Raw genomic sequence first — 57,671 nt, 5'->3', positions numbered from 1 at the left:
AAATCTCTTAGAAAGGAACTACATCAATTTCCCGAAGTATCCGGAAATGAATCGCAAACCGCAGAAAGAATCAAGGCGTTTATTTCGCAAAACAGCCGACCCACACAAATTTTGGAGGGTTTAGGCGGAAACGGGCTTGCCGTTGTTTACGAAATCTCATCAGATGGGCCCGTTATTGCGATACGGTGCGAATTGGACGCACTGCCCATTCCGGAGAAAAACGAATTCGCCCATCGTTCTAAAAATCAAGGGATTTCCCATAAATGCGGACACGACGGCCACATGGCCATTGTAGCCGGATTGGCCCTATGGGTAGCGGAACCGCACTTTAAAAAGGGAACAATTGTGTTGCTCTTCCAACCTGCCGAAGAGACAGGACAAGGCGCTGCCCAGATTTTGGCGGATACAAGGTTCCAAGCTTTAAATATTGAATATATTTTTGCCTTGCACAATATTCCCGGATATCCCTTACATTCAGTACTTGTTCCCAAAAAGGGATTTTCGGCTGAGGTCCTAAGTTTCGCCTTACACCTTAAAGGGAAAGAATCACATGCCTCGGAACCTGCTAAAGGTATTAATCCCGCTCATTGCATGGCAGAAGTGATTCAGAGGTTTGATGCGCTGAACATTAATTATCCTGAGAATCCCAATTATAAAATCCTAACGCCCATTTACATGCACATGGGCGAAAAATCCTATGGGATATCGCCTGCACTTGGGGAACTTCATTATACCGTTAGGACGTGGCGCCCAGAAACTATGGAAACCTTACGGAAAGAAATAGAAAACATTTGTTACCATATTAGTAAATCCAACTCCATTATGTATTCTTTGGACTGGTTCGAGCATTTTCCCGCAAGCTTGAATGACGCACAAGGCGTTACTTTGGTAACCGAAGTAGCTCATAAAAACGGTTTTAATGTCATAGAAAAATCGGTGCCATTCTCATTTGGAGAGGATTTTGGGTGGTTCTCAAAAAATTATAGGGCTACGATGTTCGGGGTCGGTGCCGGGGAAAATGTCCCTGCTTTACATCATGCCGACTATGATTTTCCCGATGCCCTAATATCCACGGGAATTGAAATGTTCAAGTCGGTAATCAAGGAAATTCTAAAGGAGTAGGCTTATTTGTTTTTATGCTTCTCCTCAATCCATTTGGATAAATACTTGGTGCTCTGCACCGTATGATGCTCCAAGATTCTGCCCATGATATTATGTTCGCGATGTGTTGCAAGTGATTCCGATACTTCCGTAATCCTATCCATCAAGGATGTTTCCAAGGATGTTTTTTGGTACAGTGTATTGATGATTTGTATGCCGTTGTCCTGTGCCTTTTGCCACACGGTTTTATCCGTATACAATTCAATGGCCTTATCTATAAAATCGTCTTGGGTCTCGGAAATAAAACCGTTCCAATCCAGCGCACAATGCATTCCTTCGGCACCGATTCCCGTGGTTACGCTGGGCGTCCCGTTCAATAGGGCATCCACCAATTTGCCTTTTATACCCGCTCCAAATCGCAACGGAGCCAGACAAACGCGCGCCATTTTCATGACCTCGGATACACTACGGGCACGTCCCCGCACATAAAACCCTTTTTTGGGATTGTGCAGCTTCGTGACGGCATCAGGCAGATACGCCCCATATACATAGCATTTGGCGTTCGATATACGCGCAAGAATTTTAGGCCAGATATCCTGTTCCAAGTGTTTTATGGCATCCACGTTGGGCGCATGTAATCCCCCGCCGATAAAAAGAAAATCCCTGCGTGCCTCAAATTCCGGCCAATCATTTTGTTGTGAAATGGCATCGTACATAAACGGAAGATGCCATAATAGCGAAGCATCAATTCTGGCAGTCTGTTGCAGGAGTTCCATCTCATAGCTGGAAATAACCAAGGTAAGGTCGCTCCGCAACATACTGGCCAGTTCCCGTTTGGTCCTATCGTCTTGCAACCAATGCGCTTCGGTATAAGGAATGCCCTTTTTAAAACAGTTTTCCCGTGAATGCCGCAAGGAATGTAAATCCTCGGAATCCAAAATCCGTAGCGCTTCTGGACAACATTCGGAAACACGCCAGCCGAATTGTTCCTCCGTAAGAAATCGGTCGAACAGAACAATATCGGGCTGGAGTTCTTTTATCAAGGCATCAAAGGAAGCATCGTTCAGTTTTATGTGATTGGTCGCAATTCCCATTGCTTCCAAATCTTGGGAATGTTCCGTTTTTGAAGCAGCGGACACAAATATGGTCTCAAATTCATACTTTTTGAATATTTCGATTAATTGCATCATCCGCACACCTGCCGCCGTAGCGGTAGGTTCCGGCCAGGTAAGTCCAATGACCAATAATTTTTTGGATTTCATCTCCATGCAATATTCAGGAAATATTTATTTCAAAGGATTGTACCCAATATCGTCCACAACCACCACTCCTTTGGGACTTTGGTCAAAAACAAACCGAATGTGTTTTACAGCCTTGGGGTCGAAATCCGATGCTTTCTTTTCAAACTTGGAAATCGGAATGTGGAAGGTCTGCAGTTGCACTTCCCAAGCGTCCCCGATCATGTCCTTATCCAGAAACTCAAATTTGGTAAACTTTGTCTTGAGCGGTGGCATGATGTTTTTGATATCGCTTATTTTTACGGTGGCCGATTGTCCCAAGGTATCTGTCAAGACAAGACTGAAATCATAGTCCATTTTCGGGTCCGTGTCCTTATCCCCTTCCACATCGGTTTCTTTGGAATCCAATTTCAACCATTTGGGGTCACCGCTGCCAATGGAAAGCTGGATACTAAGTATGGAATCTTTCCAAAACGGGGTGTCCGATATTATTTCATAGGTCGGTTTTGTATCGGTGGATATACTATCCGTCATTTTCCACCCCAAAACCACTGCATTGTTGTCCTGCTGCCCATTGTCGCGCGTCGTTAGGCCTTGCTCCTTCCATAGATTCAGGTGATGCCCTTGTATCGAAATGCTGTCCGACACGGAAGTAATATCGATGTCCTCCTCAAAATCCACCAGCTTAACAAAATCCGATGCTTCAAAATGGGTCATTAGAAATTCGTCCGGCAACCAATCCTTGGCGTACCCCACATTTTTAAAAATCGGGATATACGCATCGTTATTTTTTAGAACCGATTCCGCAAAAGCACTAATGAACACCTGGGCCACTTGCTGCTGTTCTTCACCTGAAAGTAACGGTTCTAGGTTCAACAACCATTTCATGGGCGCTCCAAAATCCGATTTACCCCAGGTGGAATTGAACTGACCGTGATTGGCATGATGGACATAAACACCCGCTTTAAAACGCGGTACGGAATCCGTAAACTGCAACCTACGGTACGGCCGCAAGCCCCAAAAGCTGACTTCATCCGAATCATAGGAACCTTGCAAACTCAGATAGTTCACGTCTTTTAGAACGATTTTCCGATCATATCTGTAATCGGTTGGCGCAATGGACACAATACCTTTGATGTTGAAATTGAAATCGAACGGTACTTGGGCATTATCGGGGAAAAAAGGAAGTCGGTTATAACCACCGGCAATCGTTACGGCCTCCCCGCCCCTGGAATGGCCCATTAGCATGATATTTTCCATATCCACCTTACCTGAAAGTTCGTGCGCCGAATCGTTGTTCCACTGTTGCCATTGCTCCAAATGTTTCAGCAATAGCCAAGCCCTAACTGGCATTTCCTTACCCCTAAAATCTCCGGACCAATGTCCGTTGACAAAGTTCTCATCGACGGACACCGTTATGATGCCCCTACTCGCCAACAGGTTTCCCAAATAGCCATAGCCGTCATCTGAATAATCGATCATGCTATGATTGCCATGAACGATGAGCGCAAGCGGAAAAGGCCCTTCGCCCTGTGGCATGTAGACTCGCCCGTTCAACGGAAACTCGGTGACGCCAAAGCCCCAAAATTTTTCCCTCCATTTTTTCTTTTTCCCCTTCCATTCCGGCAAGAGCAACGATGCGTCTACGGTTGGTGTCTGAAACCGAACTTCTTGTGCATATTCGGTTCTTTTTTTGTCCGAACCTCTGCCATAGGTAAAAGCATCGACCTCAAAACTGCCAAGGGTTGCCGGGTTTTCAACACCGATTTCCTCCAAGCTAGGCTCACCATCGCCCAAGCTAAATTTTGAAAAATCATTTTGATAGGGTTCCGATCCCTGATTCGCCAGTAAATAAATCCCATAACCCAAACCGATACAACCAAAGGACAGCATCAAAAACGAAAACAAGGATTTCGTCCGTAAAAACCACCAAAGGCAAACGATTACTAGTAATGCGGTACCTGCCAAGGCATAATATAGGGCATCCGGCCAACCAAAACCGAAGACTTTTAGGGCAACCAAGGTGGAAACTCCGCTCAATAGAGCCAAAATATAAATGGTATCAATGCCTTTGAAAACAAACTGGATCAATTTGAACAGTAAGTAAAAGAGTATCTGTACCAGGATTCCACTTAAAATAGCCAGAAGCATCATCAAAATTGGTGGAAGACCTGTTAAAAAATGGTAGCCATAAATCCCCGCGAGTATAATGGTGGGGATAAAAGTGAGCAGGAGCTGTCGGTTTTTCATGCGCTTGGGTTGGAGTTTGTTGATTGCCTTAAATTAACCAACTCCTTTTAAATATGAATCCTTTTGGATTATTTTTATGGATAGCCTAAATTTTAAGATTTTTGGAATCCAAGATGGTCGGTAGAAGACGAAAAAATTATTAGATTGGAATATCGTAGGATTTATTTGAACCCATTCGCTCGAGCCGCTACATCTTTGCGGCGAACTTTTGGGATATTTTCGACCGTAGTTTGCGTTCATAATCCTCCTCCAACCATTCCTTGTAATTTTTGGTATTGTTCATGATACAATAAGAATACTGCCGTACTCGATACTGGATTTCCTCCTTCAGTTTCTTGGCGAGGATACGCGCATCAAATACATCGTCGGCATTTTCCACGCATATCTGGGCATGTTGCTCAATGCTTTTTTCCAAAACCAATTTGGATTTTTCCCCATTGGCGAAACTCTTCTTGTATTCCTCCTTAATGTCAAATTCGATGTTTTCTGATTTTGAGAACTCATCCCTAAGTTCCTGCGGCATTTCATACACAAACTCCCGCTCGATTTCCTCATCGTTCTTGATATTCTCCAAAAAGAAATCCGGAAAATGGAAGATTTCCTGCCAATCCACCTTGGCATCCCACATGCCAAAACGGGCAATGTTATTCCCCATATCGATTACGTTGAACTCTTCCTTATGTGGCAGGTATCTTGAACCCCGTCCAATCATTTGAAAATAGAGGGTAAGCGAGCGGGTGGCCCTGTTCAGGATAATGGTCTCTACGGATGGCTCATCAAAACCCGTTGTAAGAATGCTCACGGATGTCAATATGGCATCGGGGGTTTCCTTGAACCATTTCAGGATTTCCCTTCGCTCCGAAGCACTATTCTTATTGTCCAAATGCCGGATGTTGTATCCTGCCTTCCTAAATAGGTCGTACACATATCGGGAGGTATTGATACCGTTGTTGAAAATCAAGGTTTTGCTTCCCTTGGCAATCTCCTCGTAGGCGTTCATCAATTTGCCCAACATGCTGTGATTGCTGTAGAGCTCGTCCGAAGACTTTACGGTATAATCGCCATTGATGCCCAGCTTTAAGCTTTGCAGGCTTACATCGTAATTGAACATGTTGGCACGTGCCAAAAACTTCTTCTGGATTAAGGATTCTATGGACTCCCCAATGATCAACTTTTTGTAGTTGTCCTTCATGGGAAGTTTTATATTGGAACTCAAAGGGGTTGCGGTAACGCCCAGAATAACCGACTTGTCAAAGTATTTAAAGAGTTTCCTGAAGGAATTGTAATGGGCCTCATCGATGATGACCAGGCCAATATTGTTGATTTCCACCTTGTCCTCCTGCAGACGGTTGTTCAAGGTCTCCACCATGGCCACAAAGCAGTTGAAATCGTCCTGGTCCTTTAGTTCCTTAACATCACTGTTGATAATTTTGTTGCGAACCCCAAAACCGGTCAGCATCTTGGAAGTTTGAAGACTAAGTTCAATGCGATGAGTAAGCACTACGACCTTCTTTCCCGTTCTTTCAATGTACCTTCGTGCGATTTCGGAAAAAATAACGGTCTTCCCTCCACCTGTGGGCAGCTGGTACAAAAGGTTGGAATTATCAGGATTGTCCTCAAGATATTCAAAGATTCTTTTGAGGTCTTCCTCCTGATATCCGTATAATGTCTTCTCCGTGGTGTCCTTTGTGGCTTTCAAAAAGGCAAGAAATTTAAGTCCGGTTAAAAATTACGAAACCTTAAAATTAGAGGATTTTTATCGGTAATTAAAATATAAATCCCGCTATGGCCCCTATTCTGTAGAGAATTTATGAACGATGATTGTTAATAGCCTTTCTTTCTGTTCACCGTATTTAGTAGTTCCTTACCCATTCTGAGTCGGTCATAATTTTCCAGTATCTGGGGCACGACGGAATCTGTATCGGAGACGCTGGCGTAATGCGGTGTCATGAAGATTTTTGGATGTTGCCAAAAAGGATGGTCCTTTGGCAATGGCTCCTGATGGTAGACATCCAAACAGGCACCGGACAGATGATCGGCATCCAAGGCTTCGAGCAGGTCCCTATCGACCAAATGGCCTCCCCTGGCCACATTGATGACATAGGCGCCCTTTGGTAATCTTTCAAACAGTTCCTTGCTGAGAATCCCCTCCGTATCCGGCGTCAGGGGAAGAAGACAGACCAAAATTTCGGTCGCTTGTAGAAAAGCATCCAGTGTATCTGATCCTGCGAAGGTTTTTACATTTTTCAATTCTTTTTGGCTTCTGGACCACCCCTGAACGGTAAAACCGAATTTCATCAAATCGGTCGCCGTCAAGGCTCCCAATTCCCCTAACCCCATGATTCCGACGGTAACGTCCTTGATTCGTCTGTAAATTTTGGGTTTCCAATCACTAGCTACCTGTTGCAGTTTATAACTATTGAAATTCTTCAATTCCGCAAGGATTACCGCCAGTACGTGTTCAGACATATCACTGGCCAAGTAGGGATCTACGACCCTGGTAATGGGTATATCGGTGGGTGCCGATGCATCCTCGAAAATATAATCAACACCCGCCCCAGAAGAGGCGATGCACTTTAAATTGGGATAAACCGATAGGCTTCCTTGGGGATGTTTCCATATCAGGGCCATGGTAATGTCCTGTTTTGGATGGTCTTCCAAATAACTATATATCGCTATGGAAGGGTTTCTTTCCTTCAAGGCTTTCTTCCAAGCCTCGATTTTTCCGTCCTGTCTAATGATAACTATCGCCATAATTTTCTGATTTATTCCAAAATGTCCAAGGCCTTGGAAAACCCCTCTTTATAAAGCCAATCCCCGGTCTGTGTATGATTGTAAATGCTTACGATTCGCCCTTTGAATTCCTCCAAAATCCCATGTTGGGAAATAAAGTTAGTCATCTCCGAAAAGGAATTGAGCATGCTCTTGTAAAATGCATCGGGTACATTGCGTTCCAAGGCAAATGTTTGGGCTATTTCAAGGTTGAAACACATGAGGTCCGCCACCAAGGCACTATCCACTCCCAGTTTGACAAAGTGTTTGATATACTTTTGGGCGACCGACCTTCTCGCCTTGGGCCGATTTCTTTTTACAGGAAAGTATTCGTTGGTGATTTTGGTCTTGGCGTCCTGCAACAATTTGTCCTCCTTGGGATTAAAAGCAAAATCATAATAGGTCTTTACCACGGGAAACTTTTCATAAAGTTCCATGATCTGGGCTTCCAGCTCTTTTTTTCTTAATTCCGATAAATAGATTTTTAAGGCTCTTTTGCTCATAATAGGTCCGTTATGCCAAAAATACACTTTGTGGCAAGATCCACCTAAAACCTTGATAATTTATGGGATAGCTTATAAATTTTGGAAAACATTAAGGGTTTCCCTTTGGAAAAGAGCTAATAAAAATGTATAATGAGAACTTGGACATACACTAAATAATAAATACACACATACATGAGGCAACTAAAGATTATCAAGCAGGTAACCAATCGCGAATCGAAATCATTGGACAAATACTTGCAGGATATCAGTAAGATTGATTTAATAACAGCAAACGAAGAAGTAGAACTGGCCCAAAGGATACGCGAAGGTGACCAAGTGGCCTTGGAAAAATTGACCACCGCTAATCTCCGATTTGTGGTATCCGTAGCAAAACAATATCAGAATCAGGGTTTAAAACTACCCGATCTCATCAACGAAGGAAACTTAGGCCTAGTAAAAGCGGCCAAACGCTTTGATGAAACCCGAGGGTTCAAATTTATATCCTACGCCGTTTGGTGGATACGTCAATCGATTTTACAGGCTTTGGCAGAACAATCAAGGGTCGTTAGGCTACCCTTAAATAAAATTGGTTCGATCAATAAAATTAAAAAGACCTTTTCCTATTTAGAGCAAACGCACGAGCGTCCACCATCCGCAGAGGAAATTGCCAAGGAATTGGAAATGACGGTAACGGAGGTCAAGCAATCTTTGAAGAATTCCGGTAGGCACGTTTCCATGGACGCACCGTTACGCGAAGGGGAGGATTCCAATCTATATGACGTTTTGAGATCCGGGGAGTCCCCAAAACCGGACAACCATTTATTGCAACAATCCCTGAATACGGAGATCAATAGGGCCTTGGAAACCCTATCTCCCCGTGAGGCCGATGTTGTAAAGCTTTATTACGGTATTGGCGACCAACAGGCCATGACCTTGGCAGAAATTGGCCATACGTTCGATTTGACAAGGGAACGTGTACGGCAAATTCGGGAAAAGGCGATCAGAAAACTACGCCACAATTCAAGAAGTAAACTTTTAAAGACATATCTAGGATAATAACCATATTAGCCTCAAATAAAAAAGCGCCTTTAAGAACTAAAGGCGCTTTTTTCGTAGTACACACTAGACACTAAGAATACGTTAGCTTGCTGATGTTTGAGTCCACAAGAATATTGTTCAAATTTTCAATAAAATTATGATAAGACGCGTTATCGTTCCCTTGATTTGCCATAATATTATATTATAAGGTTAAGAGCTATTCAATTACATGTAATCCAGCTCCGCTAATTCGTTAAGGCTTAGGATTTCGTTTAGTTCCTGAAGAAAAACCAAATATTCTTCACCGTAGGTATCGTAAAGCATGGTTAGGGGTTTTTTAGGTTTATAATTTCGATTTGGTTACTCAATTAGTACAAGCTAAAAGTAGGTGCTACTTCCCTTTAGGACAATTAAATGTGGTAAACCCGTTCATTTATGTTGTAAAAAATACGGTTGCTATAGGTTTACTTTTGCAATTCCTCCACAACCCCCTAATTTACTTGGCTGCAAACCTATACCGTTCGTCGATAATTTAGATTCGTTCAACGGAATTTCACCTGATAGGCAATGCCTGCGGTTACGGAAAGGAAGAAATTTCCGGAGCTGAACGCCAATTCCTGTCGGTTTACCCCCAGATTGGCCTTGTATTGATTGTTGCCCTTTTTGTTGGTAAACTGATATTCCAATCGGAGTCTTTGGGCTTCCAGGTACAATAGCGTTTCGGACAACAACTGTCCGTTGATAATGAATTGGTTCAGTTCCGTATCAAACCCGTAAACCAGGTTCATGCCCAAAAAATTGTTTCCGTCCTTGAAATACTTTCGGACCAGGAGATTTCCTGAAATACCCAGGCCCTTTTTTGCATCGGGCACGAAATAAGGTCTGAGCACCGCATAATAATTCCCTCTGTACAGCCCAAAAGTTCCCGTTAGTATGGTTGCCGCATCCTGCTCAAAAATCAGGTGCCTGAAACCTAAGGAAGCTTCCATGGCCTTGGGCAGCTCCTTTAACAGCTCCCCTCCCATCCGGTGCCTGGGAAAGATGACATCACCGGAATAGCCATAATTTACATAGCCGCTCAGGGATTTGGAAAATCTGGGATAGGCATCCACCTCAGCCTGTATCCCATTGATGTTAAACCTACGATTATAGTTGATCCTAGGGATAAGCACTCCCCATTTCGTCCTTTTTTGATATTCCAGGGCCCCGAAATACATGGGGTCCAAATCCCCATCGAACACCTCGGCCTCTGTGTATAAGGTCAGGGATTGATTGCGTTCCTCCGCAATCTTAGTAGTTTTTAACCGGTTCTGTAAAAGTTGTTGGTCTTCGATATGTTGGACGATTTCCTGTTTTAGACGCAGCAGTTCCTCGTCCTGTGGCAAATAGTTCAAGGCCTTATTGGCCAGTCCCAAAGCGATGTTGTAGTTTTTGGCGTACTGTTCGTTCTTGATTGCACCTACCCAAGCTTCGGAATTTTTTCGTTCGGTACTCGTAACCCGATTGAATTCCAATCTTGCGGCATCGTATTCTTGGTCCCAACTGTAGGTCTTTGCCAACAAATTTCGAACATCCAAGTAATCCGGGTACTTGGTAAGGATACTTTTTAAGGTATCCCTTGCCGATGCCCTATTGCCCGCAAAGGCCAAATCCCTTGCAGCGAAAAAAGAAGTGTCCGGATCTCCGGAATAAACGGTTTCCTGTCCCAAGGCATTGAGGGATACTAGCATTACGAGTATAAAATAAATCCTTTGTCTCATTTTCTTTGTGTCCCTATTTCAACCGTTTCTTGCTCGATGGCACTTTTTTCATCCATTACTTGCCCTTGGCGGATCAAAGCAAGGGACCTTTCGAATTTTTCGTTCAAGATTTTATCCTCAATCCCGTTCTTACGGGCCAATCGTTGTATTTCATACATATTTTCATTCTTCCCGGACCAGAAATAGGCATCCATCAAGGCGCAATAGCCATCCTCGTACTTGGGGTATTTCCGGATCACGTTGTATAAAATTTGAATGGACCTTTCATAATCGCCCTGCCATGCCCGCACCCTACCCATGAGTATTTCCGTATCCGCATGCCTTGGAATTTCACTCAGGATATATTCGCTCAGCAATAAGGCCCTGCCATAATCCTTGTCAAAAGCCAATTGCTTGGCATGTCCGTAGGCGTTGTCAAAATCCTTTCCATTAAAGACACTCTCGATCCAGATCAATTCTTCCTTGGTAAATTTGGGTTTTCGGTCCTCGATTAAGGAAACCGATTTTGGTATGATCCTATTGTTTTCCGTAACGTAACTATTTACGGTCTTGAAGTTTTGGAAACGTTCTTCAAGTAAGGACACCCGGGTCTCTTCATCATCCTCTAATTCCCGTAGGTTCAAATCCTTATCCAGTTTGTAAATCTCCCCATCGGAATAAAACAAATCGTCCAGTATAAAATCCTGTATTCTGTAGGCACTCCGCATCAAGGGAACCTCCTTAGGGTCTTTAGTACCGGATTTCCTAATTAGATCCCCTCCCAGAAAACCTACTTGGTCCGGGACCTTACTATTTTGTTTTTCCGAAAGCAACCCGAGAAGACTTGGCGCTATATCCGCATGGGAAGCAACGTTTGTTATCTCCGTGGCGGATTTCAATAATGGACTAAAGATCAACAAAGGAACCCGATACTTTGAAAGGGCGTTGTCCTGCGAAAGTTCGGAGAGCTGATGGCTTCCGGTTATCACATAGATCATAGTTGAAAAATCAGGGGAAAGTTGCTCCCGGGTCATGAACTGGGCCAACGCTTCATCGGCATAGACAAAACTGGCAAAAAGTTCCTCGTTACGTCGCACAAATCGTTGTTCTGACGCTTTCATACCAGAGGTCTCCACGATGTTTGCCACTTTATGGGTATAGGTATCGATTTCGGGGATGTGATAGGGTGCCTTGGTACTCAAGGTCAGGAACACATCCAATTTTGGCCCTACGCTAGGCTTGGCATTCTTATGGAAATTGGAAAACAGGGCACCGTCCGGATAGCCAAGGGTAATTCCCGCAGCATCCTCCTCTTGCAGGCTAAATTCCCTTCCAAAGTTGTTTCGGTCAAAAATCTGGTCGACTTTCTCTTCCTCCAAAAATCGGTCTATATTGAACAGGGCGGTATTGCCCCCATGGTTAAAACTTGTTTTGTACCCGTTTTCCCGTAAAATACTATACAGGGTATTTCTATAGGTAAAATCCGGTAGCGTTGTGAATCCGGATTCCCCAAAAGGCAAGGACCCAATAATCGTGGGAAAGGCGGCGTGACTTTCTCCCGTATTGCTCAGGAAGTTTTTCCAGCTCAGGGATTTTCGCTTCAATTCCTGCAAGTTGGGCATAAAGTCCGTAAAACGTCCGTCAACGAACTCATTTCCAAGACCATCCAGGATGATAATTTTGATATGCGGCAAGGTATCCATCGGTTTAAAATATCCGGCCAGACCTGTTTCCTTTTGAAAAGGCCTTACCAGCGGATATTCCTCGGTACCCTCATAACTATAGGATTGCAAGAGGCGCTTCGTCACGTGATGTGCCAAATACTGGGTCTTGTTTTCGTTGATGGGTTTTTTATCCGAATACAGCGTAGCCAGAAAAATGCTGAAAAATACGATGGTCAGCGGGTACATGCGGCTTATCACGGTATAAAACGATGCGATGTATTTGTAACAGATAAAACAGACGGTCAAGGTAATAGAGGTTGCCACCGATGCCTGTAGCAAGGAGAACCGTATTTCCTTGTTCTTGAACAGTCCCAAAAAATCCGAACCCAAGGGCTCAAAATTCTGTACGTAGTAGGTAATCAATACCGCTTCCAAAAGCAACAGAATAATCAACATAATTTGAACGACCCGAAGCCCAAGCCCTGGTTTTTTATTTTCCAAAAGATTGAAAATAAAGGCCAAAAACAGGGAAATGACGGATGCATATCCCAAATGGTGCAATAGATAAAGTAAGAAGCTACTGTTGAAAACACTGTCGAGAACACCAATCGCGTATAGCATGGCATTCTGATAGATGGAAAGGACGACCAATCCCACAAAGAAGGTAATGACCACGGGGATAAAATCCCGTAGTTTCCGCTCCTTGCTTTCGATATGTTCTTCCCTGTATTCCAGCATGTTTACGTAGCTTTTGCAAATCCTTTACGAACCTGGGAACCCCAACCCGACTTGATCTTGAACAATTTTTTGTAATTGCCACGAACAGCGGACCATACCACCAAAGGATGGAACGTTAGTGGCTCAATGATGGCACAGAACATCAAAATCAAGATATCCTTTGTTTTCTTGTATTCGTTATAGGAATAGACATCCCAGAGAATGGCGTAAAAGGAGAACATGATGGAATAGATGTAAACGGCCGCCGTTATGGCCAAAAAGAACTCCCAATTCAAAATTCCCAACCAATAAAAAAGGATGATGGTAAAAAAGCCGAAAAACTCCAACAAGGGAGCCAACCATTCATAAAAGAACCAATAGGGATAACTGAGCATGCCCAATCTTCCAAACTTGGGGTTGAAGAACATGTCCTTATGCTTAAAAAGGGTCTCTAGGTTCCCCCTCGCCCATCGGTCCCTTTGGTTAACAAGGATCTTTGGGTCTTCGGGAACTTCTGTCCAGCATAGCGGATCCGGGATATATTCCACGGTATACGGCAATTTACGTTCGTGCATGTAGCGCCGCATCTTGAATACGATTTCCATATCCTCGCCCACCGTATTGGTATCATACCCCCCAACTTCCAAGGCTATTTGACGATCAAAAAAACCAAAGGCCCCAGAAATGATCAACAAACTATCGATACGGCCCCAAGCCATTCTTCCCAAAATAAAGGACCGGGTGTATTCCAACAATTGAAAACGGGCCAGCCAATTGGTAGGCAAGCGGATCTCCTCCAATTGTCCGCCCTGTATGATGCAGGAATTTGCCACTCGGATTACACCGCCCACCGCGATTACCTGCTTTTCTGAACGCTGGTAGAAGGACTTAACCACGTGCAAAAGTGCATCGGGCAATAGTAGGCAATCCACATCGATACAGCCCACATATTGATTGGTAGAAAGGGCCATGCCCGTGTTCAGGGCATCGGACTTACCACCGTTTTCCTTATCGATTACGGTTAATTTTGAAAAGGCCTTATGGGGCGATTTATAGATGCCCCGTATGGGTTTGTTCTTCCAATCCGGGTCTATTTCCTGCTCAATTTTATACAGATCGTAGGCGTCTATCATTTTCTGTAAGGTATCGTCCTTACTCCCATCGTTGACCACCATGACCTCGTAATTCACGTACCGCAAGGACATAAGCGAACGTATATTCTCTACAATGGTAAGCCCTTCGTTATACGCCGGTGCAATTATGGTAATGCTGGGGGCCAAGGGAGAGGCCATCAGCTTGGACATGTCCCCAAAACTATTTTTGTTCCTGTAGTGGATGGAATTCCTTGTGGACAAATAGCCCATAATGGTAAACATGGAAAAGAGCACTACCGTAAACACGAAGAAAACGATGTTTATATACTCCATCAATATGTCCAAAAACCCGCTAGCCATTCTTTTTGTTGTAAAATTTGGTGGACATATTGCACAAATGGTCAAAAAGGGTATTGCGGTCCCCTGTATTGGAGGATCTCGTATACTTCCTTTCGGTGGAACCTTCTGTTGTTCCGGCAGGTTCAAAGTTCAATTCGAAGAAATCCGAATTGTCCTGATTTAACAGTTGTTCAATGGATAAGGAAGCATCGTCCTCTTGAACCCCCAAATCTACAGTCATCTCCTGAAGTCGATTCTGTAACCTATGCAGTACTTTTAAAGCAGTTTCCCGGATACCCTTATGCGCATCGGAGACCAAAGTATGGAGCAAGGGCAATTCCTTGGCATCGCCAACTTCTGCGATTTCGTTCAATAAAAACAGTTTGGTCTCCAAATCGCCTTTGGAAATCAATTCCTCAAAAACACTATATTCCTTTAGGGCTTCCGTGTTCTCGACATCTGATTGTGTAGTGTACGTGGCAATAAAGTGGTCCAAAATAGTACCGATCCGTTCCAAAACAGCGGGGGAAGTCTCGCTCTCCAATAGGGATTTTAAAAACGGAATTTCCCGTTCATCGCCGAGTTCCTCAATATTTTCCAAAAGGGCCATGGTTTCCATGTCCTCGTAGAAATTTGGTTTGGGGATAAGGTCCTCAAGGGAGAAAACCGTTTCCGAGGTATTTTCTTCAAGTTTTATTTCAGCATCTTGCGATTCGTTTTCTTGGGATTCCCATTCAAAATCCAAGGGCCATTCCATAGAATTTTCCTCGGCATCGGGGAACGCAACGGAGTTTTTACCTACCGTATCTTCTGACGAATTCATATCCGAAAAATCCAATAAATCCAGTTGAAATTCATCAATGTGAGCATCTGCTCGTGAAGCACGTATCTCCTCATAGGCGACATCCATGGATTCCGGACGAACAGGTTCCGCTTTTGGTTCTACAAAAACCTCTTCATAATCCACGTTAAGGGATGAAACGCTTACCGGCTCCGATTTTTGGACGCCCAGGACTTCCTCAAAATCGACCCGTATTTGTAAGGGATCCTCTAATGTCTGTTCCCGGCGTTCAACCACCAGAGGCAAAAAGCTGCAATCAAATGCTATGGGCCTTGCTTTGGTTTTCAATTCCTCAAAAACCACGGGAAGGTCATTAAGGGAAATTTCCTTTTCTTCGGATACATTGGCAATCCCTTCCCTATCCGAATCGATAACCAAGGGCAAAAATGCTATTTCTTCCTCGGTCAATTCCAGGGCATCCTCTAAATCCAAGGTTTGCATCTCCTCCTCTTCAATTTCTTCGATGCTGGGCTCCCAGGTTTGCGTGTCCAAGGATACTTCATCGGAATCAAAGGTTCCGCCATCCATGAATTCTGGTTGGGATGTAGGAAGCTCCAGATTTTGGGCTTTGTATGTTATTGTTTCTGACTGAAACTCGTGCTCCGTTTCATCCGCTTCCATCTGATCAACCTCATTTTCGGGCACCTTAAGCTCGGTAACTTTTTCTATATCCTTTGTTGGCAGAATAGCTTCGGGCTTGATTGTGTTGATGGCCCTTACCGCCTTGTTCTTTACCATAAAACTATAGTTCTGGCCCTCAATATCTTCCAAAAACGGAAGGTCCGCCTCACTGCCAATTTCTGCTACGGTATCCAATATGTGCATGCGGATATCGGTACTGTTCCTATCAAAAACCGACTTCAGCACTGGCAGTGCTTCCGTGATATTGAATTCCTTGATACAGTGAATAGCCTCCCGCTTAATATGGTCACTTTTATGGTGCACCAAGGTAATCAACGAGGTGCGGGCGTCATTCTGGTTGTAATGTTTTATGAGCCTTAGGGCAAAAAGCACCACATAGTTGTTCTTGGAGGTCAACCATAGCCTGAATGGCGGTGCGAGATAGTCCTCCTTGTTCCGTACCACATCCAAAAGTTTCAATTGCTGCCATTCCGATATCTTATACTTCGTATGGTCCAAAAAGAAAGTGACCCCTTCCCGCTTAAGGGTCACCACGGCAATTTCAGCCTGTTTTCTCACCGTGGGCCGCCTATCGTTTATAAATCGGGTAATGGGCATATAGGCTTCTTCCACGTGCATTTGTGTAAGTTCGAATATGCCTTTGGCAATGTCCTCCCAACGCCAACTTCTTAGCTTTTTATACGCATCTTCATGCAGTCCCAGGTCCTGATAAATATGGAACAGCTCCGCCCTAGTCGATCCGGAAACATCCTTGCGAAGGTCCATGAGGATTTCCGTTAGCACTTTACGGTCGAACGGACTCTTGATTAATTCCCTGACCTCTATTTTGAGCCATATATAGTTAATCTTTTCAATCTTGTCCCCGTTTTCATCATAGAACAAAAACTCACTCACAATAGGTGAAAGCTCCTTTTTCTTTTCCCTTATTTTTTGGGCTTCCCTCGTAATCCTGTTTCTGAAGTAGAAAACGGAAATTAGGTATACCACGGCCAGCCCTATAAAAAAAGAGGACAAACCCCATAGCAAATCCGTCGGGATTTTGGGGCTTGTGATCAGGGTCGTTATTTTATAGGTCTGGGGGACTATGACTATAGGTTTATGTTTTTTTCAGTTCGCGTGTCAACCGGACCATTAATTCCGATGGACTAAAGGGCTTCGATATAAAATCGTTCGCGCCCAATTCAAAGGCGCTAAGTACATTCTCTTCATTTCCTGCCGATGAAATAATGATAATGGGCGTGTCCAAGGATAGCTCCTTTCGCACATAGGTGATCAATTCGATTCCGGAGAAATAGGGCATCATGATATCACAAACGATGATATCCGGCCTATGGGTCTCCATATACTCCTTCATCTCCTTGCCATTGGAGGTAAAATGCACCTTAAAGCCACTCTTTTTGAGTCGAAAACTCAAAAGGGACGCCAAAAGCTCATCATCATCTGCCAATAGTACCTCCATACTTAGCTATTGGATTGTTTTTTGATTTGGGCAAAGGCCGAATCGATTTGTTTTTCATATTCCGGATATTGCTGAAGGAATGTCTCGAATAATGCCCTGAGCTTTATTTCGTCCAGAGCTTCAGTGGAAGCCTGCATCTGGATCATGATATCCACAAGTTTTTCCAATTGCAGCATTTTGAGACCAGCCTTCAGCTTATGGGCGGCAAAGCCTATTTCCTTTAGTTTGTTCTGTTTGAGGTCGATTTTTACCGAACCGATAAACTCATATACATTTTGCTTGAACAAGCGAATAAGTTCTTCCAATACGACGATTTCCCCACAACAATCTGCCAATACGCCTTGTAGATTCACAGTGGTAGCAGGGTTTCCCGTAATGACGCCTGTCTTTAGGAGTGCCTTACTTTCTTTGGGAAGACCTTGTTTCTTGGCCTTTAAAAGCTTTTTCAACAACTCGTCCAGCGTGTAGGGCTTCAGCAAAAAGTCGTTGATACCGGTCGCAATGCAGTTTTCTTCGTCCTTGGCAGTAAAATCTGCACTTACGGCAATGATGGGAACCTTCTCAAGATACTTGTCGCCCCTAATTAGTTCAGTTATTTGAAAACCGTTAAGGCCGGGCATCTTCAAATCCATCAGAACTATATCAATTTGCTGTGTTCGCAGTATACCCAAACCTTTATCCGCATTGGAAGTAACGTATACCCTACAGCCCCATTTGTCCAATTGCTCCTTTATAAGGTGCTGGTTCATGGTATTGTCCTCGAACACCAAGATTTTGGTACCATTCAACAATTCCTTGCCTTTAAAGCCCGTAACCGTGCTAAGGGTCTGTTTGCGAATGTTCTGTGAACTGCCTTTTTTTAGTGGCATGGTAAACTTGAAGGTCGAACCCTCTCCCATTATACTTTCCGCCGATATTTCGCCTCCCTGCCTTTCCACCAATTCCCTGACGATACAAAGTCCAAGGCCCGTCCCCCCGTATTTGGGGTAAATATGCCTATCTGCCTGTTTGAAGCATTTGAAGATATCGCCAAGCTGTTCCTTGGACATACCGATACCGGTATCCGCTACGCTAAACTCCAATATATATTCTTCCTCATCCTGTTTTAAAAGGGAAACCTCTAACCGAATGTATCCCTTCTCCACAAATTTGATGGCGTTCCCCAATAAATTGAGAAGTATCTGGGACAACTTGGAGGGATCTCCAATCAAAGTCCCGGGAATCCCGGAGTCGATTTTTAGCTGTAGGTCTATATTTTTATCGACCAATAAAGTCTGGCTTAGAAAAATAACGTCGTTGATCAATCCGTGGAAATTAAAATCAACGGACATAAAGTCCTCCATACCAGAGGATAGCTTGGAGTACTCCAACACTTCATTGATGATTTCCATCAAGTTCTGGGAGGCCATATGTATGGCATCGACCTTTTTGGATTGGGTTTCAGTAAGGTTGTCTTCGCGCAAAAGATTGGTAAAACCGATGATTCCGTTCAACGGAGTACGGATTTCATGGCTAATATGTGCAATGAACTTGGTTTCCTTGCGCTGTCCCTCCGCCGATGAATTTTTGTCATTGAATTCATTTCCTACAGAAGCTATTGGTAAGGGGCTGTTGGGATTTTGGATCTTTCCCTCCAAAAGCTCCGAAAAGGCCCTAAAAGAGTTTTTTAACGAAGCGGCCTCCGCTGCATTAAGCGATTCAAATGAAAAGCTGGATAAGCTTGATTCCAAATGTTTTAACTGACTCAGTAAGTTTTCTGTTTGTACACCGTCCATGAATGGGTAGTAGTTTTGGGGTCCTTCTTAGTTTTCAGGAAATAAAATTGACCCTTTCATGGTCTACCCACAATTAAATGTTCCCTAGGCTTCCTTTTTTGTTGTGAATAGTCTTTATTTGTAGGTATAAAATGGTACAAAATGAAGCGGTACATCTATATTTTAGGCGTTTTGGCAGTATTTGCCTGTAAAGAGGAAAAACCACAGGTGGCGGAATCCCTTGAGGAAAAGGCCAGGCGTATCCATAACAACGTAATCACATTGGACACCCATGATGACATCAATGTGGCCAATTTCACGGATAGTATCAACTATACCCAGCGCCTGAATACCCAGATAAATCTTCCTAAAATGGAGGAAGGAGGTCTGGACGTGGCATGGTTGATCGTCTATACGGGACAGGATACCCTAACGGCCGAAGGTTATGCCAAAGGGAAGGAAAACGCCATGGCGAAGTTCGATGCCATCCACAGGCTTTGTGAAGAGATTGCCCCGGACAAAATCAATCTAGCACTTACCTCCGAAGATGTACGCCGCATCCACGATGAAGGCAAAAAAGTGGCCATGATCGGGGTGGAAAATGCCTACCCTATGGGCGAGGATTTGTCGGAGTTTGAACGCTACCATGAACTTGGGGCGCGCTACATTTCGCTGGCCCACAACGGTCATAGCCAATTCAGCGATTCAAACACGGGCGAAGCGGATTCCGTATGGTTACACAATGGTTTAAGTGAATTAGGAAAAGAAGCTGTAAAAGAGATGAATAGATTAGGAATTATGGTGGATGTTTCCCATCCATCGAAAGAAGCCATGAAACAGATGATCGCGTTGTCCAAGGCTCCGATAATTGCATCCCATTCCTCGGCCAGGGCACTGTGCGACCATAGCAGGAATCTGGACGACGAGCAGTTGATGCTGATGAAGGAAAACGGGGGCGTTGTCCAAACGGTCGCTTTTAGTTCCTATCTTAATACGGAAAAGCACGAAGCCCGTGCAGCCTATATGAAAGAGGTATATCAGCAGATAGCGGACTCGCTAGGTATCGAATGGTACGAGCGTTCACAGTTTAGAAGCCTTACGGACGAGCAAAGGGCCGCATTTATGGAAAACTATCCCAAGGTAACCCAGATGGGCCAGGAATTGGTAAAAAGCAGAAAAGATGCCCCTGAACCCGTGAACGTTTCGGATTTTGTGGACCATATCGACTACATGGTCAAATTGATAGGTATTGACCACGTAGGTATTAGCTCCGATTTTGATGGAGGCGGAGGCATCGACGGATGGTCCGATGCATCAGAAACCTTCAATGTTACCCTGGAGCTTGTGAAAAGAGGCTACACCGAAGAAGAAATCGCCAAGCTTTGGAGCGGTAATTTACTCCGGGTATTGGACGAAGTACAGGCCATCGCCAAAACCATGTCCTAATATTTTAGGTGGTTTCCGCCGCTGCCAGTCTGTCTTTCACGAACTCAACCTTTGTCTTACCATGCGGGGCTGGTTTGCCGTCGTCACCTAGGTTTACCATGATAATGTTGTCCACGGTAACAATGGTCTCGTGGTTCATTTTGTTTCGAACCTCACAGTTCAAGGTAAGCGAGGTTTTCCCGAATTTCACGACCTGAACCCCAATTTCAACAATGTCCCCTTGTTTGGCGGCACTCATGAAATTGATTTCGGACATGTATTTGGTGACTATCTTGCTGTTCTCAAGCTGTATGATACTATATAGGGCGGCTTCCTCATCGATCCATGCCAATACTTTCCCACCAAACAACGTTCCGTTGGAATTCAGGTCTTCCGGCTTTACTAATTTTCTAGTATGGAATCTCATAACGTATTGTTTTACAGGTCAAAATTATAACGAAAAAAGTAAGGAAATAGGGCCCTTCACCATATTTAACAGACGGATTTATGAAGATGTAAAATGTTGTGCCAGCGTACTATGGAATCAGCAAAAATATAGGTCGGATTTTAGGATAATCGCCGATTTTTAGGCCACGTCAACAGATCCTTTAACATTTCATTGTCCTTGGTTAAACCCAAAATATGCAATAGAAAATCTATTAAACCAATTTTAAATGTGTGAAAGAAGGGCATTGTTTATAACCCCGTTAAAAACTAATATCCCAACGCAAATCCAAGCGGACTTTAATGGCTACCTTTATAAAAACCGCACAAAATGAACGACAGGTCCCAAAAGTTGCTTCAGATTCGCCCCGAAATTCCTTCCGCAAAAATTCTCCCGAACATGAGCGAGGAGGAACGTTTCCAGAACAAAACGCTGCGCCCGGTAATCAAACTTCAGAACGGTTTGTTGCTGGCTTCCTTTCAAAATTATATCGTGAAAGGAAAGAATTCCTTTTATAGCCTAAGTTTGGAAAATAGGTTGGGCTACATTATTAACGCCATCCAGAAGGATATCAAGTACCGTAATTCCTTAAAAGGAATGATTATAGGTCAATTTACATTGGAAGAATATGAAACCTATATTAAAAACTCATCGGCCTTGAACAAAAGGATGATGAACATGGTCATCAAGAGACTTCAGGACCAGATACAGTATTTTGAGGACGGTGTCCTAGCCTAAAAGCGACTCCCCGTTAAGGTCCGTGGTCAAAATGTTGCTCATTAAATCAAAAAAAGGCCGAATAGCCATAAAGGATTCGTTGATTTTCTCTACAAAATCAGGTGCTAATACTTCTTGATCTGTAAACCTTCGCATAAAAATATACTGTTTCTTGCGGATGAGGTCGATGTTGGGATCATCCTTATCAAATCCCTTAGGCGCGGTCTTTAGCTCCTCCCCTTCCAAACTTCCCCAGATTTTTTGGAAGTCATGGTTTTCCATAATACACCTAAACTCGATGGCGTCCACCTCGAACTCCTTTCGAATCCTGTGCAAATCGTCCTTTTCTGGATTCCAAAATCCAGTGGCGATGAAACTACCTTCGGGTTGTATATGCACGTAATAGCCTCCTCTACGATCCGCTCCCATTCTAGTAAATGAGGCCGAAAAATTGAACTTATAAGGTGTTTTGTCCTTTGAAAACCGGATATCCCTATAAATCCGGAAAACTTTCATTTTTTCTATCTTATCATGCATATTCAACTTGTCCATAACTACCTGAAAAAACTTCTTGACCTCAGCCTGCTGGACCTTGAACCGCTTTTTATGTTGCTCGAACCAATCCCTGTTATTGTTCTTTTTTAGATCGTTTAAAAAATCGAGTGTATTTTTAGTAATTACGGTTTGTGACATACGACTACGGTATTGTGATTTTAAGCTAAAGTTAACCATTTGCGAGGAAGACCTTTTGAATTAATGGTTAATTTTGAAAGATAAACCAAGCCAATGAGCCACCCATCCATCGTTGAAAAAATAAAACTTCACAAGAAGCAGCCAAACCTGCGGTTTCGGTTGAAGAAAGATACCGAAGCCTTTACGGACCTCCTTTTCCATACCTTGTTCGATATTGAAATCCCCGTGGCGGATAACTTGGAAAAACTAGAAGCGCAATTCGACAATCTTGTAGATTTGGCTTGTTGGGATTGTCAAAAACCCTGCAAGAAAATTTGGGGAAATTATGTGCAAAAGCTACCCGGCATTCTTGAAAAATTGAACATGGATGCGGAAGCCACGGTTAACTGCGACCCTGCATCCCTTTCCATTGAGGAGGTTTATATGGCCTATCCCGGTTTTTATGCCATTGCCATTTACAGGCTTGCCCATGAGCTCTATACCATAGGTTTTCCCTTGGTACCCCGATTAATGACAGAATATGCCCATCGCCAAACCGGTGTGGACATCAACCCAGGCGCCCAAATTGGCGATTCCTTCCATATCGACCATGGAACAGGTGTTGTCATCGGCGAGACGGCCATCATTAAAAACCATGTGAAAATCTATCAGGGTGTCACGCTGGGCGGGCTGTATGTGGCCAAACATTTGCAGCAGACGAAAAGGCATCCCACTATTGAGGACAACGTTACAATCTATGCCAATGCCACGATTTTAGGAGGGAATACGGTCATTGGTGCCAACAGTATTATTGGGGGAAATGCTTGGCTGACGTCCTCGGTTCCAGCAAATAGCACCGTTTACCACTCCCCAGAAATAAAAATCAAAACCCAGACCGATGTCTAATTCGATTCTTGACCTTATTGGAAACACCCCGTTGGTGGAATCCAAAGTATTGAACACCAATCCCAACGTTAAACTACTGTTTAAAATGGAGGGCCATAACCCAGGAGGCAGTGTAAAGGATAGGGCCGCCTATAATATGATCAAAAGCGGACTTGAACGTGGAAGTTTAAAACCGACGGACAAACTCATTGAGGCTACCAGCGGAAATACGGGCATTGCTTTGGCGATGATAGCAGGAATATTCGGATTGGACATTGAACTCGTAATGCCCGAAAATTCAACCAAGGAACGGGTACAAACTATGCGCGCCTATGGAGCAAAAGTGACCCTTACACCATCCGATATAGGTATCGAGGGTGCCCGCGATTATGCCGAAAACAAGGTCGAAAAAGAAGGTTTTGTCATGGTCAACCAATTTGCCAACGACGACAACTGGAAGGCACATTACATGACCACCGGACCCGAAATCTGGAGGGACACCCAAGGTACCGTCACCCATTTCGTTTCCTCCATGGGGACAACGGGCACCATTATGGGAACATCAACGTTCCTAAAGGAGAAAAATAAGGATATTCAGATTGTTGGGGTACAACCCACGGACAACTCTAAAATACCCGGCATACGTAAATGGCCAAAAGAATACCTGCCCAAAATATTCGATGCCTCCAAAGTGGATACGGTGATGGAAGTCAGTGAGGCAGAAGCGGTGGAAATGGCAAAACGATTGGCCAAGGAAGAAGGCATTTTTTCCGGTATGAGTTCTGGAGGGGCCGCTACAGTGGCACTTCGTTTGGCCGAGCAATTGGAACGTGGTGTCATTGTATCCATCGTGTGCGATAGGGGTGACCGTTATCTTTCCTCAAATCTGTTCGATTGATCGGACAATTTTCTACAGCCAGTCCTTTCTTTTAAAATAGACCATCATTCCTATGAAAAGCAGGATCATTACGGCCCAAACTGCATAATACCCATATTTATAATGTAGTTCCGGCATGTGTTCGAAATTCATACCATAGATACCCGCAATAAAGGTCAGTGGAATGAAAATGGACGCCATAATGGTCAATACCTTCATCACCTCGTTCATTTTATTGCTCATGTTGCTCATGTACATTTCCATAAGGCTCATACTCATTTCCCTGTAAATCTGAAGTGTTTCGTTTATTTCCAGGGAGTGGTCCAAAGCGTCCCGTAGAAATAACTTGGTATCGTGTTTGATCAGGGGGCTTTCAGAATCGATGAGCCTGCTCACCAACTCCTTTACGGGGAAGACCCAGCGTCGTATTTTCAATACCTCTTTCTTTAACAGTTGTATTTGGTGGGCCACCTCAGGTTTTGGGTCGGCATAGACTTCATCCTCCAAGAGTTCAATACGGTGATTAATGTGCTCCAGAACCAAAAAATAATTGTCGATGATGGCATCCAAGAGTGCGAAGAACAAATAATCTGCACCTCGACTCCGTATTCGTCCGGATTTTGAGTTTATTCTATTCCGCACCCCGTTGAAAACATCATCCTTGACTTCCTGAAAAACCAGCACGGAATTCGTCATGAGTACCATAGCGATATGTTCAGGAACAATTTCATCGTTTTCGTTCAAATAGAGCATTTTAAAAACCCCAAAAATATAACCATCATATTCGTCGATTTTTGGACGTTGGTCCGTATCCACGGCATCCTCCAAAAGGAGGTTGTTCAGGGCGAAACCCTGCCCCAATTCCTCTATAAAACGTACATCCGTAATGCCAATAACATTGATCCAAGATGTTCGTGGGTCCTTTTGATATTGGAGGATATCTTCCAATCGTTTATGTTCCTGGGTCTCCACCTCTTCTGAATCGTAGGTGGTAATGAATACGAGACTTTCCGACTTCTCTTTAGTACCCAAATAACTGACCGTTCCCGGGGCGGCACCTACTTTTTCCCGAACACGCGATACCTTTTTCTTTCTTTTTGGCAATCCAATTTTTCTTTTCACCATACCGGAAATTTATTTAAATATAGTCAAAAGCCCCAAGTCGTATCAATCGAATTTTACCTCGTTCAATATGAGTCCTGAGCCAGGGGCTACGGTAGTCAATCTTAATTTTATATCGGGATTTAGGGAATCCAGAATTTCCTGCTCCCCGAGTTCGCCTTTGCCCAATTGGATCAAGGCGCCCATGATCATTCTAATTTGGTAGCGCATAAACCCTTGTCCCCTAACCACAAGTTTATAGCTATTATTGGGAAAAAAGGAACCGTATATTAGGTCGTTTTCCAAAATTTCACAATAGTCTACGGTCCGTATAACCTGCGTATTGGGTTTTAATCGGGCTGTATATGTAGAAAAGTCATGCGTACCCACAAAATGGGGTGCGACCTCTTTCATCAGTGAAATGTTAAGGTTTTCAATGACATTGTAAAGAAAAGGCGCACAAAAGGGATGGTTCTTTTCCCCGTAGGAAAATAGGTATACATATTCCTTAGATTTGCTGTTTTTGATGATATTGAAATCCTTGGAAACGGATTTTATGTCCAACGCACGAATATCCGGTGGAAGGTTCCTATTAAAGATAGGTAAAAAGGTTTCAAAATCGGGCAAGGGCGTATCATCCAAAAACAGTTCAAAAACGCCATCCAAGGCGGAAACCTTGGAATCGGTACGTCCGGAACCCAAAATTTTGAACTTTGCATCTGGTAGTACGTGTCTGAACGTTTTGTCCAACATGCCTTCAACAGTCTTTCGGCCAGGCTGTTTTTGCCATCCGCTGTATCTAAATCCTAAATATTGGATACGAATCAGATAAAAGTAACGGGTTCTTTTCATTTTTGGAGTATGGATCTAAAATAAGAAGGATCGTTCATTGCTTACAACTTTTTTGTAATTTAAACACAACTAATCAAAACCAATAATTATGACAACTGAAACTAAAATAAAACCACCTGCGTGGTTTTGGATCGTAAGTGTTTTGGCATTACTTTGGAATTTGGCCGGAGCGATGGCCTATATCGGACAGGCGTACATGTCCGATGAAGTGCGCGCCGCGATGACGGAGGCGGAACGAAATCTATATGAAACACAACCTGCCTGGGTTACTGCAGCCTTCGCGATCGCCGTTTGGGGTGGTACCATTGCATGTATTTTTCTACTTCTACGGAAAAAATGGGCCAAGCCGTTATTCATTATTTCCTTGCTTGGGCTTTTGGGACAAATGAGCTATAACTTTTTTATGAGCGATACTTTTGAAGTCTATGGGCCAAATGCGATGATTATGCCCATTATGATCTTGGTCATCGCCATAGCCCTAATTGTATTCTCCAACAAGGCCATAGCTAAAAAATGGATTTCATAAAGTATTGAAAATTAGAATATTAAATTTAGAATTTTCCTTTTAAAAGAAGAACGTACCGTTCATCGAGTTTTTAGAATAAACCAAAGTTGTTTCCGTTTTATAAGGAATCAATCATATTCAAAACCGAAAGATCAAATATGCTCAGTACCATAAAAAGGGTTTTTTCTTGGAAGCTTACGCTGCTTTTATCCTTGATCAGTATCGTTCTACTCAATGTGTTGAGTTTTTACGGACTTTACACCAACAAGTTCTACTTTTTTAAGGTGGACAATTATATTTTCCCAATCCTTTCCTTGGTACATCTCGTTTTTTTATACGTGATGTGGTTTAAAATTAGGGAAAGGGAGTTGAGCGATGTTCCCATGCGAAATTTGGAATACGGACTTTACATCGTCAGCCTGGTCTACCTATTTAAAATTATTGAGACTTTAATTACGCTGTTATCCTATAGCGATTATGAAAACCATTTGATTCCGGTGACCTTTCTTCCCATTGGAATCTTAATGTTTGTACTGTATACAATGCTGTTCGTCCTTACGTTTCTTACGTATAGCTATCGCAAGCAATTTGTAGGCACCTATGTTTTTGATGATAGGAACCAGCACATAGATACCTGGAACTCTTAGGAAATAACCATAACCAATCAAACTAAAAATCCCTTCCAATATTGGAAGGGATTTTTTTATATATCCTTTAAAAAACTGCTATATAAATCCTTGAACTGATAGCCTTCTGAAAACCGATGTTTATTGAGCTTTTTATGCGATACCAAACCCCAAAGCAACAGTTCCTTTAAAAAATAGACATCTCTCTTTGGGTACTCCGGCTGATAAGTCTTTATTAACTCATTCAGTGGCGGTATGCCGTCCAATGCCCTTTTGTATTCCTCGTCCGTAAAATCATCTAGAAGTTCAAAACCTTCTCCCTGAAAAAACCAATGCAATAGCTCATCATACGGCGTCTCTTCATCCTTGCGCTGTAATTTGTTGATCTGGGGGAAAAATTCCGGGAAAAGCGATTTGACGGCTTCATCTATAAGGATTTCGGCAACGACGTCCGCCCCTTCTTGCTCACCTTCATAAACCAATTCAATTTTACCGGTTATTGCTGGAATCACCCCTAAAAAATCGCTCAACCGCACTGCGGTATTCTCCGCCCCGGTCAACAAGGCCCTGCGTTCAGCGGTGCTTAAAAGGTTTTCAAAGGCCGTGATGCTAGTACGGGCACTTACCCCACTCTTCGCGTCCACATATTCACTGTTCCGGGCCTCAAAACTAATCTGTTCCAAAAGGTCCTTGGCCAGGTCTGGCACGTAAACGGCATCGGTTTGTCTGGAATCCAAATGTGCCTCTTGTTCCGTAATTTTTCGGGCTGTTTCAATATCATCGGGATAGTGGGTAAGGATTTGGGAACCGATCCGGTCCTTCAACGGCGTCACGATACTTCCCCGATTGGTATAATCCTCAGGATTTGCAGTGAATACGAACTGAATGTCCAAAGGCAATCGGAGTTTAAACCCGCGAATCTGTATATCGCCCTCCTCCAAAATATTGAACAAGGAAACCTGGATACGCGCCTGTAGATCTGGCAGCTCATTGATTACGAAGATGCAGCGATTGGCCCTAGGTATCATTCCAAAATGGATTACTCGATCATCCGCATAGGACAATTTTAAGTTTGCTGCCTTTATGGGGTCTACGTCCCCTATCAGATCGGCCACGGTCACATCCGGAGTGGCCAGTTTCTCGTAAAATCGCTCACTTTTTGGCAACCATGCAATGGGTGTTTCATCCCCTTTTTGGGCAATCAGTTCCCTTGCGTAGCGGGACATGGGCGCCATGGGATCGTCGTTGATTTCGGAACCTTCTACCACGGGGATATATTCGTCCAATAGGTTGACCATCAAGCGTGCTAATCGGGTTTTCGCTTGTCCACGTAGTCCCAAAAGGTTAATATTATGTCGGGATAAAATGGCCCTTTCCAATTCTGGAATTACAGAATCCTCATAGCCCCAAACCCCGGTGAAGGTCTCCGCACCCGATTTAATTAGTTCACGCAAGTTGTCCCTAAGTTCGTCCTTTATACTTTTGGATTGATATCCTGCCTTTTTTAAGGCACCCAATGTTTTAATTTCCTTATAGTTCAAGCTCATATTCTTTTTTGTCCTTTATGTTAGCTATTGTAGGTGTTATGCACTACCCGCTTTTCAATTTTAATTTTTCACTTAGTTAGCTAATGTTTTTAACTAACGTAGTTTTTTCCTTCGGTTCGATTCATAATCCTCAAAAATCATTTCGCCCAGACCTTTTAGGCCCGTAAAGAAGGCCTTTCCCTTGTTCGCTTCCGTAAAGTGCCGGATGAACTGCTTTAAATATGGATCTTGGGCAATCATGAACGTGGTGATGGGAATATGAAGTTTTCGGGCCTGCCGGGCCATATTATAGCATTTCTCCACAATGTAATCGTCCAGCCCCACGCTGTTCTTATAATAAGTACCGTCCGGCAAACGAAGGCAACTCGGCTTTCCGTCGGTAATCATAAAAATCTGTTTGTTGGTGTTCCGCTTTCGTCGCAACATATCCATTGCCAATTGTAATCCAGCCACCGTATTGGTATGGTAAGGACCAACCTTCAAATAGGGTAAATCCTTTATTGGAATGGGCCAAGCATCATTCCCAAATACCAAAACTTCCAAGGTATCCTTGGGATAACGGGTGGTAATCAGTTCCGATAGGGCCATCGCAACTTTTTTCGCAGGGGTTATCCTGTCCTCCCCGTACAGAATCATACTATGGCTGATATCGATCATCAAGATGGTACTCATCTGGGCCTTGTATTGGGTATCCTCAACGACCAGGTCCTCCTCGCTCAGGTTAAAACTGCCTATGCCGTGGTTCACCTGAGCGTTTTTAAGGCTTTCCGTCATGGAAATATGCTCGAGACCGTCACCGTAGCGGTATTCCCTAAAATCGCCCGTATGTTCATCGCCCTGTCCGGATTTGCCCGTTTTATGGTTTCCAGCACCCTGACGTTTGAGCTTGCCGAATATTTGGTCCAGGGCACGCTGACGAATGATACGTTCCATTTTAGCAGTGATGGAGATACTACCTTTTCCAGAACCTTTCTCACCGTCTTCGCCCATTTCGCCATTCTCCGCATCGGGGTCTAGGTCGAATTCCTCCTGGATGTAGCCCTTATCTTTGAGGTCCTCTATAAAATCCTCAATGGTGTAGTTCTCGTCCGTAAGTTCGTACTCCTTGTCCAATTCGCGCAGCCAATCGATGGCCTCGTCAAAATCGCCCGAAGTATGGGTTATGAGTTCCTGAAAAATATCAAAAAGTTTTTCAAAAGGGGTTTGTTCCGGCGCCTCGTAGGGCACAAAACGGAATCCTTTTCTTGTATTCATAGCCATACCCTAAAATTAACATATTTGAGTATTATGGGAATGCTTTTTAGGAAATGTTAACGTTGATTGGATGTTGGATGTTGGCTATTGGTTGTTAGCTTTTGGGATTTTAGCTATTGGCTGTAGGCTTTAAACCACAAGCCTTTCGCCAAACGCTGTCATCAATTACTGGTAGTTGATGGTTGATTCCTTCGGCTCCGCTCAGGGCAGGCGTTGTTGGTTGATGGTTGATCGTAAAATCTACATTTTTCAGTTTTCATTTTTCACTTGTCATTTTTTCACTTGTCATTTTCAATTTTTCACTTATAACTAGTAACTTAAAACTTTTAACCAACCTCCGTGTCCTCACACCTAGCCCGACAATTTACCGGATTCCAAAACACTCCGTCGCTGTGGACCAAGACCCAGTTTGGCATTACGCAGTTCGAATTTCCTCACGTAGAATTTACTCACTTCACCCCTGCCCCCATTCCCCATAAGATTCGGTTGGGACATCAAATGGAGCATGTGTGCAAACAATTGTTGGACGCTTCCCCGGCCTATGAAATCTTGTTGTACAATGAACCCGTAAGGCAGGGCAAGCAGACTTTGGGGGAAATCGATTATATCCTGCGGGAAACCGCTACGGGACACATCATCCATTTGGAGCTGACCTATAAATTCTACATCTTAGACCCCCAAATTTCCGAGCCCATACACCAGCTGATGGGCCCCAACCGACGGGACATGTTCTTTACCAAAATGGAAAAGATCAAGAACGAGCAGTTTGGACTGCTGCATTCACCTGCGGGTCAAAAAACATTGGCCGAAAAAGGCATCCCAACTCAAAACATCCGACACCAAACCTGCTACAAGGCCCAACTATTTGAGCCGTATCAAAGTAAGGCCATCAATATCCGCCCCTTAAATCCCAAATGTATCGTTGGCTATTGGCTGCGTTTGGAAGATTTACGGAGCGCCGACTTCCAGTCCTATGAATTTTATATCCCCTATAAAACGGAATGGGTGGTCGCGCCCCACGAAGACGTGGCCTGGATGTCCCAGTATGAAACTATTTTGGAGGTAAACATGCGCCTGCTCCAACAAAACGCCCCCATGCTTTGGATAAAAAAAGGACCATACACCTTTGAAAAATGTTTTGTGGTATGGTGGTAGGGTTTTTCTGATTTTATTGTTGATAACTCCAAATAACACATGGGTTTGGTGTATTTTTTCACTGGTTGGAAAGAAGTATCTTGTTATTTAAAAACGGAACTTAACGCTACCTACGCTCTTATATAAGAAGAACGTGAATATTTAAAGTTGACTCAAATGGAAAAAAAGGAACTTCACAAATTAACGGACGAAGAATTATTGCTCGAAAAAAAGAAACATTATAAATCTAAAATTTTCAACGCAATAGCAATAGGTTTTCTTGCTGGCATACTAATTTATGGCGTTTTTTCTTGGATCCAAACACCGGACAAAAAACTTGGATTCCTAATCCCCATGTTAATACCCCTATTTTTTATCTACCGCATGCTTAAAAACTCAAATAAGCATAATGATTTGGAAAAAGAATTAAAGGAACGTGGGTTAAAATAAGAGGTCAAAAATGGTTAGTGTCTACTCAAGAAGACGTGGCCTAGATGTTCCAGAATGAAACAATTTTGGAGGTAAACATGCGCCTGCTCCAACAAAAAGCTCCCATGCTTTGGGTCAAAAAAGGCAAAGCTATTTTCGATAAGCTTTTCGTAGCGTGGTAGTAGGCCTCTCCAAAGGAAACGAATCACAACACACTGTAAACTAGTCCATAAACTTAGGTTCTCGAGGCCAAAAAGGGTAACTTGGATCGTCGGAATAATCCGGTATACAGCAAAACCTAACAAGTTACAAACACCAGAGTTCTACGTATGGATAGAGAATTTAAAAAACGGATTACTACCGAAAAGGAACTTCGCCACATTATGGGACATCCCAACGAAATTGTTTCCAGTAAGACCATTGATTTCATTGACGCCCATTGCAAGAACTTTATTGAAAAATCTCCCTTCATAACCATAGCCTCTTCAGACCTGAACGGTAATTTTGATGTATCGCCAAAAGGAGATGCTGCCGGTTTCGTGGCCATACTCAATGACAAGACGTTGGCCATTCCGGACCGACCGGGAAACAAAAAGGCGGATACGCTCAGAAATATCATTCAAAACCCCAATGTGGGACTGCTGTTTCTGATTCCCGGTATACGGGAAACCTTGCGGGTGAACGGCGAGGCCCAAATTGTAAGGGATGCCCATATATTGGATCAATTGGCCCACAAAGGTAAAAAACCCTTATTTGCCATAATTGTACATGTAAAAGAAGCTTTCATGCACTGTGCCAAGTGCATTATACGGTCTAGATTATGGACTCCAATAGATCAAAATCCCGATATGTCCATCGCTACCTTGGGCAAGACCTTGGTAGATCATGGAAAATTGAACATGGACTACCACGAACTGGACGCTATGATTCGGGAAGATGAACGAACCAATTTGTATTAAACGCTTAGCATTGCATATGTTACTTTGTGGGAAAACCCAAAAATTGCTTGCCCCCTCGCTACCGCCAGTTTGCAACTGGTGGCTATAACCTTAAGCAGGCAACCCCAACCCGTAAAAACCATTTCTTAAATTTTAAAACCATGTGATTCCAAGTCTATGCTTCCGTAGTTATGCGCTGTATTTATTGCAGGTAAGTCGCTAATCACAGACTAGTGAGTGCGGGGTAAACACAAACGAAACCTGGCAGATAACCGAATCATCCTTACCGGTTTTTACTATAATTCCATAAAAATCGCCACCAACAATACAACCCACCCACGGCTTTCACAGATAACATACACAGCGCGCGTTAACCACATGCCAAAGATGGATTTGGAAAAAATAAAGTCGTTCAGGCAACTATTTCCTGAAATTCTACGTCTTTATTAGAAAGCAATCAGAAGCTTGAGCATTCTATGTTTGAAAACCCAAAAATTAATATCAAAATCAAACTTGCAGCCCTATGGACCTCCGTTACTTTATGTTATCTGTACGGGACTATTTTGAACTATACACACCAGGCAAGGTAGATAGCTTATTGACGGGAAAGAACATTTTAGACAGTCCAACAACACTATTATTAGCATCAATAGTTTTGGCGATTCCATCAGTTATGGTGGCATTGTCAATACTTATTCAACCTAATGCAAACAGAATTCTAAATATCATTTTTGGTTCATTATTTACAATTATGATGTTGGTTATAGGTGTCTATTCAACAAATGAATGGTATCTGTTTTATGTGTTCTTGGCCTTTTTAGAAAGTTTTTTAACGGCCATTATTGTATGGTATGCGTGGTCATGGCCTAAAGAAAAATCAAAAACTTAAGAAAAATCAAAAACTTAAGAAAAATTCCCCCGCTGGCGCGAGCATCCTACTCGCGCCATTAAAAGTAGAAGAAAAACCTGGCCCTACTTCTAAAAAGGAATACTTCCGTTTTCGTACTTTAGTTGAAGGTACTTTTAGCAATACGGCTTTTGGCACAGGAACCGTCAAAGGCTCTTTAATAACCTAATTTAGAGCGCGTTACAACAAAGGTCATGAAACAACTATTTATCAATTTACCGGTTAAAGATATTGAGGCATCCATGACCTTTTATAGCCAGATGGGATTTATAAACTATCCCCTGTTTACCTTTGATGACCAAAAGTGTATGGTTTGGGGTGATCATATATACCTAATGCTCCAGACCTACCAGATGTCCCAAAAAGTCGAACTGAAAAACATAGCGGACCCCAAGACAAGCAGAATCGCAACCTTTACGCTTCCCGTGGAAAGTCTAGAAAAGGTCAATGAAATCGTTGCTAAATGTTTAAACGCTGGTGGTAAAGAGCTTACGGAAGCTATTGACGAAGGATTTATGCAAATCAGAAATATTGAAGATTTGGACGGCCATCAGTGGGCCGTCATTTATGTTAATATTGAAAAATTCAAAGAAGTGACGGGTAGAGAATAGATAGTACCCTGCTCGTGCCGTCACATGACAATTAAAACTCCAGCATCAAATGAAAAAATCAATTTTAGCAACCTGTTTACTGTTCTTACTTTATCTTGAAGTTTCGGCCCAGACAGAATTCGTATTGGAACCTTCCCAAAGTATGATCATGACCGGGAAAGGAACCGGGCAAGATGCCAACATAAACCCCTATTTTGGGGAGGATTGCTATGGCATCGTCAAAAATATTGGGGTTAGGCCCTTTACCATCAGAATCCAACAAACTGGAAACGTCATTGAGGAAATACCTATTGAAAAGGGCGAAACCAAAAAATTGAAACTTTTAAAGGGCTATGAATTGTACTTGGACCCCTATCCTAAAGGCTTGGCAAAAGCCCGTGTCGATTATGGGAAAATAATAGATTAGGAAACTTTTAGGTAAACTTTGTCTATTATACCCAGCATGCAACGCCTAATTGCTATCCGGTAATAGGTGCCTGTATTTCAAAATGTTTTTTACACTATATTTTCTCCTTATTTTAAACGATGCTATGAGATTGTTATGCTTGCTTTCCGTTTTACTTTTATTCACAAATTGTGCTGACAAATATGCCGAGTACAAAAAAGTGCCGAAGTACATCACCGATCCGTCGCCTTCCAAGGAGGCCTACTATAAAGCCTATGACCAAACCCTTAGCTTGTGGGATGTGTCCTATGAAGAGTTATACATCACCACTACGAATGGAATTGCCCATGTTATCGTAAGCGGTCCGAAAAATGCGGAACCCTTGGTATTACTGCATGGAATGAATGCCAGTTCTACCATGTGGTATCCAAATATTGGGTCACTTAGCAAGAACCATAGGGTATTCGCCATTGACTTCATTCTGGAGCCTGGAAAATCCTATTTGTATAATGATATTGAAAGTGTAGAAAAAGTAACGGATTGGTATGAAGAGGTTTTATATGTTTTGGATTTGGACCAATATCATTTAATTGGTGCTTCCCGTGGGGGTTGGTTGGCCGTTACTTTGGCATTAAATAATCAAAGCAAAGTCAAAAGCCTAATTTTATTGAGTCCGGCCCAAACCTTTACTTGGATTAGACCAAGTATGGATTTATTGAAAAACATTGTAACCTTACTGGCCTCCAAAGAAAAACAAATAGAACAAAGCCTGGAAAGTATGTCCGAAAATGTGGATAAAATTAACGACGCCTATTTAAAACAATACACATTAGGATTGGATTTAGAATCAGAAAATAAGTTCATCACGAACATGCGGCCTTTTTCAAATGACGAATTGAAATCCTTGCATATGCCCATATTGGTACTGATTGGTGATGACGATATGATCAATACCGAAAAAACAGTTGAAATCGCCAATTCCCTTCCAAATGGTAAAGGTGAAATTGTTCAAAACGCAGGACATTTTTTATCCATTGATCGAGCGGAAGTGGTAAATGAAAAAATGAGGATGTTTTTAAAAAACTAATTATACGAAAGATACATTCAACTAAAACGTTATTTACGCCCTTTCATTTGGTACTAATGTAATATTTCCTCAGCCTATCCCCATAATACTACACTTGGGTAGCACAAATTATTAGTTTTCTCTGGACCAATTTACTTTTGTTGGGTAATCAATTCAAAAGTATCATGGACAAAAGGGATTTAAAAAAGTTAAAGTTAGAACTGGCCATCAACGCCAAAAGCGGTATCGATTTTATCATTTCTGCGGCAATTGTTTGGTCCATAATCGCCTACATCTGGACCTTGCCACAAGAACCCTTTACTCAAAGTATGTGGACATTCTATATAGGTATGATTATGTTACCATTAGCATATGGATTATCCAAAATTCTTAAAACCAAATGGACGACCAAAACGAATCCTTTGCAGCCATTGGGCATGTGGCTCAATTTTGCGCAGCTCTTCTATTTTCCCTTTTTGTTCTTTGTGCTTAAGGACAATCCAGATTATTTCGTGATGACCTATGTCATCATCACAGGCGCCCATTTCTTCCCCTATGCATGGTTCTACGATGAAATGGGTTATGCTGTTGTTGCGGGTATCATTTCCTTGGGAGCCCTGCTGGTAGCCATAAATATACCTACACAACAAATGTACTATGTACCGCTTTTTATGGTAGGGTGTTTGATATTGTTGTCCTTTTGGTTGTTGATTGTTAATCGAAGAAAAAGGCTAGATGTGAAACCAAATATTGCCCAAATTTAAATTACTCCTGTAAATCGAATAGATTTTAATTAAATTTCGATAAAACCATAGTTTTTGGGTATCACGGGGAAATCGGAAGAAATAAAAGACTGAGTACAAATAATAAGAGATAGGTCATGAACAGAACACTTGAAGAACAACGCATAGAATTTGCCAACCAAAAATTTCTTGCAACGCCCTTGGCAGGATTGATTGTTTGGACCATCATTGGTTTCATTGGAATTTTTTTCTCTGAGTTTGTGTCGGTTTGGTCCATATTTATTGGTACCGGCAGTATCGTCTACCTAGGATTGTTCCTATCAAAGTTCACCGGTGAAAACTTCTTGGACAAAACAAAGCCCAAAAACGAGTTCGACACCCTATTTCTTTACACGGCCGGCCAGGCGATTCTAGTGTATTCCATAGCTATTCCCTTTTTCTTGGTCGATTACACATCCCTGCCCATGACCGTGGGCATTTTGACCGGATTGATGTGGTTGCCCTTTTCTTGGATCATCAAACATTGGAGTGGCATCTTTCACACGTTGACCAGAACCATTTTGGTGCTTGTGCTATGGTATCTTTTTCCGGAGTATCGGTTTATAGTAATTCCGTTTGGCATCGTTTTGATCTATATAATTACGTTGGTTATTTTGAGGTACAGAAAGCAGGTTGAATGATATGGTCCTATACTAAGGATGCATTTATATTGCTATCTTTTTTCTAAGGTTACAGGCAAATCCATTTGTCCCAGAGGTCTATCTTAAAAAGGTCCGGTAACTCTTTATTCGTGTATTAGGTTTGCACTTAAGAAAAAAATAATACGAGTTTGTGCTGGTTTTTTAAGTAACTTCCTTAAAAAGGATACTATAGCACTCTTTAAACAAAAAATCCCAAAAAACATGACAAACAATCAAATACTGGTGGATGAAAAACCGGCGGATATTGGCCAATTTACTGTAGGGCGACTCCTACCCATCCGTAAAAAACGACAAGTAGGTCCCTTTACCTTCATAGATCATATGGGGCCCGCTACCTTGGGCAAAGGTATTTATATGGACGTAGACCAACATCCGCATACGGGACTCAGTACGCTGACGTACCTCTTCGAGGGTGAGATCGCCCATAAGGATAGTACGGGCGCCGACCAAATCATTACCCCCGGGGATGTAGGTTTTATGACGTCCGGAAAAGCCGTGACACATACAGAACGCACCCCGAAACATTTGCGAACAGAGACCGAATTTACCATGCACGGTTATCAGGTGTGGGTAGCTTTACCCAAGGAATTGGAGAAGATCGAACCTAATTTTCAGTTCATTCCCAAAGAGGACTTACCCATTTGGGAAGAGGGGAACACCAAATATACCCTGGTGGCCGGAGAAGGATATGGCCGTAAATCGCCCCTAAATGTTTATTCACCCTTATTTATGCTTAAAATTGAAAGTCCGGAGGAAAAGACCATTAAAATCAATGGGGAACTGGAAGGAGAAATCGCCATTGTGGTGGTCACGGGCAGTGTTTTGGAAAAGAACCAAGAAATCAAGGCCGGCCAAATGCTGATATCCAAAACGGAGGATCACTGCGACATTCACGTGAAGGCAAACACGCAGCTATTGTTGTTCGGGGGCAAACCCTTGGGGCGGGAACATTATTTGCTGTGGAACTTTGTGTCTTCGGACCGGGAAAAACTAAAACAGCAAAAACAGGACTGGATGGACAAGAAATTCCCCAAAGTTCCCGGCGATGATACCTATATCCCGTTTCCTGAAATGCGGTTGAAGTAAGGTGCTTTGCGCCTCTTTCTATGTATGTATTGTCATTTCGAACCTGTCAGACGGAGCGACCTACCCTGATCAAAGTGCTATGGGAATCGAAGTCGACTGCAAGGAGCGTTAGAAACCCAAAGTTGCCAAATCAACAGCTATCCCCTATTTTTAAGGAATAATCAACCTATTTAGTAAATCCTCCTCCATGAAGCCAAAACTAGTATACCTTCCTGTACTCATCCTAAGCATGTTGGCATGTAAAAACGAAACAAAGGGAAAAGCAGAGGTGGTAAAAACGAAAACCATTACCATATCCCGGGACGCGTACAAAGACCAACTCTACGGATTTTGGCTGGCACAGTGCATTGCCAATTGGACGGGGCTGGTAACGGAAATGGATAAAATAGGGAACATTGGAGAAATACAAACAGGCGAGTTTTATACCCGTGAAGATTGGGGCCAACTGGACCAACCCAGTATTTTTTCCAATGGTGAACCCAGCGACCTCTCCCCTACTATTGATTTTGTATTTCGGGACACTACTGAAATATGGGGCGCGGACGATGATACGGACATCGAATATATGTACCAGCATCTGCTAGATGTGAACAATACCAGTCTATTGAGTCCGGAACAGATCAGGGACGGGTGGTTAAAACACATCAGGCCCGAGGAAGAAAACTATCTATGGGTATCCAATCAAAAGGCCTTTGACCTCATGCAGGAAGGCGTGTTGCCCCCGGAGACGGGCAGTCCGGAACGGAACGAACATTTTGAAATGATAGATGCCCAATTGACCACGGAGATTTTCGGTCTTTTCGCCCCTGCCCGAACAGATATAGCGAACAAACTCGCGGACCTTCCAATACGCACCGTGGCCCGTGAAGAAGCCGAGGATATTTCACAGTTTTATGTAACCATGTATTCCCTCGCCGCAGTTCCTTCCGAGGAAAATAGGCCCCAACGCATAAAAAATATGGCCCAAAAGGCCCGGGAAGGGTTGCCAAATGACGAATATCCTGCCAAAATGTACGACTATGTCCTTGACTTATACAACTCCGGGATTCCTTGGGAACAAACCCGGGATTCCATTTATGAACGATATCAGGTACAACAATTGGATGGGTATGACATCACCTCCCAAAATTTATATTGCAATGGCTGTTTTGCCGCGGGCATCAATTTTGCGGCCAGTTTGGTGAGTTTGTTCTATGGTAAGGGCGATTTGAAGGAGACCCTAAAAATCGGGGTGCTTACAGGCTGGGATTCGGACAATCCTACGGCCACTTGGGGAGGTATGCTCGGTTTTATGTTGGGCAAGGAAGGTGTGGAGAAAGCCTTTGGAAGAAAATTTTCCAATCGGTTTCACATCCACAGAACCCGACAAAATTTTCCCAACGATGGCATGGATACCTTTGAAGAAATGGCCGAAAAAGGACTTCGCATCACGGAGAAGGTCGTTCAGGAACATATGGGCGGTAGCATCGACCTTGAAAAAAATGTTTGGATAATCCCTTTAAAAAATGAAAATGAATAGAATATTATTTTTATTGGCACTTTGCGCCATCGGACTTACTTCCTGTAAACAATCGGAAAAAATACCTCCCCAGGAAGTGGCAAAGGAATACTTTGGAATGTTGGATACCTCAGACTATGCTAAAATTCCGAATTTGATGGCGGATAGCCTTGTGACCGAAGAAGGTGATTATACCATGACCTATTCCCATGAGGGATATGAGGAACTCTTAAAATGGGATGCTGTTTTTGACCCCAGCTACGAAGTCCTGGAAACTGTACAAGAGGAAAACGGCACGGTAAAGGTACGGGCTTCCAAGATAGATACCCGTATCCAATTCCTGCACGAAAAACCAATTATAACAGATAATTATATTACCTTCAAGGATGGCAAAATATCCAGTCTACGTACGGAATATGTAGATTTTGACGATGAAACGTTTGGAAACAATAGGACCCGACTGCTCACTTATATAAATGAAGCGCATCCGGAACTCAATGGATTTTTAACCGACCAGACCGAGGCCGGTGCCCAAAAGTACCTGCAAGCGCTAGAGTTATACAACGGACAACCTAGATTCGATTTGGGAAAAGACCTCTTGTTAATGCATTTTGATTGTAAGACCGATGTGGATGATCTTCAAGCAGCAGCCGGACTTTTAACGCTCATGTCCCACCCCAACTTTATGCATGTGAACTACCATGCCGTTGCTGGAACCTACGGTATTCAAGAGGGACTGTACGTGCCGCCCAATGATTTGTTTCAACAAGCCTTTGGTAAAAACTGGACCGATGCCCACAATCGCATGGAAGCCGCTGCGGAAGAAGTGGCCCAAAAGGCGATGACGACCTTGAAGGCACAAGGCGATATCTGGATTGCGGAGGCGGGTCAGTCCGACTTCTCCGCCAAACTCGTAAAGGCCCTGCAGTCAAAACTGCCGGATTTGGAAACCACCAAACGAATCCACATTGTGCAGCACAGCGATTGGAACGAGGAAGTGACCACACCGGAATTATTGGATTTTGCAAAAAAGAACACCGATTATCACAAAATCCCCGATGGCAATGCCGTGGGCAATGGCACCCCAGGTTTCCGCACACCGGGCTATACGCAATGGAAGGAGCAAGTGACGGATCCTCAATTGAAATCGGTTTGGGAATTGGCGGTGGACCTCTCCAACAAGTATAATGGTAAGGAAGGTCGGTATTTGAATGAGGCCGTGCAACAAAACGGGGTCGATTTTTCTGATCTGTCCGAAGTGTGTTGGATGTTAAGATTGGAGGATATCAAGGATACCGAGGAATTCTTTGAGCATTATGCCCGATAACAGTTTTAAGTAAGGAGTTTTCAGGTCGAACCGCTTTTATCAAGTTTCATTTCGAACCTGTCAGACTGAGCGGAGTCGAAGTCGACTGAAAGGAGTATGAGAAATCTACATTAAAATTAGCTTCCTTGTCGCTTCCATAGGTATCGAAGCGCTGTCGGACTGCAAAAAATACAACGAAAGACTTTACAAAAAAGTCGAAAAATTCCGTATCGAAATAGCGTTGATCCCTGCATTTGTATTGAGAAATAATCTAATTTTAGTTTTTAATCCGAATGGGGTTTGGGAGTAGAATGTTTCTTATAACCAACTCATAAAGAGACACTTAAAACCATTAATAAAAATGATTCACCCGCATACCGAATTACGATTTATAAGCAACGAAGTAGGCTATGGCGTCGTGGCCACCAAATTTATTCCCGCAGGGACCATCACCTGGGTTTTGGACAAATTGGACCGGGAATTCAGTCCCTTGGATTTTCAGAATATGGAACCTCTGTATCAGGAAATATTGGACACCTATACCTATCGCAACAACAACGGAAACCTGGTGCTTTGCTGGGACCATGGGCGTTATGTAAACCATAGTTTCAATTCCAATTGTCTTACCACGGCCTACGATTTTGAGATTGCCATTCGCGATATCCAGCCTGGGGAACAACTGACCGATGATTATGGCTACCTGAATATTTCCAGCCCTTTCCGAGGCATCAACGAAGGCACAAAACGAAAAACGGTCTACCCCGACGATCTTTTAAAATACCACAAGGTATGGGACAATAAGATCAAAAAAGTATTCCATAAAATAAAAAAAGTGGACCAACCCTTGGTGCCCGTCCTCAACCCGAATACCTGGGACAAAATAGAACGAATCCTAAACGGTGAGGAAGCGCTCGCCTCTATCCTTTCCAACTATTTTGATACCGAAAAATCCACCGTGCCCTCCAATTGATAAAGGGCCAAAGGGTTACCCACTAGTTTAAAATGGGTATATTGAAGATTTATAAATTATAAAACTATAAATTATTCAGTATTGGTATGAATTCAAAACCTAATTTAAAAAGAAGACTTTTGATGGGATGGCTCGGATTAAGTCCGCTGACACTCCTTGCCAGCAAAATGCCAAAATTGGAAAAAGAGGATTCCAGTATTGCGGATATTTTGATAAACCGATGGGAAAAATCAAGGAGCTATACAATGGCCGTTTTGGACGCCATGCCCTTAGAGGACTTGGAATTCAGGCCCAGTCCGGAGCAAATGAGCTTTGCCCAGCACTTTTTGCATATCGGGTATACGAATAACATGTTCCTGGGGGTGTTGAAGGATGAAAAGACCTATGCCGATTTTAACGTTTTAAAGGATGCACCTTTCTTTTTTGACCTTCCGGACCCCGTAAGTGTCTTTAATGCAGATAGTCTCCAAAAACGCAGTCCGGAAGAGAACAAGGCCATGATTGTAGCGTATCTTAATGAAACCTTCGATTATGTATTGGCAAATTTGAAGGGATTAAAAGATGACTTCTTAAAAGAGGGACGAGAAAAGGTAAAACCTTGGTATTTGGAGGGCCATACCCATCTTGACCTCATACTCCGAGCCGAAAACCATACGGTCCACCACAGGGCACAGGCAGTTAGCTATTTGCGGATGAAGGGGATTCAACCTCCGGGGTATTCCAAACACAATACGTTGTAATCATAGATTTTCATCCAAAGAAATCCCAGTTACCCTATTACAAATTCCACAATTTCCCGAAGCTCCTCTTCCAAGGACAATTTTGAAAAAGGCCTATTTGCCTGTCGGTACCAATAGCCGGCATTGAATCGGTCGCCCTCCTTTCGGTGGAGGTAGGCATGGATCCAACTCCCTAATGAATTATGCATTTCCTGGGCAATGTCGTGGGATGCTTCCCAGTCGCCTTTGGCATCGAACCAAAGGGCTTTTAGTCCCTCTGGCCAATCGGATGTTGGATGGGATGCTAAAAGTGTCGCTTCAAATTCGGTATAATCCTTTGGTTTCATTTTGTAACGCGTTCTACTAATTTACCAACAGTGAGACCTTGGGCAATAATGGAAAAGACCACCACTACATAGGTTATAACCAAAAACAAATCCCGATTCATATCCTGCGTCAGACCCAAAGCCAAGGCGATGGATATCCCGCCCCTCAGTCCGCCCCAGGTCATGACCAAATTGGTTCCGGGTACAAAATCCAACCGTTTCTCAAAAAACTTTATGGGCATCAACAAACTTAAAAAACGACATCCCAACACGATGGGAATGGCAATCAATCCGGCTACGATATAACTGGTTTCAAAACTGATGACCAACATCTCCATACCGATGAGCACGAACAACAAGGTGTTAAGGAGAATATCCAGCAATTCCCAAAACTTGTCCACATAAGTTTCCGTGGTTTTGGACATGGCCGAATTTCGCACCGTATCGTTCCCCACGACCAAACCTGCAGTTACCATGGCCAATGGTGCGGAAAGATGCAACTTTTGGGCCACCACCGTTCCCATCATTACCGCGGCAAGCGTAATAATGACCTCGATATCGTAATCATCTATACTGCGCATCATTCGGTACGTAACCCAACCAATCAATAATCCCCAAAGAATACCACCAATGACCTCTACCCCAAAAAGCTCCAAAATTTCGATGGGTTCTACTGGGGCACCACCGGAGGAGGCCATTTTAAAAATCGTCAAAAACACAACTACGCCTACCCCATCGTTGAACAGGGATTCGCCCACAATTTTGGTTTCCAGCTTTTTGGGAGCTCCCGCTTGTTTCAAGATTCCCAAAACGGCGATGGGATCCGTTGGGGAAATAAGCGCCCCGAAAAGCAAACAATGGATATAGTTTACGTCCATGGGCGTCATTTTCAATAGATAAAACATGATGGTACCCACCAAAAAGGTAGAGACCAAAACACCCAAGGTGGAGAAAACCAAAATGGGCCATCGCTGCACCTTCAATTGCTCAAAGTTCGTATGCAGGGCCCCGGCAAAAAGCAGAAAACTCAGCATGATATCCAAGAGCACGGTCTTAAAGTCGATTTTGGAAATAATATACCTTTCGGCATTTAAAAGGGTGTCATCCACATAACCTATAACAAAAACGACTAAGGTAAACACAATGGTGATCAGCATCAGGCCAATAGTATTGGGCAACTTCAAAAATCGGACATTGATGTACCCAAAAATTGCAGAAATAAAAACCAGTATTGCACTGATAATGAAATAATCCATACCTTTTATTTAAATCATTGCTAAAAACTCCTTTTCCGTGATAATCGGGATACCCAACGACTCCGCCTTGGTCCTTTTGCTAGGTCCCATTTTGTCCCCGGCGACCAAATATCCTGTTTTGGAAGAAATGGAGGAACCCACCTTGCCGCCGTTGTCCTCAATTAGTTTTTTAAGTTCGTCCCGACTCACTGTTTCGAATACGCCCGACACTACAAAGGTAGCACCTTGCAAAACATCGGTTTGGTTTTCCAGTTTTTCTGCCGATAGTTCCAACTGGACCCCCTTCTGTCGCAATCGGCTTACAGCATCCAAGTTCTTTGGGTTTTGGAAAAAATCCACGACGCTTTCCGCAATCCGGTCGCCAATCTCGTCCACCGAAACCAACTCCTCCTTGGTCGCCACCATCAGTGCATCGACAGATTTATAGGCTTTCGCCAACTTCTTGGCAACGGTCTCGCCCACATAGCGAATGCCCAAGGCGAACAAAACCCGCTCAAAAGGCACCTTAACGGAATCCGCAACCCCCTGGACCAAATTTTCTGCCGATTTCTCCGCCATCCGCTCCAAGGGCAACAATTGCTCTTTGGTAAGGTCGTACAAATCCGCATAATCATTGATCAGGCCTTCCTTAAAGAGCAACTCCACCGTTTCACCGCCCAACCCTTCAATATCCATGGCCTTTCTAGAAATATAATGCTGAATCCGACCGGTAATCTGGGGCGGACAGCCATATTCATTGGGGCAATAATGTTTTGCATCGCCTGGAGTTCGGATCAAGGCTGTGTGGCATTCCGGGCACTCCGAAATATACTGCGTCGGTTTGGAATCTGTTGGCCGTTTGGATACATCCACCCCAATGATCTTGGGAATGATTTCCCCTCCTTTTTCCACAAAAACGGTATCCCCTTCCCTTATATCCAGTTTTTCGATTTGATCGGCATTGTGTAGGGAGGCCCGTTTGACGGTCGTTCCCGCCAACAAAACGGGCTGCAGGTTGGCCACAGGGGTTATTGCCCCAGTGCGCCCAACTTGATAGGTGATTTCGTTCAATACGGTGTATACCTGCTCCGCCTTGAATTTATAGGCCATGGCCCATCTTGGGGATTTGGCGGTATACCCCAGTTCCTCCTGGTGTTGGATACTGTTCACCTTCACCACTACGCCGTCCGTTTCGTACGGCAAACTGTGTCGGTTTACATCCCAATATTCCACAAAATCCATCACCTCTTGGGTGCTATGGCACAATTTGGCCACGGTGGGCACCTTAAAACCCCATTCCCTCGCCTTTTCCAACATTTCAAACTGGGTGCTTATCCCCGTGTTCCTACCAACAATACTGTACAAAAGACACTCCAACGGCCGTTGGGCCACTAAAGAACTATCCTGTAATTTCAAACTTCCCGAAGCCGTGTTCCTGGGATTCATATAAGGTTCTTCCCCGTTGGCGATACGCTCCTCGTTCATTTTGGCAAAACCGTCGAATGGCAGTATGATTTCCCCCCGTATATCGAATTTTTCCGGATAATCCCCTTTTAATTGTAAGGGAACCGACTTGATCGTTTTGATATTTGTGGTGACATCATCGCCCTGAAAACCGTCGCCACGGGTCACCGCGCGCACCAATTTCCCGTGTTCATAGGTTATACTGATAGATGCGCCGTCATATTTAAGCTCACAGGTGTAGGATACAGGTGCGTCGCCCAAATTACGCTGGATTCGTTTTTCCCAATCTTCCAGATCCTCCTTGGAATAGGAATTGTCCAAGGAATACATGCGATGCTCGTGCACAACGGTTTCAAAATGCTTTGTAACCATACCACCCACGCGGATGGTAGGCGAACTTTCATCATAAAACTCGGGATGCTGTGCTTCCAAAGCTTGAAGATCCTTGAGTTTCATGTCAAACTCATAATCGGAAATCGTTGGCTTGTCTAACACATAATAATTATAGTTGTGGTCTCTCAGCTCCTCCCGTAAGGCCTTGATGGTTTCTTCAATATTCATAGTTGGCTATTCTTTATGGCTTTTATCATTCGGTCGTTCCCGTACATATCCTTGCGCAATTCAATGGTATTGAAATCGAAGGTATCCAATAAGGTGCATGTTTCAGGGCCAAGGTATTGATTGATTTCCAGGTACAACATACCGTTTGGTTTTAGATGTTTGGATGCAAAACGGGCCACTCCACTATAAAAAATCAATGGGTCTTCATTGGAGACAAAGAGTGCGGACTCAGGTTCGAACAATAGTACATTTTTATTCATTTTATTTTTTTCCAACTTCCTGACATAAGGAGGATTGGATATAATTATATCAAATGACAGTTTACTATGAAAATCCAACATATCGGCCTTAAAAAAATGAACTTCGACCTCGTTTTTAAGGGCATTCCCTCGGGCGACTTCAAGCGCCTCTTCCGAAATATCCAGAGCCTGAACACTTGCATTTTTCAAGGATTTGGCAAGGCCGATGGCGATACAACCGCTCCCCGTTCCCATGTCCAAAATGTCCAGATTGGCCTGTTTATCCACATCGGCCAACACCCATCGCACCAATTCTTCCGTCTCCGGACGGGGTATCAGCACCTGCGGACCCACCTTGAAGTCCATACCCATAAAGTGCGCCGACCCGATTATATGTTGAATGGGGCGATGCTCTTTCAATTCTGACAATGCTTCGAACATCTTGGGTTCCTCATCCTTTTGAATTCGCAAGTCTGGCTGAATGGCAAGGACAAATCGCTGCAGACCCAGATATTCCTCAATCAGCAAATAAAAAAAACTGGAAACCTCCTCTTTTCCGTAAAGGGCATCCAATTCTTTATGAAAAATCTTTTTTAATTCACTGAGCAACATATTACAAGGTCTTCAGCATCCAAACTGGACAGGAATAATGCCCCGTATTTCCCATGGGCGCATCGATATATTCGAAACCGGACTTTTTATAGAGCTTTTGGGCATCCTCCATGTACGGCATGGTTTCCAAATAACATTTCTCAAAACCGAATTCCCGTGCGCGTTCCAAACAGGTCTCCATCATTTTTGCACCCAAACCACGCCCACGGGCAGCCTTCAAAAAGTACATTTTTTGAAGCTCACAAACGTTGCCATCATAGTTTTCCAACTGGGCAACACCGGCACAACCAATGATTTTACCACCGTCATCGATAACGAAATAGGTGGCCCTAGGCACATCATAAGTTTCGTACATGCGATCCAAGGCAGTATCCGCGTAGGCGGTGCCTACTTTGGGAACGCCCATTTCTACCAAAACCTCGCGCACTACTCGTGCCACTTCCTCATTATCGGTAGGTCTTATCTCCCGTATTTCAACCTCTTGCATTGCTTTAAAATAATAGGCTTTAAAGTACTATTTTTGAATGGTGAAGATACACGAATTGGGCAAAAAGCTAAAAAACAGTTTTCAACAAGCCGTACCCATTGGGTATGGACGCCATCATCCAGAACCACTCTATGTCCGTGAATGAAAAATACATGCGACGTTGCCTTGAAATCGCCAAAAATGGGATGGGCACCACAGCACCCAATCCTTCCGTAGGTGCCGTCATTGTCCACAACGACCGTATTATTGGGGAAGGCTACACCAGTCCTTTTGGTGGACCCCATGCCGAAGTAAACGCCATTTGTTCCGTAAAGGATAAAACCCTGCTTTCAAAATCAACCCTCTATGTAACCCTGGAGCCTTGCTCCCATTTTGGAAAAACCCCGCCCTGCGCCAATTTCATTGTTGAAAACAAGATACCCAAGGTCGTCATAGGTCTAAAAGATCCACACGAAAAAGTTGCCGGAAAAGGCATGGAAATCCTTGAAAAGGCTGGATGCTCGGTCACTATGGGAGTTTTGGAAAAAGAATGCAGGGAACACCACAGGCGATTTCTGACTTTTCATGAACAAAAACGCCCCTACATAGTATTAAAGTGGGCGGAAACAGCCGATGGTTTTATAGCGCCCATCAAGGAACTTCGAAATTCCAAAGCCGAACCTTATTGGATTACCAACACCTATTCAAGGCAATTGGTCCATAAATGGCGGAGCGAGGAACAGGCCATTTTGGTGGGCACCAATACCGTATTGGAGGACAATCCAAAATTGGACACAAGACTTTGGAAAGGAAGTGCACCCATCCGACTCATCATCGATAAAAATCGCAAAATACCAAAAGGTTTTCATGTTTTGGACGGGAAACAGCCCACCATTGTTATTAGTTCTATTAATAATTTAGATAATAAAATACAAAATTATAATTTACAGTTTATTGAATTTAATGATAAATTTATTTTAGGGTTGTCTAAAAATCTCTTTGTAAGGAATATACTGAGTGTTTTTGTGGAAGGTGGGGCCAAAACCCTGCAAGCTTTTATCGATGCAAATCTTTGGGACGAAGCCCGAATCTTTATCGGCAAAAACACGTTTGAAAAAGGAATTAAAGCCCCAACATTGCAGGGGCAACTCACAACAGAAAGATCAATAGTAAACGACCAATTAAAAATAATAAGGAATGATAAAAAACATCATATTTGATTTTGGGGACATCTTCATCAATTTGGACAAAACGGCGGTGTTCAAAAAGATGGCCGCTTTTGGATACACGGAATATACCGATGCTTTGGATTTGCTATGCAAGGAATATGAAATGGGCCTTATGTCCTCTGAGGATTTTTTGGCAGGTTTAAAGGAAATGTATCCGGAAGCAACGGAAACTGATCTATTGGATGCCTGGAATTCCATTTTACTTGATTTCCCGGAACACCGATTGGAATTCATTGAGAATTTGAAAGCACAAGAATCCCACCGTTTGTTTTTATTGAGCAATACGAATGACCTTCACATTGAATATGTACAAAAGACGATGGGCGAAGATCGTTTTGACCGGTTCAAGAATTGTTTTGAAGGCTTCTATCTGTCACAACAAATCAAGATGCGGAAACCCAACAGCGATATTTACGAGCATGTACTCAACGAAAACGCCTTGATTCCCGAAGAAACACTGTTCATTGACGACACCAAGGCAAATACGGATAGTGCGGAAAAATTGGGAATACGTTGCTGGAATCTTCAAGTTGGCAAGGAAGATATTACGGAGCTAAACAAAAAGTTGTAATGGAATACTTGGCGTTAAGCGTTCTTGCATCCAGCTTGATATTCGTGATTTTTAAAATGTATGCCAGATACGGCGTACAGACCCTTTATGCCATAATCGTCAATTATTTTATCGCATGTTCCGTAGGCCTGTATTTCTACCAAGGAAAGGTTACGTTTTCAACAACCACTGAAAAGCCATGGTTTTTGGGAACGTTGGCGTTGGGGGTTTTATTCATCATCGTTTTTAACCTAATGGCGGCAACATCACAAAAAATAGGTGTTTCCGCGGCATCGGTAGCGACTAAAATGTCCTTGGCCATCCCTGTCGTATTTGGTGTCTGGATGTACGGGGAAAGGCTCGGCCTATTTGAAATCCTAGGCATCCTTTTGGCCTTGGCAGCAGTCTATTTAGCTACAATGCGTAAAAAAACGGTAGTAAACCATACGTACTTGTTGTTATTGCCAGTAGCCGTCTTCATAGGGTCGGGCATAATCGATACAAGTATTAAATACGCCCAACAAATATCCGTTCCAGAAGAAGAATTTCCGCTGTTTTCTGCCATGGTATTTGGCTCTGCCGCCACCTGTGGTACCCTCTTTGTTTTAGTAAAGGCCGTTAAGAATGGTATCCTTGTAAATCTAAAGAATGTGCTGGGCGGTATATGTTTGGGTGTTCCCAATTATTTTTCTATCTATTTTCTAATGAAGACATTGGATAGTAATACTTTAAATAGCGCTTCAATATTTACGATTAACAACGTAGCCATTGTCATGTGTTCTACCTTTTTGGGAATTCTATTGTTCAGGGAACGGATAAGTAGTAAAAATTGGTTTGGAATAGGCCTGGCCATTGTAAGCATCGTACTTGTGGCTTTGGGAACCAGAATAGAGTATATATTATTAGGACAAACCCCATAGATGGAACCGGAAGCAACCAAATACCAATCGGTCGATAAACCAAGCGAGGAGGTTCTTTTTAAGGAAAGGAAAAGCAAATTCTATGGCTATACTTTTCCTATCGAGTCCGAAGATGCCGTAAAACCGATACTTGAGAAACTCCATAAGCGGCACCCATCGGCGAATCATGTTTGCTATGCGTGGCAATTGGGGGTCAGCGATATCCGGTACAGGGCCAACGACGATGGGGAACCCAATAATTCCGCAGGAATGCCCATTTACGGACAAATCCAATCCTTTGACGTAACCAACATTCTTGTTGTTGTAGTCCGAATTTTTGGCGGCACCAAACTAGGGGTTGGCGGTTTGATAAGCGCTTACAGGGAAACGGCCAAAATGTCCTTGGAAAATTCCCTAATCATGGAAAAAGTGCTAACCCAGCAAATAACCCTTGTCTTCGAATATTCCGAAATGGATACAGTCATGCGATTCATTAAAAAACATCAATTGGATATTGTGGACCAAAAGCTACATTTGGATTGTGAAATACTACTATCGATTCAAAAAGAAATGATATCCGATATTTTGGAACAATTGGAAGCATTTCACAAAATTTCGGTCAAAGTCCACGAATAACGTTGTAGAATTTACGGCAACTTTTCCAAGATATATTCCGGACACTTTATAGGCTTTTTCTTATAAGAATCCATAAACACCAAAACGGTATTTGCCTCTGCCAAAACCTCATCCTTTTCATTTGAGATTACATAGTCAAATTCGATACGTACGGAGGGTGTTTTTTTAAGCTGCGTACGTACCGTAATAAGATCGTCATAAAGTGCCGGAATCTTGTAATCGATCTTGAGGGAAATTACCGGCAACATTACCCCATGTTCCTCCATCCATTTATAGGATAACCCAAGGGACCTTAGCCACTCAACTCTTCCCATCTCCAAGTATTGCGCGTAGTTACCGTAATACACCACGCCCATTTGGTCCGTTTCTCCATATCTGACCCGAAAAGAAATTTCATTAAATCCCATTGATTTCTAATTAAATACTATATATTTAAAGCCCCCGTTGGTAGGCAACGAACATGAGAAAAAAAAAGGTCAAATTCAATAGGCGTTGATTTTTTTTTTAGAATTTTTGTTCACATATTTGTCCACCTTACAGAGCCAACATAATGGTCTCTATTTTTAGAATTTGTTCGCTTTTAACTAACCAATAACAAGAGCTTTAATTATTATGAATGTTACTGCCGATTCCGTATGGAAAAATTGTTTGGTATTTATCAAGGATAATATCCAACCGCAGGCATTCAAAACTTGGTTTGAACCCATTAAACCTATAAAGCTCTCAAACAATGCTTTGAGCATTCAAGTCCCCAGTAAATTTTTCTATGAATGGCTGGAAGAGCATTATGTGAAATTGCTCAAGGTCGCATTGACAAAACAATTGGGTGAGACTGCCAAATTGGTGTACATTATTAGAATGGAGAACACCTATGGCAATAAAGAACCATTCACGGAAAAAATTCCTAGTTCCAACCGGGGCAATATGAGTCCCCAAGAAATGGACGTCCCCATTAAATCCAAAAACCCGGAACTTCGCAATCCTTTTGTAATTCCAGGTATACGGAATATCAAAATTGAATCACAATTAAACCCCAATTATAATTTCGATAATTATTTGGAAGGCGATTCCAATCGCTTGGCCCGTTCCGCAGGGATGGCCGTAGCCAATAAACCCGGGGGCACCTCCTTTAATCCCTTATTGATTTTTGGCGGCGTTGGATTGGGAAAAACACATTTGGCTCATGCCATTGGGGTTGAAATAAAGGACAAATATCCAGAGCGTACCGTATTGTATATATCAGCGGAAAAATTTACACAGCAGTATATCGAGTCCGTTAAGAAGAATACCCGAAACGATTTCATTCATTTCTATCAATTGATAGACGTGCTGATTATAGACGATGTGCAGTTTCTATCCGGAAAGTCCGGTACCCAGGATGTGTTCTTCCATATTTTCAACCACCTCCACCAAAACGGAAAACAGGTAGTCCTAACTTCGGATAAGGCTCCTGTGGACATGCAGGATTTTGAGCAGCGTCTGTTGTCCCGCTTTAAATGGGGATTATCGGCGGAGTTGCAGAGTCCGGATTATGAAACTCGAATTTCCATTTTAAAGAACAAGTTATATCGTGATGGTGTGGAAATGCCGGATGATATTATTGAATATGTGGCCAAACACATCAAGACCAATATTAGGGAGCTGGAAGGCGCCATTATTTCATTGATCGCACAGTCCACCTTGAATAAAAGGGAGGTCACCATAGATTTGGCACAGCAGGTCGTTGAGAAATTCGTAAAAAATACAAAAAGGGAAGTTTCCATTGATTACATTCAAAAAGTGGTATCTGATTACTTTGAAATGGATGTAGCCACCCTACAATCCAAAACCAGGAAACGTCATATTGTACAGGCCAGGCAATTGGCCATGTTCTTTGCCAAAAAATTCACCAAGGCTTCTTTGGCCAGCATTGGTTCACAAATAGGCAAAAGGGACCATGCCACTGTGCTGCACGCATGCAAAACGGTCGATAACCTTGCTGAAACGGACAAACAGTTCCGAAAATATATAGATGACCTGACAAAAAAATTCTCCTAAAAAGGTATGAAAACCAAAGTCTTAATGGTTTGCCTTGGAAATATCTGTAGGTCGCCATTGGCCGAGGGCATTCTAAAAAACAAGGTAGATACAAGCATGGTTTTTGTGGATTCTGCCGGAACGGGAGGCTATCATATTGGAAATCCGCCCGATTCCAGATCTATTGCGGTCGCTAGAAAATACGGTATCGATATCAGTAATCAGATATGCCGAAAACTAACCGCTGCCGATTTGGAAGAATTTGATGTCATCTATGCCATGGACAAAAGCAATTATGGAAACATCATCGGGTTGAGCAAGAACAAGGAACAGGCACGTAAGGTTAAACTATTATTAAGTGAAGTCAAAACAGGTGATGTAGAGGTACCCGACCCATATTACGATTCGGTCGATGGATTTGAAAAGGTCTTTCAGATGATAGATGCGGCCTGTGGGGAAATTGCCAAAAAGCTTTCAGAATAACATGGCAGACGCTACATCCAAAAAGGGCAAACTCTATCTGATACCATCCACACTTGGGGAAATCCCGCCTTTGGAAGTGTTGCCCATTTCCATAAAACGGGCCATCGAGGAAATAAACATCTATATTGTAGAAAACGAAAAGACGGCCCGTCATTTTATCAAGAAACTTTCACCTAGAAAATCGCAACCCTCATTAACACTTTTTGCACTGAACAAATTTACGGAAGCATCGGAAATACCAAGTTTCCTGAATCCTTGTTTGGAAGGAAACGACGTGGGCATCCTATCCGAAGCAGGTTGTCCCGGTATCGCAGACCCAGGTGCCGCCGTAGTTCGCATCGCCCATGAAAGACAAATCCAAGTAGTACCTTTGGTAGGCCCTTCCTCCATTATACTTGCCCTTATGGCGAGTGGCATGAACGGTCAGAATTTTGCTTTCAATGGGTATTTGGCCATTGACGGTGCGGAAAGAAAAAAACAAATAAAGAAGCTGGAAAGAAAATCCAAGGAAGAAAATCAATCCCAAATCTTTATCGAGACCCCTTATAGGAACAATAAATTATTGGAGGAACTGGTGAGAACGGTTTCAGGAACTACGAGAATCTGTGTTGCCTGCGATATTACGCTGAATACCGAATTTATCCGAACCAAAACCGCTTCCGATTGGAAAGTTGAACAGGTGGACCTTCACAAACGACCCGCGATCTTTATCATCCAAGCATAAAAAAACCTTGACATCGCTGCCAAGGCTTTCCCATTTTCATATCTACTTATTACTTTAAATCCTAGGATTTTTTACCGGTTTGATCATCGTAATGTCATAGCCCGAAAACATTTTAAGATAATTCGCGATGGTCGTACCGTAGCCATCGATAACATCGGTTCTACCAAAGGAACGTAAATACCTTTTTACGTTTCCCGGCCCTGCCAAATGCGCTGCGGCCACGATTCCAGATTCGGTAATCTCAATTCCATTGATCTGTTTGCCTACAAATCTTTTGATATCCTTCCGTAAGATCCATTTGTTTCGGGCAATGTTCTTTTCGAATACCTCTTCCTGTAAAGAAGGGTTTTCCAAAAAGTGTATGGAATCATGTACACCTACCAAAGCCAGTGTATTCACACCAAATTGGTATTTACCCAAATAACCAAAGGAATTTACAGCTGAATAGCTTCCTTGCGATTCCTTAAAGGCCAAGGCCTCCTTAAAACCGATGTACCTGCTACCAATAAAGGGCGGCCGTACGTTCATTTTCTCAAAATAAGCTTTGTCCTGGGGGAACAAAAACGGAGGGGGTTCTTTTACTTTTAGAGCTTCTGGAACTTCAACGTTGTACAGACTGAAACTGAAGCTCGAAAAAATAAAAATCACGATAAGAGGACAAGTAAACAATATCCATCTTTTCATAAAGTGTTTTTCTTAAGACTTACAGCGAAAAAAGTGCTTGCTTAAATTTCTGGGGGCAAAGTTAGACATGTTAAAAAGGTAAAATGGCAAGAATTTGTTAAAAATATACACTTTTAGTTAACATGTCTTAAAATTCCGATTAGAGCCTATCTGTTGATTTTCTGAGCGTTAAGCCAGCGGATATACTGCTCCTTATTTCGGTTATGTTGCGCAATGTTCTCCGCGAACATGTGGTATCCAAAGTCCTCAACATTGGCCACAAAATAGTAATAGTTGTGTTTTTCAGGATTTAGAACAGCGTCTACGGCACTGATATCGGGCATGGTAATGGGCCCTGGGGGAACACCGGCATATTTATAGGTATTATAGGGAGAGTCCATTTCCAAATCCCTGTACAGCACCCTTTTAATTATAGTGTCGTAATTACCTGTTTCCTTTTTTATAGCATAGATTACGGTAGGATCCGCCTGTAAGAGCATACCGGCCTTTAATCGGTTAACATAAACACCGGCTACCCGCGGCCTCTCGTCCACCTTGGCGGTTTCCTTGTGGACAATGGATGCCAACGCAACAACTTCATTGGGGCTCATATTTTGGGCCTTTGCCTTTGCCAGCCTATCCTCGTTCCAAAACCGTTGATACTCCTTTAGCATACGGTCCCGGAATTCCTCCGCGGAAGTGTTCCAAAAAAATTCGTAGCTATTGGGAATGTAGAGGGCCAACTTGGATTCCTGGTCAAAGCCGTTACCCTCCAAAAAATCCCCATCGTCAAAGGCTTTCAAAAGACTGAGACTATCGGCTTCAATTTGTTCGGAGATCCTACCCGCCAAAGAGGCCGTATTCTCCTGATTGTTGAAGGAAACGCGAACGGGAATATTGTTTACCCTTAGGTTGTTTATGATATCATTGTTGGTCATTCCCTTAGTAATTCGGTATTTACCACCCCTAATGTTGGAGGCATATCCCTTTCTTTCCGCGGCCTTTTGAAAGGAAGAAACATCGGTCAGCAGTGGTTCCATTTGTTCCTTTACATCGGCAAAGGAATCATTTGAGCCAATATAAACAAAGGCCTCCTTATTGTTAAAACTGGTATTGGGCGTAAAAAAAGTACTATAGACTACATACGCAAATATGCCTGCTCCTATCAATCCGAGCAGCAAAATGGCGACCACAATTTTTTTGATGTACATTATTTAAAAATCTTTTGAAACAACAGTTCGTTTTTAAAAATACCTTCGTTGAAAATCCAATCCCGTTTGGTTCCCACCAATTCAAAACCCAGTTTTTTAAATAGGTACAGGCTTCGTTCGTTTCCTTCCAAAATATTGGCGTACAACTGGCGTAAATTTAAGGTCTTGAATGCATACTTACACAGTATTTCCAATGCTTCCGTACCGACCCCCCTGTTTCTGTTCCCTTCATCCGATATAACAATACCCACTCCCGCCCTTCTATTTTTCGGGTCGAAATCAAATAAATCTAACAAACCGATGGCCTCATTATCCAAGGTAGAAATTACCAAACGTAATTGTTTGACATCATAAATATCCCTGTGGGCATTTTCAAGATATAAATTTAGGACATCCCTCGAGTAGGGTGCAATTGTACCACTGATTTCCCAAACCGACGGATTGTTCTCCAATTCAAAAAGCAAATCTAAGTCCGCCGATTCCAGGGCCCTCAGCTTTATGATATTTCCCTGTAGACTTACCATGAAATCTCCCCTTTAAACACTTGCTTGGCCTCCCCTATCAAATGCACATTATTATAGGTATTATCGCTGTAATCAAATTCAACCTTCAAATTACCGCCCATAGCCTTGATATTCGCATAGTTACCGTTAATTTTACCTAAATGGTGCATTGCCAACGTTACGGCGGTAACCCCTGTTCCGCAGGAAAGTGTCTCATCCTCCACGCCCCGTTCGTACGTCCTTACCTTGAAAGTGTCCTTAGACTCCTGTTCCACAAAATTGATGTTGCTACCGTTTGCACCATAGATACCATATCGTATTTTGGAACCCTCCTTGGCCACGTTGAACTTCTCCAGATTCGTGACCACTTGCACATGGTGGGGCGAACCCGTATTCAAATACAAGGCATTGGGTTTGGTCTTGAGCTCCTTTACATCCTGCATTTTAAGGCTTACCGTAGTCCCATTGACCGTTGCGTTGTGAGGTCCATCCACGGCAATGAAATCGGTTTTTTCATCGATGATACCCAAAAATTGGGCAAAGGCCACAACACATCTTCCCCCGTTTCCACACATACTCCCTTCCTTGCCATCAGCATTGTAATACACCATTCTAAAGTCTAGGGAGTCATCATTTTCAAGAAGAATGAGTCCGTCGGCTCCAATGCCAAACCTCCTATTGCACAAAAAAGCTACGAGTTCATGGTTCTCTTTCGGAAAAAATAAGGTCCGATTATCGAATAGTACAAAATCGTTCCCTGTTCCCTGATATTTAAAAAAAGTAGCGGTCATAGGCCAGTTTAAAGCACAAAGATATGATTTAATTGAGGCTTCCTTGCAGTTAAAAAGTCGTTAAACCACTACCACAAAAATGGAAATGATGTAATTTTACTGTTAAAAGGTTAAAACAGTATAGATTATGAAGAGAATTGGAGGACTTTTACTTGTTTCCATCTTTGCAGGTGCCATTACCCTGGGCGCCTATAAGTTATTCTTTGAACGACCCAATTATGCCATTGTAACCACGGATGAGGCACAGCCTGTTTTCAGTACAAGTTATACACCAACTTCCGCTTTAGGTTCGGGCATCAATGAGGTGGACTTTACGAACGCTGCGGAACGTACCGTCAACTCCGTGGTGCATGTCAAGAACCTGACCCTTAGCACCCGTAGAAGCAGTGTTTTTGACTTCTTTTATGGTTCTGGAGGTACCGTAACCCCTCAAGTAGGAACAGGATCCGGGGTCATCATTTCCCAAGATGGTTACATCGTTACCAACAATCACGTAATAGCCAATGCAACCCAATTGCAGGTAACCTTGAA

General features: G+C 43.0%; 58 protein-coding genes (2 of these 58 only partly in view). 31 read left to right on the top strand and 27 right to left on the bottom strand.

Translation table 11 applies throughout. The features are described from left to right. Window positions 1-1,122 carry the 3' portion of an amidohydrolase gene (locus tag F0361_RS13110; RefSeq protein ID WP_154919114.1) on the top strand. Its footprint begins 15 nt before the window's first position, so only the last 1,122 of its 1,137 coding nucleotides appear in the window; the start codon falls outside the window, past its left edge; the stop codon is at window positions 1,120-1,122. A 2-nt stretch (window positions 1,123-1,124) separates the two neighbouring features. Here F0361_RS13110 and F0361_RS13105 read toward each other — a convergent pair whose 3' ends face one another. The 5 genes from F0361_RS13105 to F0361_RS13085 all read right to left on the bottom strand — a co-directional run bounded on the left by F0361_RS13105 (window position 1,125) and on the right by F0361_RS13085 (window position 7,864). Then, window positions 1,125-2,363 (bottom strand): glycosyltransferase, encoded by a 1,239-nt coding sequence (locus F0361_RS13105; protein WP_154919112.1) that lies wholly within the window; start codon window positions 2,361-2,363, stop codon window positions 1,125-1,127. 24 nt (window positions 2,364-2,387) lie between these two features. Further along, window positions 2,388-4,589, bottom strand: a complete 2,202-nt coding sequence (locus tag F0361_RS13100; protein WP_154919110.1) for a hypothetical protein — start codon at window positions 4,587-4,589, stop codon at window positions 2,388-2,390. Between the two features lie 187 nt (window positions 4,590-4,776). Next, a complete protein-coding gene (locus F0361_RS13095) occupies window positions 4,777-6,288 on the bottom strand; it encodes a DEAD/DEAH box helicase (RefSeq protein ID WP_154919108.1) in 1,512 nt (503 codons plus the stop codon). A gap of 125 nt (window positions 6,289-6,413) precedes the next feature. Beyond that, complete coding sequence (locus tag F0361_RS13090) at window positions 6,414-7,343, bottom strand: 2-hydroxyacid dehydrogenase (protein ID WP_154919106.1); 930 nt, start codon at window positions 7,341-7,343, stop codon at window positions 6,414-6,416. Between the two features lie 11 nt (window positions 7,344-7,354). Beyond that, window positions 7,355-7,864, bottom strand: coding sequence for a DUF6155 family protein (locus F0361_RS13085; RefSeq protein ID WP_154919104.1), 510 nt, complete (start codon window positions 7,862-7,864; stop codon window positions 7,355-7,357). Between the two features lie 174 nt (window positions 7,865-8,038). Between F0361_RS13085 and F0361_RS13080 the strand changes: the two genes are divergently transcribed. After that, the gene (locus tag F0361_RS13080) at window positions 8,039-8,902 is read left to right on the top strand and encodes a sigma-70 family RNA polymerase sigma factor (RefSeq protein WP_138258859.1); all 864 of its coding nucleotides are present in this window, start codon (window positions 8,039-8,041) and stop codon (window positions 8,900-8,902) included. A 524-nt stretch (window positions 8,903-9,426) separates the two neighbouring features. Here F0361_RS13080 and F0361_RS13075 read toward each other — a convergent pair. From F0361_RS13075 to F0361_RS13050, 6 genes are all read right to left on the bottom strand, one after another. Next, window positions 9,427-10,614: a YaiO family outer membrane beta-barrel protein gene (locus F0361_RS13075; RefSeq protein WP_246160886.1), complete on the bottom strand. Its 1,188-nt coding sequence runs from the start codon at window positions 10,612-10,614 to the stop codon at window positions 9,427-9,429. 26 nt (window positions 10,615-10,640) lie between these two features. Continuing rightward, a complete protein-coding gene (locus tag F0361_RS13070; protein WP_154919100.1) occupies window positions 10,641-13,025 on the bottom strand; it encodes an LTA synthase family protein in 2,385 nt (794 codons plus the stop codon). A gap of 2 nt (window positions 13,026-13,027) precedes the next feature. After that, window positions 13,028-14,458 (bottom strand): glycosyltransferase family 2 protein, encoded by a 1,431-nt coding sequence (locus tag F0361_RS13065; protein ID WP_154919098.1) that lies wholly within the window; start codon window positions 14,456-14,458, stop codon window positions 13,028-13,030. Beyond that, the gene (locus F0361_RS13060) at window positions 14,451-16,946 is read right to left on the bottom strand and encodes a HEAT repeat domain-containing protein (protein ID WP_154919096.1); all 2,496 of its coding nucleotides are present in this window, start codon (window positions 16,944-16,946) and stop codon (window positions 14,451-14,453) included. Before F0361_RS13060 ends, F0361_RS13065 begins: the two co-directional genes overlap by 8 nt. 70 nt (window positions 16,947-17,016) lie before the next feature. Next, entirely contained in the window at window positions 17,017-17,379 is a 363-nt protein-coding gene (locus F0361_RS13055) for a response regulator transcription factor (protein WP_138258864.1), read from the bottom strand. Between the two features lie 2 nt (window positions 17,380-17,381). Then, complete coding sequence (locus F0361_RS13050; RefSeq protein ID WP_154919093.1) at window positions 17,382-19,154, bottom strand: hybrid sensor histidine kinase/response regulator; 1,773 nt, start codon at window positions 19,152-19,154, stop codon at window positions 17,382-17,384. A 141-nt stretch (window positions 19,155-19,295) separates the two neighbouring features. On the opposite strand from F0361_RS13050, the gene F0361_RS13045 reads away from it, so the two are divergent. Then, window positions 19,296-20,579 carry a dipeptidase gene (locus F0361_RS13045; protein WP_154919091.1) on the top strand — a complete coding sequence of 428 codons (1,284 nt, stop codon included), beginning with the start codon at window positions 19,296-19,298 and terminating at the stop codon, window positions 20,577-20,579. A 4-nt stretch (window positions 20,580-20,583) separates the two neighbouring features. Here F0361_RS13045 and F0361_RS13040 read toward each other — a convergent pair whose 3' ends face one another. Next, on the bottom strand, window positions 20,584-20,985 hold the full coding sequence (locus F0361_RS13040; protein ID WP_138258867.1) for an acyl-CoA thioesterase: 402 nt from the start codon (window positions 20,983-20,985) through the stop codon (window positions 20,584-20,586). Between the two features lie 348 nt (window positions 20,986-21,333). On the opposite strand from F0361_RS13040, the gene F0361_RS13035 reads away from it, so the two are divergent. After that, window positions 21,334-21,741 carry a glyoxalase gene (locus F0361_RS13035; protein ID WP_154919089.1) on the top strand — a complete coding sequence of 136 codons (408 nt, stop codon included), beginning with the start codon at window positions 21,334-21,336 and terminating at the stop codon, window positions 21,739-21,741. Here the strand turns inward: F0361_RS13035 and F0361_RS13030 are convergent. Next, complete coding sequence (locus F0361_RS13030; RefSeq protein WP_154919087.1) at window positions 21,733-22,413, bottom strand: DUF2461 domain-containing protein; 681 nt, start codon at window positions 22,411-22,413, stop codon at window positions 21,733-21,735. The two genes, F0361_RS13035 and F0361_RS13030, sit on opposite strands and share 9 nt — an antisense overlap. A gap of 93 nt (window positions 22,414-22,506) precedes the next feature. Between F0361_RS13030 and epsC the strand changes: the two genes are divergently transcribed. Together epsC and cysM are read left to right on the top strand one after the other, a co-directional pair. Beyond that, entirely contained in the window at window positions 22,507-23,298 is a 792-nt protein-coding gene (gene epsC / locus F0361_RS13025; RefSeq protein ID WP_138258870.1) for a serine O-acetyltransferase EpsC, read from the top strand. Beyond that, on the top strand, window positions 23,291-24,175 hold the full coding sequence (gene cysM / locus F0361_RS13020) for a cysteine synthase CysM (RefSeq protein ID WP_154919084.1): 885 nt from the start codon (window positions 23,291-23,293) through the stop codon (window positions 24,173-24,175). Before epsC ends, cysM begins: the two co-directional genes overlap by 8 nt. A 12-nt stretch (window positions 24,176-24,187) precedes the next feature. On the opposite strand, the gene corA is transcribed toward cysM, so the two are convergent. Both corA and F0361_RS13010 read right to left on the bottom strand, forming a co-directional pair. Beyond that, window positions 24,188-25,279 carry a magnesium/cobalt transporter CorA gene (gene corA, locus F0361_RS13015; RefSeq protein WP_154919082.1) on the bottom strand — a complete coding sequence of 364 codons (1,092 nt, stop codon included), beginning with the start codon at window positions 25,277-25,279 and terminating at the stop codon, window positions 24,188-24,190. A gap of 42 nt (window positions 25,280-25,321) precedes the next feature. Then, window positions 25,322-26,107 (bottom strand): tRNA pseudouridine synthase A, encoded by a 786-nt coding sequence (locus tag F0361_RS13010; protein WP_154919080.1) that lies wholly within the window; start codon window positions 26,105-26,107, stop codon window positions 25,322-25,324. A gap of 88 nt (window positions 26,108-26,195) precedes the next feature. Here F0361_RS13010 and F0361_RS13005 point away from each other — a divergent pair, with 88 nt between their 5' ends. Beyond that, window positions 26,196-26,633 carry a hypothetical protein gene (locus F0361_RS13005; RefSeq protein WP_154919078.1) on the top strand — a complete coding sequence of 146 codons (438 nt, stop codon included), beginning with the start codon at window positions 26,196-26,198 and terminating at the stop codon, window positions 26,631-26,633. 137 nt (window positions 26,634-26,770) lie between these two features. Beyond that, window positions 26,771-27,259, top strand: coding sequence for a hypothetical protein (locus F0361_RS13000; RefSeq protein ID WP_154919076.1), 489 nt, complete (start codon window positions 26,771-26,773; stop codon window positions 27,257-27,259). Between the two features lie 56 nt (window positions 27,260-27,315). Here the strand turns inward: F0361_RS13000 and F0361_RS12995 are convergent, their stop codons facing one another. Then, window positions 27,316-28,785, bottom strand: a complete 1,470-nt coding sequence (locus F0361_RS12995; protein WP_138258876.1) for a MoxR family ATPase — start codon at window positions 28,783-28,785, stop codon at window positions 27,316-27,318. Window positions 28,786-28,878: 93 nt separating this feature from the next. Beyond that, on the bottom strand, window positions 28,879-30,045 hold the full coding sequence (locus tag F0361_RS12990) for a vWA domain-containing protein (RefSeq protein ID WP_154919074.1): 1,167 nt from the start codon (window positions 30,043-30,045) through the stop codon (window positions 28,879-28,881). A 333-nt stretch (window positions 30,046-30,378) separates the two neighbouring features. Here F0361_RS12990 and F0361_RS12985 point away from each other — a divergent pair, with 333 nt between their 5' ends. The 15 genes from F0361_RS12985 (at window position 30,379) to F0361_RS12915 (ending at window position 42,553) form a co-directional block, all read left to right on the top strand. Next, a complete protein-coding gene (locus F0361_RS12985; RefSeq protein WP_154919071.1) occupies window positions 30,379-31,194 on the top strand; it encodes a DUF1853 family protein in 816 nt (271 codons plus the stop codon). A 156-nt stretch (window positions 31,195-31,350) separates the two neighbouring features. Beyond that, window positions 31,351-31,623, top strand: a complete 273-nt coding sequence (locus tag F0361_RS12980) for a hypothetical protein (RefSeq protein ID WP_154919069.1) — start codon at window positions 31,351-31,353, stop codon at window positions 31,621-31,623. A 308-nt stretch (window positions 31,624-31,931) separates the two neighbouring features. Continuing rightward, window positions 31,932-32,561 carry an MSMEG_1061 family FMN-dependent PPOX-type flavoprotein gene (locus F0361_RS12975; protein WP_154919067.1) on the top strand — a complete coding sequence of 210 codons (630 nt, stop codon included), beginning with the start codon at window positions 31,932-31,934 and terminating at the stop codon, window positions 32,559-32,561. Window positions 32,562-33,063: 502 nt separating this feature from the next. Beyond that, a complete protein-coding gene (locus tag F0361_RS18895; protein WP_317131737.1) occupies window positions 33,064-33,429 on the top strand; it encodes a DUF6326 family protein in 366 nt (121 codons plus the stop codon). Further along, window positions 33,392-33,616 (top strand): hypothetical protein, encoded by a 225-nt coding sequence (locus F0361_RS18850; RefSeq protein WP_154919065.1) that lies wholly within the window; start codon window positions 33,392-33,394, stop codon window positions 33,614-33,616. The genes F0361_RS18895 and F0361_RS18850 overlap by 38 nt, the downstream gene beginning before the upstream one ends. A 25-nt stretch (window positions 33,617-33,641) precedes the next feature. Further along, the gene (locus F0361_RS12960) at window positions 33,642-34,058 is read left to right on the top strand and encodes a VOC family protein (protein ID WP_154919063.1); all 417 of its coding nucleotides are present in this window, start codon (window positions 33,642-33,644) and stop codon (window positions 34,056-34,058) included. Window positions 34,059-34,107: 49 nt separating this feature from the next. Then, window positions 34,108-34,464 (top strand): hypothetical protein, encoded by a 357-nt coding sequence (locus F0361_RS12955; RefSeq protein WP_154919061.1) that lies wholly within the window; start codon window positions 34,108-34,110, stop codon window positions 34,462-34,464. A gap of 124 nt (window positions 34,465-34,588) precedes the next feature. Next, the gene (locus tag F0361_RS12950; protein WP_154919059.1) at window positions 34,589-35,530 is read left to right on the top strand and encodes an alpha/beta fold hydrolase; all 942 of its coding nucleotides are present in this window, start codon (window positions 34,589-34,591) and stop codon (window positions 35,528-35,530) included. A 164-nt stretch (window positions 35,531-35,694) separates the two neighbouring features. Next, window positions 35,695-36,273, top strand: coding sequence for a DUF7010 family protein (locus F0361_RS12945; protein ID WP_211361171.1), 579 nt, complete (start codon window positions 35,695-35,697; stop codon window positions 36,271-36,273). A gap of 116 nt (window positions 36,274-36,389) precedes the next feature. Continuing rightward, window positions 36,390-36,932, top strand: a complete 543-nt coding sequence (locus tag F0361_RS12940; protein WP_154919057.1) for a DUF7010 family protein — start codon at window positions 36,390-36,392, stop codon at window positions 36,930-36,932. Between the two features lie 222 nt (window positions 36,933-37,154). Continuing rightward, window positions 37,155-38,039 carry a pirin family protein gene (locus F0361_RS12935; protein ID WP_154919055.1) on the top strand — a complete coding sequence of 295 codons (885 nt, stop codon included), beginning with the start codon at window positions 37,155-37,157 and terminating at the stop codon, window positions 38,037-38,039. A gap of 187 nt (window positions 38,040-38,226) precedes the next feature. Next, window positions 38,227-39,558: an ADP-ribosylglycohydrolase family protein gene (locus tag F0361_RS12930; protein WP_154919053.1), complete on the top strand. Its 1,332-nt coding sequence runs from the start codon at window positions 38,227-38,229 to the stop codon at window positions 39,556-39,558. After that, window positions 39,551-40,864: a hypothetical protein gene (locus tag F0361_RS12925; protein WP_154919050.1), complete on the top strand. Its 1,314-nt coding sequence runs from the start codon at window positions 39,551-39,553 to the stop codon at window positions 40,862-40,864. Before F0361_RS12930 ends, F0361_RS12925 begins: the two co-directional genes overlap by 8 nt. A gap of 340 nt (window positions 40,865-41,204) precedes the next feature. Continuing rightward, a complete protein-coding gene (locus F0361_RS12920) occupies window positions 41,205-41,813 on the top strand; it encodes an SET domain-containing protein (RefSeq protein WP_154919048.1) in 609 nt (202 codons plus the stop codon). A gap of 86 nt (window positions 41,814-41,899) precedes the next feature. Further along, window positions 41,900-42,553: a DinB family protein gene (locus F0361_RS12915; RefSeq protein ID WP_154919046.1), complete on the top strand. Its 654-nt coding sequence runs from the start codon at window positions 41,900-41,902 to the stop codon at window positions 42,551-42,553. A gap of 29 nt (window positions 42,554-42,582) precedes the next feature. Here F0361_RS12915 and F0361_RS12910 read toward each other — a convergent pair whose 3' ends face one another. From F0361_RS12910 to F0361_RS12890, 5 genes are read right to left on the bottom strand one after another with little or no spacing between them, the layout of a single operon-like run. Beyond that, window positions 42,583-42,879 carry a hypothetical protein gene (locus F0361_RS12910; RefSeq protein WP_154919044.1) on the bottom strand — a complete coding sequence of 99 codons (297 nt, stop codon included), beginning with the start codon at window positions 42,877-42,879 and terminating at the stop codon, window positions 42,583-42,585. Beyond that, window positions 42,876-44,114, bottom strand: coding sequence for a cation:proton antiporter (locus tag F0361_RS12905; protein ID WP_154919042.1), 1,239 nt, complete (start codon window positions 44,112-44,114; stop codon window positions 42,876-42,878). The genes F0361_RS12910 and F0361_RS12905 overlap by 4 nt, the downstream gene beginning before the upstream one ends. A 9-nt stretch (window positions 44,115-44,123) precedes the next feature. Beyond that, entirely contained in the window at window positions 44,124-46,118 is a 1,995-nt protein-coding gene (ligA, locus tag F0361_RS12900) for an NAD-dependent DNA ligase LigA (RefSeq protein ID WP_154919040.1), read from the bottom strand. Further along, window positions 46,115-46,969, bottom strand: a complete 855-nt coding sequence (gene prmC, locus F0361_RS12895) for a peptide chain release factor N(5)-glutamine methyltransferase (protein ID WP_154919038.1) — start codon at window positions 46,967-46,969, stop codon at window positions 46,115-46,117. Before prmC ends, ligA begins: the two co-directional genes overlap by 4 nt. 1 nt (window position 46,970) lies before the next feature. Continuing rightward, window positions 46,971-47,456 carry a GNAT family N-acetyltransferase gene (locus tag F0361_RS12890; RefSeq protein ID WP_154919036.1) on the bottom strand — a complete coding sequence of 162 codons (486 nt, stop codon included), beginning with the start codon at window positions 47,454-47,456 and terminating at the stop codon, window positions 46,971-46,973. Window positions 47,457-47,560: 104 nt separating this feature from the next. Between F0361_RS12890 and ribD the strand changes: the two genes are divergently transcribed. Genes ribD through F0361_RS12870 form a run of 4 tightly spaced genes read left to right on the top strand, consistent with a single transcriptional unit; the run spans window position 47,561 to window position 50,749 of the window. After that, entirely contained in the window at window positions 47,561-48,655 is a 1,095-nt protein-coding gene (gene ribD / locus F0361_RS12885) for a bifunctional diaminohydroxyphosphoribosylaminopyrimidine deaminase/5-amino-6-(5-phosphoribosylamino)uracil reductase RibD (RefSeq protein WP_317131736.1), read from the top strand. Continuing rightward, complete coding sequence (locus F0361_RS12880) at window positions 48,633-49,235, top strand: HAD family hydrolase (RefSeq protein ID WP_154919033.1); 603 nt, start codon at window positions 48,633-48,635, stop codon at window positions 49,233-49,235. Before ribD ends, F0361_RS12880 begins: the two co-directional genes overlap by 23 nt. Beyond that, entirely contained in the window at window positions 49,235-50,134 is a 900-nt protein-coding gene (locus tag F0361_RS12875; protein WP_154919031.1) for an EamA family transporter, read from the top strand. Before F0361_RS12880 ends, F0361_RS12875 begins: the two co-directional genes overlap by 1 nt. After that, the gene (locus F0361_RS12870; protein WP_154919029.1) at window positions 50,135-50,749 is read left to right on the top strand and encodes an IMPACT family protein; all 615 of its coding nucleotides are present in this window, start codon (window positions 50,135-50,137) and stop codon (window positions 50,747-50,749) included. Window positions 50,750-50,760: 11 nt separating this feature from the next. Here F0361_RS12870 and F0361_RS12865 read toward each other — a convergent pair whose 3' ends face one another. Next, a complete protein-coding gene (locus F0361_RS12865; protein ID WP_154919027.1) occupies window positions 50,761-51,156 on the bottom strand; it encodes an acyl-CoA thioesterase in 396 nt (131 codons plus the stop codon). A gap of 205 nt (window positions 51,157-51,361) precedes the next feature. Here F0361_RS12865 and dnaA point away from each other — a divergent pair, with 205 nt between their 5' ends. From dnaA to F0361_RS12850, 3 genes are read left to right on the top strand one after another with little or no spacing between them, the layout of a single operon-like run. Beyond that, a complete protein-coding gene (gene dnaA, locus F0361_RS12860) occupies window positions 51,362-52,786 on the top strand; it encodes a chromosomal replication initiator protein DnaA (protein WP_154919025.1) in 1,425 nt (474 codons plus the stop codon). Window positions 52,787-52,792: 6 nt separating this feature from the next. After that, window positions 52,793-53,248, top strand: a complete 456-nt coding sequence (locus tag F0361_RS12855) for a low molecular weight protein-tyrosine-phosphatase (RefSeq protein WP_154919023.1) — start codon at window positions 52,793-52,795, stop codon at window positions 53,246-53,248. Window position 53,249: 1 nt separating this feature from the next. Next, entirely contained in the window at window positions 53,250-53,972 is a 723-nt protein-coding gene (locus F0361_RS12850) for an SAM-dependent methyltransferase (protein WP_154919021.1), read from the top strand. Window positions 53,973-54,026: 54 nt separating this feature from the next. Here F0361_RS12850 and F0361_RS12845 read toward each other — a convergent pair whose 3' ends face one another. The 4 genes from F0361_RS12845 to dapF form a co-directional block, all read right to left on the bottom strand. Then, entirely contained in the window at window positions 54,027-54,656 is a 630-nt protein-coding gene (locus F0361_RS12845) for a hypothetical protein (RefSeq protein WP_154919019.1), read from the bottom strand. 146 nt (window positions 54,657-54,802) lie between these two features. Beyond that, entirely contained in the window at window positions 54,803-55,846 is a 1,044-nt protein-coding gene (gene mltG, locus F0361_RS12840; protein ID WP_154919017.1) for an endolytic transglycosylase MltG, read from the bottom strand. After that, a complete protein-coding gene (locus tag F0361_RS12835; RefSeq protein WP_154919015.1) occupies window positions 55,846-56,370 on the bottom strand; it encodes a GNAT family N-acetyltransferase in 525 nt (174 codons plus the stop codon). Before F0361_RS12835 ends, mltG begins: the two co-directional genes overlap by 1 nt. Then, the gene (dapF, locus tag F0361_RS12830) at window positions 56,364-57,140 is read right to left on the bottom strand and encodes a diaminopimelate epimerase (RefSeq protein WP_154919013.1); all 777 of its coding nucleotides are present in this window, start codon (window positions 57,138-57,140) and stop codon (window positions 56,364-56,366) included. The genes F0361_RS12835 and dapF overlap by 7 nt, the downstream gene beginning before the upstream one ends. Before the next feature lie 127 nt (window positions 57,141-57,267). On the opposite strand from dapF, the gene F0361_RS12825 reads away from it, so the two are divergent. After that, window positions 57,268-57,671: the start of a S1C family serine protease gene (locus F0361_RS12825; RefSeq protein ID WP_154919011.1), read on the top strand. Its footprint extends 994 nt past the window's final position; only the first 404 of its 1,398 coding nucleotides appear in the window; its start codon is at window positions 57,268-57,270; its stop codon lies off the right edge, out of view.

Origin of the sequence: Maribacter flavus, assembly GCF_008386635.1 — a bacterium.
GTDB lineage: Bacteria > Bacteroidota > Bacteroidia > Flavobacteriales > Flavobacteriaceae > Maribacter > Maribacter flavus.
This window is presented reverse-complemented; position numbering and strand designations above follow the sequence as displayed.

Coding starts and splice junctions, on each gene's coding strand:
- F0361_RS13105 (WP_154919112.1), bottom strand. CDS start 2,363: ATGAAATCCAAAAAATTATTGGTCATTGGACTTACCTGGCCGGAACCT.
- F0361_RS13100 (WP_154919110.1), bottom strand. CDS start 4,589: ATGAAAAACCGACAGCTCCTGCTCACTTTTATCCCCACCATTATACTC.
- F0361_RS13090 (WP_154919106.1), bottom strand. CDS start 7,343: ATGGCGATAGTTATCATTAGACAGGACGGAAAAATCGAGGCTTGGAAG.
- F0361_RS13085 (WP_154919104.1), bottom strand. CDS start 7,864: ATGAGCAAAAGAGCCTTAAAAATCTATTTATCGGAATTAAGAAAAAAA.
- F0361_RS13080 (WP_138258859.1), top strand. CDS start 8,039: ATGAGGCAACTAAAGATTATCAAGCAGGTAACCAATCGCGAATCGAAA.
- F0361_RS13075 (WP_246160886.1), bottom strand. CDS start 10,614: ATGCTAGTATCCCTCAATGCCTTGGGACAGGAAACCGTTTATTCCGGA.
- F0361_RS13070 (WP_154919100.1), bottom strand. CDS start 13,025: ATGCTGGAATACAGGGAAGAACATATCGAAAGCAAGGAGCGGAAACTA.
- F0361_RS13065 (WP_154919098.1), bottom strand. CDS start 14,458: ATGGCTAGCGGGTTTTTGGACATATTGATGGAGTATATAAACATCGTT.
- F0361_RS13055 (WP_138258864.1), bottom strand. CDS start 17,379: ATGGAGGTACTATTGGCAGATGATGATGAGCTTTTGGCGTCCCTTTTG.
- F0361_RS13050 (WP_154919093.1), bottom strand. CDS start 19,154: ATGGACGGTGTACAAACAGAAAACTTACTGAGTCAGTTAAAACATTTG.
- F0361_RS13045 (WP_154919091.1), top strand. CDS start 19,296: ATGAAGCGGTACATCTATATTTTAGGCGTTTTGGCAGTATTTGCCTGT.
- F0361_RS13040 (WP_138258867.1), bottom strand. CDS start 20,985: ATGAGATTCCATACTAGAAAATTAGTAAAGCCGGAAGACCTGAATTCC.
- F0361_RS13035 (WP_154919089.1), top strand. CDS start 21,334: ATGAACGACAGGTCCCAAAAGTTGCTTCAGATTCGCCCCGAAATTCCT.
- F0361_RS13030 (WP_154919087.1), bottom strand. CDS start 22,413: ATGTCACAAACCGTAATTACTAAAAATACACTCGATTTTTTAAACGAT.
- epsC (WP_138258870.1), top strand. CDS start 22,507: ATGAGCCACCCATCCATCGTTGAAAAAATAAAACTTCACAAGAAGCAG.
- cysM (WP_154919084.1), top strand. CDS start 23,291: ATGTCTAATTCGATTCTTGACCTTATTGGAAACACCCCGTTGGTGGAA.
- corA (WP_154919082.1), bottom strand. CDS start 25,279: ATGGTGAAAAGAAAAATTGGATTGCCAAAAAGAAAGAAAAAGGTATCG.
- F0361_RS13010 (WP_154919080.1), bottom strand. CDS start 26,107: ATGAAAAGAACCCGTTACTTTTATCTGATTCGTATCCAATATTTAGGA.
- F0361_RS13005 (WP_154919078.1), top strand. CDS start 26,196: ATGACAACTGAAACTAAAATAAAACCACCTGCGTGGTTTTGGATCGTA.
- F0361_RS13000 (WP_154919076.1), top strand. CDS start 26,771: ATGCTCAGTACCATAAAAAGGGTTTTTTCTTGGAAGCTTACGCTGCTT.
- F0361_RS12995 (WP_138258876.1), bottom strand. CDS start 28,785: ATGAGCTTGAACTATAAGGAAATTAAAACATTGGGTGCCTTAAAAAAG.
- F0361_RS12990 (WP_154919074.1), bottom strand. CDS start 30,045: ATGGCTATGAATACAAGAAAAGGATTCCGTTTTGTGCCCTACGAGGCG.
- F0361_RS12980 (WP_154919069.1), top strand. CDS start 31,351: ATGGAAAAAAAGGAACTTCACAAATTAACGGACGAAGAATTATTGCTC.
- F0361_RS12975 (WP_154919067.1), top strand. CDS start 31,932: ATGGATAGAGAATTTAAAAAACGGATTACTACCGAAAAGGAACTTCGC.
- F0361_RS18895 (WP_317131737.1), top strand. CDS start 33,064: ATGGACCTCCGTTACTTTATGTTATCTGTACGGGACTATTTTGAACTA.
- F0361_RS18850 (WP_154919065.1), top strand. CDS start 33,392: ATGCGTGGTCATGGCCTAAAGAAAAATCAAAAACTTAAGAAAAATCAA.
- F0361_RS12960 (WP_154919063.1), top strand. CDS start 33,642: ATGAAACAACTATTTATCAATTTACCGGTTAAAGATATTGAGGCATCC.
- F0361_RS12955 (WP_154919061.1), top strand. CDS start 34,108: ATGAAAAAATCAATTTTAGCAACCTGTTTACTGTTCTTACTTTATCTT.
- F0361_RS12950 (WP_154919059.1), top strand. CDS start 34,589: ATGAGATTGTTATGCTTGCTTTCCGTTTTACTTTTATTCACAAATTGT.
- F0361_RS12945 (WP_211361171.1), top strand. CDS start 35,695: ATGGACAAAAGGGATTTAAAAAAGTTAAAGTTAGAACTGGCCATCAAC.
- F0361_RS12940 (WP_154919057.1), top strand. CDS start 36,390: ATGAACAGAACACTTGAAGAACAACGCATAGAATTTGCCAACCAAAAA.
- F0361_RS12935 (WP_154919055.1), top strand. CDS start 37,155: ATGACAAACAATCAAATACTGGTGGATGAAAAACCGGCGGATATTGGC.
- F0361_RS12930 (WP_154919053.1), top strand. CDS start 38,227: ATGAAGCCAAAACTAGTATACCTTCCTGTACTCATCCTAAGCATGTTG.
- F0361_RS12925 (WP_154919050.1), top strand. CDS start 39,551: ATGAATAGAATATTATTTTTATTGGCACTTTGCGCCATCGGACTTACT.
- F0361_RS12920 (WP_154919048.1), top strand. CDS start 41,205: ATGATTCACCCGCATACCGAATTACGATTTATAAGCAACGAAGTAGGC.
- F0361_RS12915 (WP_154919046.1), top strand. CDS start 41,900: ATGAATTCAAAACCTAATTTAAAAAGAAGACTTTTGATGGGATGGCTC.
- F0361_RS12910 (WP_154919044.1), bottom strand. CDS start 42,879: ATGAAACCAAAGGATTATACCGAATTTGAAGCGACACTTTTAGCATCC.
- F0361_RS12905 (WP_154919042.1), bottom strand. CDS start 44,114: ATGGATTATTTCATTATCAGTGCAATACTGGTTTTTATTTCTGCAATT.
- ligA (WP_154919040.1), bottom strand. CDS start 46,118: ATGAATATTGAAGAAACCATCAAGGCCTTACGGGAGGAGCTGAGAGAC.
- prmC (WP_154919038.1), bottom strand. CDS start 46,969: ATGTTGCTCAGTGAATTAAAAAAGATTTTTCATAAAGAATTGGATGCC.
- F0361_RS12890 (WP_154919036.1), bottom strand. CDS start 47,456: ATGCAAGAGGTTGAAATACGGGAGATAAGACCTACCGATAATGAGGAA.
- ribD (WP_317131736.1), top strand. CDS start 47,561: ATGGACGCCATCATCCAGAACCACTCTATGTCCGTGAATGAAAAATAC.
- F0361_RS12880 (WP_154919033.1), top strand. CDS start 48,633: ATGATAAAAAACATCATATTTGATTTTGGGGACATCTTCATCAATTTG.
- F0361_RS12875 (WP_154919031.1), top strand. CDS start 49,235: ATGGAATACTTGGCGTTAAGCGTTCTTGCATCCAGCTTGATATTCGTG.
- F0361_RS12870 (WP_154919029.1), top strand. CDS start 50,135: ATGGAACCGGAAGCAACCAAATACCAATCGGTCGATAAACCAAGCGAG.
- F0361_RS12865 (WP_154919027.1), bottom strand. CDS start 51,156: ATGGGATTTAATGAAATTTCTTTTCGGGTCAGATATGGAGAAACGGAC.
- dnaA (WP_154919025.1), top strand. CDS start 51,362: ATGAATGTTACTGCCGATTCCGTATGGAAAAATTGTTTGGTATTTATC.
- F0361_RS12855 (WP_154919023.1), top strand. CDS start 52,793: ATGAAAACCAAAGTCTTAATGGTTTGCCTTGGAAATATCTGTAGGTCG.
- F0361_RS12850 (WP_154919021.1), top strand. CDS start 53,250: ATGGCAGACGCTACATCCAAAAAGGGCAAACTCTATCTGATACCATCC.
- F0361_RS12845 (WP_154919019.1), bottom strand. CDS start 54,656: ATGAAAAGATGGATATTGTTTACTTGTCCTCTTATCGTGATTTTTATT.
- mltG (WP_154919017.1), bottom strand. CDS start 55,846: ATGTACATCAAAAAAATTGTGGTCGCCATTTTGCTGCTCGGATTGATA.
- F0361_RS12835 (WP_154919015.1), bottom strand. CDS start 56,370: ATGGTAAGTCTACAGGGAAATATCATAAAGCTGAGGGCCCTGGAATCG.
- dapF (WP_154919013.1), bottom strand. CDS start 57,140: ATGACCGCTACTTTTTTTAAATATCAGGGAACAGGGAACGATTTTGTA.